Annotated in this window: 49 protein-coding genes, 1 pseudogene and 2 riboswitches (1 of these 52 running past the window's edge); of the genes and pseudogenes, 25 read left to right on the top strand and 25 right to left on the bottom strand. The window is 39.2% G+C overall.

Going from position 1 to position 57,671, the window contains the following annotated elements:
* Both parE and queC read right to left on the bottom strand, forming a co-directional pair.
* Window positions 1-1,332 carry the 5' portion of a DNA topoisomerase IV subunit B gene (gene parE, locus ADA56_RS01500; protein WP_049368870.1) on the bottom strand. Its footprint begins 567 nt before the window's first position, so only the first 1,332 of its 1,899 coding nucleotides appear in the window; its start codon is at window positions 1,330-1,332; its stop codon lies beyond the left edge, outside the window.
* A 196-nt stretch (window positions 1,333-1,528) separates the two neighbouring features.
* Entirely contained in the window at window positions 1,529-2,206 is a 678-nt protein-coding gene (gene queC / locus ADA56_RS01495) for a 7-cyano-7-deazaguanine synthase QueC (protein WP_049368869.1), read from the bottom strand.
* A 1-nt stretch (window position 2,207) separates the two neighbouring features.
* A riboswitch (PreQ1 riboswitch) is annotated at window positions 2,208-2,252 on the bottom strand.
* Window positions 2,253-2,375: 123 nt separating this feature from the next.
* Between queC and ADA56_RS09600 the strand changes: the two genes are divergently transcribed.
* Window positions 2,376-2,519: a hypothetical protein gene (locus tag ADA56_RS09600; RefSeq protein ID WP_014065561.1), complete on the top strand. Its 144-nt coding sequence runs from the start codon at window positions 2,376-2,378 to the stop codon at window positions 2,517-2,519.
* A gap of 48 nt (window positions 2,520-2,567) precedes the next feature.
* On the opposite strand, the gene ribA is transcribed toward ADA56_RS09600, so the two are convergent.
* Entirely contained in the window at window positions 2,568-3,215 is a 648-nt protein-coding gene (gene ribA, locus ADA56_RS01490; protein WP_049368868.1) for a GTP cyclohydrolase II, read from the bottom strand.
* 66 nt (window positions 3,216-3,281) lie between these two features.
* Between ribA and ADA56_RS01485 the strand changes: the two genes are divergently transcribed.
* The 3 genes from ADA56_RS01485 to ADA56_RS01475 all read left to right on the top strand — a co-directional run bounded on the left by ADA56_RS01485 (window position 3,282) and on the right by ADA56_RS01475 (window position 6,647).
* Window positions 3,282-4,007 (top strand): phosphatase PAP2 family protein, encoded by a 726-nt coding sequence (locus tag ADA56_RS01485; protein ID WP_049368867.1) that lies wholly within the window; start codon window positions 3,282-3,284, stop codon window positions 4,005-4,007.
* A 145-nt stretch (window positions 4,008-4,152) separates the two neighbouring features.
* On the top strand, window positions 4,153-5,070 hold the full coding sequence (gene nagK / locus ADA56_RS01480; RefSeq protein WP_049368866.1) for an N-acetylglucosamine kinase: 918 nt from the start codon (window positions 4,153-4,155) through the stop codon (window positions 5,068-5,070).
* Window positions 5,071-5,207: 137 nt separating this feature from the next.
* The gene (locus ADA56_RS01475; RefSeq protein WP_049368865.1) at window positions 5,208-6,647 is read left to right on the top strand and encodes an alanine/glycine:cation symporter family protein; all 1,440 of its coding nucleotides are present in this window, start codon (window positions 5,208-5,210) and stop codon (window positions 6,645-6,647) included.
* Between the two features lie 73 nt (window positions 6,648-6,720).
* Here the strand turns inward: ADA56_RS01475 and ADA56_RS01470 are convergent, their stop codons facing one another.
* The 3 genes from ADA56_RS01470 to ADA56_RS01460 are packed head-to-tail and all read right to left on the bottom strand — an operon-like array spanning window position 6,721 to window position 9,250.
* Complete coding sequence (locus ADA56_RS01470; RefSeq protein WP_049368864.1) at window positions 6,721-7,911, bottom strand: Bcr/CflA family multidrug efflux MFS transporter; 1,191 nt, start codon at window positions 7,909-7,911, stop codon at window positions 6,721-6,723.
* Window position 7,912: 1 nt separating this feature from the next.
* On the bottom strand, window positions 7,913-8,611 hold the full coding sequence (gene rsuA / locus ADA56_RS01465; protein ID WP_049368863.1) for a 16S rRNA pseudouridine(516) synthase RsuA: 699 nt from the start codon (window positions 8,609-8,611) through the stop codon (window positions 7,913-7,915).
* 9 nt (window positions 8,612-8,620) lie between these two features.
* Window positions 8,621-9,250 carry a DUF1919 domain-containing protein gene (locus ADA56_RS01460; protein WP_014065555.1) on the bottom strand — a complete coding sequence of 210 codons (630 nt, stop codon included), beginning with the start codon at window positions 9,248-9,250 and terminating at the stop codon, window positions 8,621-8,623.
* Window positions 9,251-9,450: 200 nt separating this feature from the next.
* Between ADA56_RS01460 and ADA56_RS01455 the strand changes: the two genes are divergently transcribed.
* Entirely contained in the window at window positions 9,451-10,725 is a 1,275-nt protein-coding gene (locus tag ADA56_RS01455) for a malic enzyme-like NAD(P)-binding protein (protein WP_049368877.1), read from the top strand.
* Between the two features lie 146 nt (window positions 10,726-10,871).
* Window positions 10,872-12,797, top strand: a complete 1,926-nt coding sequence (locus ADA56_RS01450; RefSeq protein ID WP_049368862.1) for an LTA synthase family protein — start codon at window positions 10,872-10,874, stop codon at window positions 12,795-12,797.
* Between the two features lie 69 nt (window positions 12,798-12,866).
* Here ADA56_RS01450 and ytfE read toward each other — a convergent pair whose 3' ends face one another.
* Window positions 12,867-13,541: an iron-sulfur cluster repair protein YtfE gene (gene ytfE, locus ADA56_RS01445; RefSeq protein WP_049368861.1), complete on the bottom strand. Its 675-nt coding sequence runs from the start codon at window positions 13,539-13,541 to the stop codon at window positions 12,867-12,869.
* Window positions 13,542-13,755: 214 nt separating this feature from the next.
* Between ytfE and ADA56_RS01440 the strand changes: the two genes are divergently transcribed.
* Complete coding sequence (locus ADA56_RS01440; protein ID WP_049368860.1) at window positions 13,756-14,607, top strand: endonuclease/exonuclease/phosphatase family protein; 852 nt, start codon at window positions 13,756-13,758, stop codon at window positions 14,605-14,607.
* Between the two features lie 59 nt (window positions 14,608-14,666).
* Here the strand turns inward: ADA56_RS01440 and ADA56_RS01435 are convergent, their stop codons facing one another.
* Window positions 14,667-16,142 carry a leucyl aminopeptidase gene (locus tag ADA56_RS01435; RefSeq protein ID WP_049368859.1) on the bottom strand — a complete coding sequence of 492 codons (1,476 nt, stop codon included), beginning with the start codon at window positions 16,140-16,142 and terminating at the stop codon, window positions 14,667-14,669.
* Window positions 16,143-16,246: 104 nt separating this feature from the next.
* Here ADA56_RS01435 and lptF point away from each other — a divergent pair, with 104 nt between their 5' ends.
* Together lptF and lptG are read left to right on the top strand one after the other, a co-directional pair.
* A complete protein-coding gene (gene lptF, locus ADA56_RS01430; RefSeq protein ID WP_049368858.1) occupies window positions 16,247-17,338 on the top strand; it encodes an LPS export ABC transporter permease LptF in 1,092 nt (363 codons plus the stop codon).
* A gap of 11 nt (window positions 17,339-17,349) precedes the next feature.
* The gene (gene lptG, locus ADA56_RS01425) at window positions 17,350-18,423 is read left to right on the top strand and encodes an LPS export ABC transporter permease LptG (RefSeq protein ID WP_373897079.1); all 1,074 of its coding nucleotides are present in this window, start codon (window positions 17,350-17,352) and stop codon (window positions 18,421-18,423) included.
* A 91-nt stretch (window positions 18,424-18,514) separates the two neighbouring features.
* Here lptG and fbp read toward each other — a convergent pair whose 3' ends face one another.
* Window positions 18,515-19,519, bottom strand: coding sequence for a class 1 fructose-bisphosphatase (gene fbp / locus ADA56_RS01420; protein WP_049368857.1), 1,005 nt, complete (start codon window positions 19,517-19,519; stop codon window positions 18,515-18,517).
* A 198-nt stretch (window positions 19,520-19,717) separates the two neighbouring features.
* Here fbp and ADA56_RS01415 point away from each other — a divergent pair, with 198 nt between their 5' ends.
* From ADA56_RS01415 to ADA56_RS01395, 5 genes and pseudogenes are all read left to right on the top strand, one after another.
* A complete protein-coding gene (locus tag ADA56_RS01415; RefSeq protein WP_049368856.1) occupies window positions 19,718-21,082 on the top strand; it encodes a patatin-like phospholipase family protein in 1,365 nt (454 codons plus the stop codon).
* Window positions 21,083-21,328: 246 nt separating this feature from the next.
* Window positions 21,329-21,721 (top strand): Hg(II)-responsive transcriptional regulator, encoded by a 393-nt coding sequence (gene merR / locus ADA56_RS01410; protein WP_007526597.1) that lies wholly within the window; start codon window positions 21,329-21,331, stop codon window positions 21,719-21,721.
* 28 nt (window positions 21,722-21,749) lie between these two features.
* Complete coding sequence (gene merA, locus ADA56_RS01405) at window positions 21,750-23,390, top strand: mercury(II) reductase (RefSeq protein WP_049368855.1); 1,641 nt, start codon at window positions 21,750-21,752, stop codon at window positions 23,388-23,390.
* 159 nt (window positions 23,391-23,549) lie between these two features.
* A pseudogene (locus tag ADA56_RS09990) lies at window positions 23,550-24,870 on the top strand (ISL3 family transposase).
* A 200-nt stretch (window positions 24,871-25,070) separates the two neighbouring features.
* On the top strand, window positions 25,071-26,216 hold the full coding sequence (locus tag ADA56_RS01395; protein ID WP_049368854.1) for a 5-methyltetrahydropteroyltriglutamate--homocysteine S-methyltransferase: 1,146 nt from the start codon (window positions 25,071-25,073) through the stop codon (window positions 26,214-26,216).
* Window positions 26,217-26,354: 138 nt separating this feature from the next.
* Here ADA56_RS01395 and lysS read toward each other — a convergent pair whose 3' ends face one another.
* The 7 genes from lysS to ADA56_RS01360 all read right to left on the bottom strand — a co-directional run bounded on the left by lysS (window position 26,355) and on the right by ADA56_RS01360 (window position 35,276).
* Window positions 26,355-27,863 (bottom strand): lysine--tRNA ligase, encoded by a 1,509-nt coding sequence (lysS, locus tag ADA56_RS01390; protein WP_049368853.1) that lies wholly within the window; start codon window positions 27,861-27,863, stop codon window positions 26,355-26,357.
* A gap of 285 nt (window positions 27,864-28,148) precedes the next feature.
* Window positions 28,149-29,279, bottom strand: coding sequence for a class Ia ribonucleoside-diphosphate reductase subunit beta (gene nrdB / locus ADA56_RS01385; RefSeq protein WP_014065539.1), 1,131 nt, complete (start codon window positions 29,277-29,279; stop codon window positions 28,149-28,151).
* A gap of 95 nt (window positions 29,280-29,374) precedes the next feature.
* On the bottom strand, window positions 29,375-31,645 hold the full coding sequence (gene nrdA, locus ADA56_RS01380) for a class 1a ribonucleoside-diphosphate reductase subunit alpha (protein WP_049368852.1): 2,271 nt from the start codon (window positions 31,643-31,645) through the stop codon (window positions 29,375-29,377).
* A 277-nt stretch (window positions 31,646-31,922) separates the two neighbouring features.
* Entirely contained in the window at window positions 31,923-32,504 is a 582-nt protein-coding gene (gene dolP / locus ADA56_RS01375) for a division/outer membrane stress-associated lipid-binding lipoprotein (RefSeq protein ID WP_049368851.1), read from the bottom strand.
* A gap of 90 nt (window positions 32,505-32,594) precedes the next feature.
* Entirely contained in the window at window positions 32,595-33,179 is a 585-nt protein-coding gene (locus ADA56_RS01370; RefSeq protein WP_049368850.1) for a D-sedoheptulose-7-phosphate isomerase, read from the bottom strand.
* A 12-nt stretch (window positions 33,180-33,191) separates the two neighbouring features.
* On the bottom strand, window positions 33,192-33,551 hold the full coding sequence (locus ADA56_RS01365; RefSeq protein ID WP_049368849.1) for a YraN family protein: 360 nt from the start codon (window positions 33,549-33,551) through the stop codon (window positions 33,192-33,194).
* 3 nt (window positions 33,552-33,554) lie between these two features.
* A complete protein-coding gene (locus ADA56_RS01360; protein WP_049368848.1) occupies window positions 33,555-35,276 on the bottom strand; it encodes a penicillin-binding protein activator in 1,722 nt (573 codons plus the stop codon).
* A gap of 69 nt (window positions 35,277-35,345) precedes the next feature.
* Here ADA56_RS01360 and rsmI point away from each other — a divergent pair, with 69 nt between their 5' ends.
* From rsmI to ADA56_RS09905, 5 genes are all read left to right on the top strand, one after another.
* Complete coding sequence (rsmI, locus tag ADA56_RS01355; RefSeq protein ID WP_049368847.1) at window positions 35,346-36,194, top strand: 16S rRNA (cytidine(1402)-2'-O)-methyltransferase; 849 nt, start codon at window positions 35,346-35,348, stop codon at window positions 36,192-36,194.
* Window positions 36,195-36,275: 81 nt separating this feature from the next.
* A complete protein-coding gene (tldD, locus tag ADA56_RS01350; protein ID WP_049368846.1) occupies window positions 36,276-37,724 on the top strand; it encodes a metalloprotease TldD in 1,449 nt (482 codons plus the stop codon).
* A 307-nt stretch (window positions 37,725-38,031) separates the two neighbouring features.
* The gene (gene pntA, locus ADA56_RS01345; protein WP_049368845.1) at window positions 38,032-39,573 is read left to right on the top strand and encodes a Re/Si-specific NAD(P)(+) transhydrogenase subunit alpha; all 1,542 of its coding nucleotides are present in this window, start codon (window positions 38,032-38,034) and stop codon (window positions 39,571-39,573) included.
* Window positions 39,574-39,583: 10 nt separating this feature from the next.
* Window positions 39,584-40,963 (top strand): Re/Si-specific NAD(P)(+) transhydrogenase subunit beta, encoded by a 1,380-nt coding sequence (pntB, locus tag ADA56_RS01340; protein WP_049368844.1) that lies wholly within the window; start codon window positions 39,584-39,586, stop codon window positions 40,961-40,963.
* Between the two features lie 151 nt (window positions 40,964-41,114).
* Window positions 41,115-41,474 carry a hypothetical protein gene (locus tag ADA56_RS09905; RefSeq protein ID WP_049368843.1) on the top strand — a complete coding sequence of 120 codons (360 nt, stop codon included), beginning with the start codon at window positions 41,115-41,117 and terminating at the stop codon, window positions 41,472-41,474.
* 89 nt (window positions 41,475-41,563) lie between these two features.
* On the opposite strand, the gene yedF is transcribed toward ADA56_RS09905, so the two are convergent.
* The 4 genes from yedF to moeA all read right to left on the bottom strand — a co-directional run bounded on the left by yedF (window position 41,564) and on the right by moeA (window position 45,269).
* Window positions 41,564-41,833: a sulfurtransferase-like selenium metabolism protein YedF gene (gene yedF / locus ADA56_RS01330; RefSeq protein ID WP_005696304.1), complete on the bottom strand. Its 270-nt coding sequence runs from the start codon at window positions 41,831-41,833 to the stop codon at window positions 41,564-41,566.
* Window positions 41,834-41,873: 40 nt separating this feature from the next.
* Window positions 41,874-43,097 (bottom strand): selenium metabolism membrane protein YedE/FdhT, encoded by a 1,224-nt coding sequence (yedE, locus tag ADA56_RS01325; protein ID WP_049368842.1) that lies wholly within the window; start codon window positions 43,095-43,097, stop codon window positions 41,874-41,876.
* Window positions 43,098-43,329: 232 nt separating this feature from the next.
* Complete coding sequence (moeB, locus tag ADA56_RS01320; RefSeq protein ID WP_049368841.1) at window positions 43,330-44,052, bottom strand: molybdopterin-synthase adenylyltransferase MoeB; 723 nt, start codon at window positions 44,050-44,052, stop codon at window positions 43,330-43,332.
* Window positions 44,052-45,269: a molybdopterin molybdotransferase MoeA gene (gene moeA / locus ADA56_RS01315; protein WP_049368840.1), complete on the bottom strand. Its 1,218-nt coding sequence runs from the start codon at window positions 45,267-45,269 to the stop codon at window positions 44,052-44,054. The genes moeB and moeA overlap by 1 nt, the downstream gene beginning before the upstream one ends.
* A gap of 155 nt (window positions 45,270-45,424) precedes the next feature.
* Here moeA and folE point away from each other — a divergent pair, with 155 nt between their 5' ends.
* Together folE and ADA56_RS01305 are read left to right on the top strand one after the other, a co-directional pair.
* Window positions 45,425-46,081, top strand: coding sequence for a GTP cyclohydrolase I FolE (gene folE / locus ADA56_RS01310; RefSeq protein WP_049368839.1), 657 nt, complete (start codon window positions 45,425-45,427; stop codon window positions 46,079-46,081).
* Window positions 46,082-46,192: 111 nt separating this feature from the next.
* Window positions 46,193-47,368 carry a multidrug effflux MFS transporter gene (locus ADA56_RS01305; protein WP_049368838.1) on the top strand — a complete coding sequence of 392 codons (1,176 nt, stop codon included), beginning with the start codon at window positions 46,193-46,195 and terminating at the stop codon, window positions 47,366-47,368.
* Between the two features lie 83 nt (window positions 47,369-47,451).
* Here ADA56_RS01305 and aroA read toward each other — a convergent pair whose 3' ends face one another.
* From aroA to ADA56_RS01290, 3 genes are all read right to left on the bottom strand, one after another.
* A complete protein-coding gene (gene aroA, locus ADA56_RS01300) occupies window positions 47,452-48,750 on the bottom strand; it encodes a 3-phosphoshikimate 1-carboxyvinyltransferase (protein WP_049368837.1) in 1,299 nt (432 codons plus the stop codon).
* Complete coding sequence (gene purU, locus ADA56_RS01295) at window positions 48,750-49,586, bottom strand: formyltetrahydrofolate deformylase (protein WP_049365819.1); 837 nt, start codon at window positions 49,584-49,586, stop codon at window positions 48,750-48,752. Before purU ends, aroA begins: the two co-directional genes overlap by 1 nt.
* 70 nt (window positions 49,587-49,656) lie before the next feature.
* Complete coding sequence (locus ADA56_RS01290) at window positions 49,657-50,061, bottom strand: H-NS family nucleoid-associated regulatory protein (protein WP_049365820.1); 405 nt, start codon at window positions 50,059-50,061, stop codon at window positions 49,657-49,659.
* A 301-nt stretch (window positions 50,062-50,362) separates the two neighbouring features.
* Window positions 50,363-50,540, top strand: a riboswitch (Lysine riboswitch).
* Window positions 50,541-50,600: 60 nt separating this feature from the next.
* Between ADA56_RS01290 and ADA56_RS01285 the strand changes: the two genes are divergently transcribed.
* Window positions 50,601-52,121 (top strand): Na+/H+ antiporter NhaC family protein, encoded by a 1,521-nt coding sequence (locus ADA56_RS01285; protein ID WP_049368836.1) that lies wholly within the window; start codon window positions 50,601-50,603, stop codon window positions 52,119-52,121.
* A 65-nt stretch (window positions 52,122-52,186) separates the two neighbouring features.
* Here the strand turns inward: ADA56_RS01285 and cls are convergent, their stop codons facing one another.
* Window positions 52,187-53,647 carry a cardiolipin synthase gene (gene cls / locus ADA56_RS01280; protein ID WP_049368835.1) on the bottom strand — a complete coding sequence of 487 codons (1,461 nt, stop codon included), beginning with the start codon at window positions 53,645-53,647 and terminating at the stop codon, window positions 52,187-52,189.
* An 18-nt stretch (window positions 53,648-53,665) separates the two neighbouring features.
* On the opposite strand from cls, the gene ADA56_RS01275 reads away from it, so the two are divergent.
* On the top strand, window positions 53,666-54,343 hold the full coding sequence (locus ADA56_RS01275) for a TIGR01621 family pseudouridine synthase (protein ID WP_049368834.1): 678 nt from the start codon (window positions 53,666-53,668) through the stop codon (window positions 54,341-54,343).
* Window positions 54,344-54,353: 10 nt separating this feature from the next.
* On the opposite strand, the gene ADA56_RS01270 is transcribed toward ADA56_RS01275, so the two are convergent.
* Window positions 54,354-55,664 (bottom strand): cation:proton antiporter, encoded by a 1,311-nt coding sequence (locus tag ADA56_RS01270; protein ID WP_049368833.1) that lies wholly within the window; start codon window positions 55,662-55,664, stop codon window positions 54,354-54,356.
* A 232-nt stretch (window positions 55,665-55,896) separates the two neighbouring features.
* Here ADA56_RS01270 and xthA point away from each other — a divergent pair, with 232 nt between their 5' ends.
* Window positions 55,897-56,700, top strand: a complete 804-nt coding sequence (xthA, locus tag ADA56_RS01265; RefSeq protein WP_049365824.1) for an exodeoxyribonuclease III — start codon at window positions 55,897-55,899, stop codon at window positions 56,698-56,700.
* Window positions 56,701-56,709: 9 nt separating this feature from the next.
* Window positions 56,710-57,483 (top strand): TIGR01619 family protein, encoded by a 774-nt coding sequence (locus ADA56_RS01260; protein ID WP_049368832.1) that lies wholly within the window; start codon window positions 56,710-56,712, stop codon window positions 57,481-57,483.
* The last annotated feature ends 188 nt before the right edge of the window (window positions 57,484-57,671 follow it).

Here is a 57,671-nt window from a genome sequence, read left to right as displayed (position 1 = left end):
GATTTTTCCGCGTAACGGTAGGATCGCTTGATATTCACGGTCACGCGCCTGTTTGGCCGAGCCGCCCGCAGAGTCACCCTCTACTAAGAATAATTCGGTTTTTTCTAAATTTTGTGATGCACAATCGGCTAATTTACCCGGTAGAGCAGGACCACTCACTAATTTTTTACGCACGACTTTTTTGGCTGCATTCAGACGACGTTGTGCAGAACTGATCGCCATTTCAGCTAAGCGATCCGCATCTTGTACGTTTTGATTTAACCATAAACTGAAGGCATCTTTTAAAACACCCGCAACAAAGACCGCACTTTGACGGGAAGATAAACGTTCTTTTGTTTGGCCGGCAAATTGAGCATCTTGCATTTTCAGTGAAAGAATATAAGCACAGCGATCCCAAATGTCGTCTGCCGTTAATTTCACGCCACGTGGTAATTTATTGCGGAATTCACAATATTCAGTCATGGCATTGAGCAAACCTTGACGAAGACCATTTACGTGTGTTCCACCTTGTACTGTCGGAATCAAGTTTACATAGCTTTCTGCAATAAGCTCGCCACCTTCCGGCAACCATAATAATGCCCAGCTTACCGCTTCTGTTGAGCCTTTAAATTCACCGACAAAAGGTTTTTCAGGCAAGGTTTCAAAACCATTCACAGCTTCGGTTAAGTAATCGGATAAACCATCTTGATAGCACCACACATCTTCGGTGTTATTCACTTTATCGACAAATTTAATTTCTAAGCCCGAACAAAGCACAGCTTTCGCACGCAATAAGTGGCGTAAACGACTAACAGAAAAATTCTTGCTATCAAAATATTTTGGATTCGGTTTGAAGTGAACGGTGGTGCCGGTTGTACGTCTGCCACAAGTCCCAATGACTTCTAATTCTTCTACTTTTGCACCATTTTCAAAAGCAATTTTATATACTTCGCCATTACGCTTAACTTGAATATCAACACGTTCAGAAAGGGCATTGACGACAGAAATTCCCACCCCGTGTAAACCACCGGCAAATTCATAGTTTTTATTCGAGAATTTACCGCCTGCATGAAGCTTGGTTAAGATCACCTCCACACCAGAAACGCCTTCAGTTGGGTGAATATCCACTGGCATCCCACGGCCATTATCAATGACTTCAAGCGATTGATCGGCGTGTAAAATCACTTCAACTTTGGTGGCAAAACCCGCAAGGGCTTCATCCACACTGTTATCAATAACTTCTTGAGCAAGGTGGTTTGGACGGGTAGTGTCCGTGTACATGCCGGGGCGAATTTGCACCGGTTCGAGATCTTTTAGAACCGTAATTTCTTGAGCAGAATAATTTGTAGTCATTTTTAAAATTAGTTACTTATTTACAAAAAAATTAGCGTGATTTTATCAAAAAATGACGCGTTTATAAAATCAAAGATGAGAAAAGATAAGGATACTATATCAAGGAAAAGTGCGGTCAAAATTTGACGTGAATTTTGACCGCACTTTAAATTCATTTGAACCTATTTAATCTGTTGTAGATTGAGTGATTGAGATACTAAGCTTTTGCTTTTGTTGCCAAATATTCCTGTAACCCTTTATCTCTCAATTTGCAACTCGGGCATTCTCCACAGCCTCCTTCAACACCTTCGTAGCAAGTGTGAGTATGCTGACGAATATAATCTAACGCACCTAATTCATCAGCTAATGCCCAGGTTTGCGCTTTGGTGAGATACATTAGAGGCGTTTTTAAATTGAACGGATAATCCATGGCTAAATTAAGGGTGACATTCATGGATTTGATAAACACATCGCGACAATCGGGATAGCCACTGAAATCTGTTTCACACACGCCCGTGATAATGTCATTAATACTTTGTCCTTTTGCGTAGATCGCCGCATACAATAAGAATAGTGCGTTGCGGCCATCCACAAAGGTATTAGGTAATTCTCCGTCTTTTTGTTCAATATCAGCGTTTGCATCCATTAAGGCATTATGGGTAATAGATTTGATGACGGACGTATCAATCAATGTTTGTTTTACGCCGAGATCTTTGGCGATCCCACGGGCTTTTTCTAATTCAATAGCATGGCGTTGGCCATATTGAAAGGTGACGGTTTCGACATTTTCTACGCCATATTCGGCAATAGCTTGAATTAAACAGGTTGTGGAATCTTGTCCACCAGAGAAGATCACAAGGGCTTTACGATTGTGATTAGGATTTGAAATATTCATAGGATACCTAGTTTTTTTATGTAGGAGGTTTACGAACTACAAGTTAAAAATGAGGCGGTATTGTAGAAGCCAAGTATGAATTTTGCAAGAAATCAGCTAATTTAAGCAGGATAAATCGGTAAAAGTTGTGATACAATTTTGGCAAGTTAGTTTTGAAAAGGTAAACATAATGAAAAAATTGATTCTTATCGTTATTGGTGCATTAGTGATTTCAGCTTGCGCAAATAAAGACGTTTATTTTAATGGTTCGGAAGGATCTCATTCAGGCATGAAATTTGATAAAGACACTCGTCATTGGGGCGTTAATCAATAATTGTTTTGATAAAAGAAAAGCCATACAGTTAGTTGTATGGCTTTTTTGTTAAATCACTTCTTCTTGGCAATGTGGGCAAGTCATTAAATGTTCTTCATTATTGTGCACAATATAATGGCCCATTTTTTTCGCTTTAGTATCAAGATATTTCGTATTGTAACGGTTTTCACCTACATTCAACGGTACACGTTCTACGATATTAATTCCCGCTTTTTTCATGGTTTCTACTTTTTGCGGGTTGTTTGTCATCAAGCGAACTTGCTTCACACCTAATAATTTAAACATATCGGCACACACATTAAAGTTACGCTCATCAGCTTTAAAGCCTAATGCAAGGTTGGCTTCAATAGTATCCATGCCTTGATCTTGTAATGAATAAGCACGAATTTTGTTAATTAACCCAATGCCACGACCTTCTTCACGATGATAGATCAATACACCTCGACCTGCTTCGCTAATTTGACGTAATGCGGCTGCAAGCTGGAAACCGCAATCACATTTTAAACTGTGTAATGCATCACCCGTTAAGCATTCAGAATGAATACGGGCAAGCACAGGCTCATCTTGGTTTGAAATATCACCCATCACTAAAGCGACATGTTCTTTTTTTGTATCGGGAAATTCAAATCCGACCATTTTAAATATGCCATATTCGGTAGGCAAATTGGCTTGAGCAACCAGTTGGATTTTTGACATAACGTATCCTTTTTCAACTTTATTCTGCTAAAATGTGCACTTTATTTTTATTATCAAGAGGCAACAATGTTTAAAAGGCTGTCATTATATACGTTATTCCTTTGTCTTGTACCATTTTTTGTTTGGGGTTTTGCTTATCATTGGCATGGAAACAACCAATTAATGGAATGGGATTATTGGCTTTATCTTTTAACCGAAACGGGTAGCGTACCTTATGCTTTAATTACCTGTGGTGTGTTTGCTTTACTTTTCCGTTTTCTTTTTGAAAACCGTAAACAGTGGATTATGGGCGTAATTGTGATGGGCCTGTCGGTATTATCTACACAAGTAATTAAAACAGGTTTAAAAACAGTTTTTGCCGAGCCACGTCCTTTTACCGTCTATTTAGCGGAAAAAACAGACAGCACGACAGACGCTTTTTATCATCAAGATCGTTCAGAGCGAGCAAAATTAGTCGATAAATTTTATTCTACACAGGCAGATACACCAGCCTGGTTAAAAGCGCATTATGAAGATGAAACGGGTTATTCTTTCCCATCTGGACATTCTATTTTTGCAGCCACTTGGCTAATGTTAGCCGTCGGGTTTAGCCAATTATTAGGCAATCGTTCTTTTAAAGCGGAATTACTGATTGGTGCCATGACCATTTGGGGCGTATTAATGTTGATTAGCCGCGTACGCCTTGGAATGCATTATCCTATCGATTTATTTGTGGCGATAATTTCGGCATGGCTTGTTCATTTGATTATTTTTGGTTTCTTACAGAAGAAAGGCTTATTTAACAATAAATAGAATCAAAGACCGGTTTGAGCGATAAAGCCGGTCTTTTTTATTGCTTGTAGAAAATATGATTTTTATCATGGATTTTCATTTTGATTTCAAGGAAAATACAGTCCAGACATTCCAACAATTTTGACCGCTCTTTTGAGGAGACAATATGTATTACGGTATTGATATCGGTGGCACGAAGATTGAATTAGCCGCTTTTAATGAAAAATTAGAAAAGCTTTATACCGAACGCGTGCCAACGCCACAAACGGATTATCAAGATTGGTTGCAAGCGATCAAAACCTTAGTAGAACGTGCTGATGCCCACTTTGATGAAAAAGGCACGGTAGGTCTTGGGTTGCCAGGATTTGTTAATTTAACGACAGGGCTTGCTGAAGTGACGAATATTCGTGTCGCAGATAATAAGCCCATTTTAACTGATCTTGAAAAAATACTCGGGCGTGAAGTGCGAGCTGAAAATGATGCAAATTGTTTCGCGCTTTCTGAAGCTTGGGACGAAGAGAATACCCAATATCCTTCCGTATTAGGGCTGATTTTAGGCACTGGTTTTGGTGGTGGCTTTGTGATTAACGGCAAAATTCACTCAGGACAAGTGGGGATGGCAGGGGAGTTAGGGCATCTTCAATTAAATTATCATGCCTTAAAATTATTGGGTTGGGATAAAGCCCCTATTTATCAATGTGGTTGTGGTAATCACGCTTGTTTGGATACGTATATTTCTGGTCGCGGCTTTGAAATGTTGTACCGTGATTTAAAAGGGGAAGAATTATCAGCTAAAGACATTATCGATCGTTTTTATGCGAAAGAGGAAAGTGCGGTTGATTTTGTTCGCATTTTTGTGGAGTTAGCGGCTATTTCTATCGGTAACATTATCACTGCGTTTGATCCACATATGATTGTGCTTGGTGGTGGTTTATCGAATTTTGATTATCTTTATGAAGCGTTACCAAAAGCATTGCCACCTCATTTAATGCGTAGTGCAAAAGTGCCACCAATCAAAAAAGCAAAACATGGTGATTCTGGTGGAGTGCGTGGTGCTGCAGCATTATTTTTAAAACGTGAATAGATTTAATCTAAAAATACAGCAAAAATCTGAATAAATTTTGTGTTATAGGATAAAAATCCAGTTTCTTTTTAAGAAAACTGGATTTTTTCTTTTATCTCTCTACAATCAAAATATTGATTTTTTTAAGTGAGGTTTTTATGTTGACAGAATTTGGGAACTGGATTGAGCAAGGTTTAACATGGGTTGTTGAACATTTAGATGAGCCATTATGGAATATCACCATTGTTATTTTATTAGGTGTAGGTCTATTTTTTACTATTACTACAGGTTTAGTACAGCTACGTCTTTTCCCTACAAGTATACGCGAAATGTGGTTTGGACGTGCGGCGGAAGGTAATTCTTTAACGCCATTCCAAGCGTTTGCAACCGGGCTTGCAAGTCGAGTTGGCGTAGGTAATATCAGTGGAGTGGCAACAGCCATTGCGCTTGGTGGTGAAGGTGCGGTGTTCTGGATGTGGGTAACGGCATTTATTGGTATGTCGAGTGCTTTTGCAGAATCAACTTTAGCACAGGTATTTAAAATTCAAGATAAAGATGGCTCTTTCCGTGGTGGCCCCGCTTATTATATTACACAAGGTTTAAAATCTCGTTGGTTAGCGGTAGCGTTTGCGGTATCACTTATTTTTACTTTTGGTTTTGCATTTAATTCAGTACAAGCAAACTCAATCGTAGAAGCAACTAAAAATGCTTGGAATTGGCAAGGTGAATATGTTGGTCTTGTTTTAGTGATATTGACCGCCACCATTATTTTCGGTGGCGTAAAACGTATTGCAACCATTTCTAGTAGCGTCGTACCGATGATGGCACTCTTTTATTTAATCATGGCGGTAATTATCTTAGGCATGCATATTGATATGATCCCGACGGTGATAGCTAATATTTACAAAAGTGCTTTTACTTTCCAATCAGCCGCAGGTGGGATGTTTGGTGCTTTAGTCTCCAAAGCCATGATGATGGGGATTAAACGTGGATTATTCTCTAATGAAGCGGGGATGGGGTCTGCACCAAATGCCGCAGCAGCTGCTCACGTAAAACATCCGGTTAGCCAAGGCTTAGTACAAATGCTCGGTGTGTTTGTAGATACGATGATCGTCTGTACTTGTACGGCAGTGATTATCCTACTTTCAGATAATTACGGCAGTGAAACGCTGAAAAGTATTTCCTTAACGCAAAATGCATTGCGTTATCATGTAGGGGAGTTCGGAGTACACTTCTTAGCTTTCATTTTATTGCTTTTCGCTTATTCCTCTATCATTGGTAATTATGCTTATGCGGAAAGTAACATTCGCTTTATTAAAAATAAGCCGTGGTTTGTATGGTTGTTCCGCTTATCGGTATTGTTCTTTGTTTATTTCGGTTCAGTAAAATCAGGCAATGTTGTGTGGAATTTTGCGGATACTGTGATGGCTGTGATGGCAATCATTAACCTAGTCGCGATTGTTTTACTTTCCCCTATTGTGTGGAAGTTAATGAAAGACTATCAACGTCAATTAAAAGAAGGAAAAGAGCCTGAATTTAAAATTGATCTCTATCCTGAAATTAAAAAACGAGTATTAGAGCATCGAATTTGGAAATAAATCTTGATAGACATAAAAAAGGCGGGACATCCCGCCTTTATTATTTTAAATTGACTCGAAAATTGACCGCACTTTATCGTTCATTTCGATAAGTCAGGAAGTAATAAGAAAGAGCTGAAATAACCACGCAAGCTGTCATTGTATAGAGCATTGGTGCCGCGGTTTCCATTTTAAAGCTTGCGACTAAGGATCCCATCACCGCGCCGACACCAAAACGTACACTTCCCATTAATGAATTTGCAGTCCCCGCCATTGTTGGGAATTTCTCTAGAATAGAGGCGGTGGCATTGGAGGAGATTAATGGATTTTGTCCAACAAAAAAGGCTACGCCAATAGCTATTGGCCAAAAACCGAAATCAAAAAGTGCGGTTAAAAATAACCAAATTCCTGATATGAATTGTACCGCAATACCAATTCGTAACATGGTTTCAGCACCTAATTTCAATACAAATTTCCCATTGAGGTAAGAAGCCGTTGTCATGATGGCAATATTGATCATAAAGAAATAACCGAATTCATCGACAGGGATGCCATAAATACCGATATAGACAATAGAGCCTGCTGTGACGAAAGCAAATAAACCGCCAAATCCAAAAGAGGCGGCCGCCATATAACCTAACACTTCTTTTTGTTTTGAAAGCATCATAAAGTTACGAGCAATGATATTTAGGCGAAGTGGAATACGATTTTCTTGCTTATGGGTTTCAGGAATAATGAAAAAGACGAGTAATGCTGCAAGAAATCCCATCGTACCAATCACATAAAAAATCATGTGCCAGTGGAAATACTTCACAATATATCCGCCAATCACAGGGGCAACAAGCGGCGCGATCATAAAGACAAGCGTGATGGTGGACATGACTCGAGAGAGTTGATCCTTGCTAAATAAATCCCGTAATAACGCCCCAGAAAGCACAACGGGTGCTGCACCAAAGAAACCTTGAATGAAACGCAGAGCAGTGAAACTACCAATAGAATGGATACCGGTTAAAATAATAGCGGTGATAGCACCAATAATGACACCTAACAGAATAATTGGTTTACGACCAAAACTATCGCCAAAGGGCCCCCAGAATAATTGTCCTGCAGCCATGCCGTAAGCAAAGAATGTCAGCGTGTGCTGAACTTGCTCGGAGTTGATATTTAGGTCTTCAGCAATATTTAAAAAGGACGGAATATACATATCCACGCCCAAAGGCGGTAGCATCGAGAGGATGCCGAGCGTGGCGATAAAAATAAAGGTAGGTTTAATATTTTGGCTCATATTATTTCACTAAATTGTCGATTTCTTCCTGAGTGAGTGGACGAAATTCGCCTTCTTCTAAGCTTTCATCTAATTCAACGTTACCTATTCTCCAACGGTGTAGCGCAACGACTTTATTACCAAGTGCAGCAAACATTCGTTTCACCTGATGATAGCGTCCTTCAGAGATAGTTAAATTAACGTTGTAATCATCTAATACTTCTAATTTCGCCGGCTTAGTGGGTTCTTTTTCACCACGTAGCAGAATGCCTTCTTCACAGACTGAAGCATAATGGTTTTCAACTGGATCGGCTAAAGTGACTAAATAGGTTTTTTCGCATTGATGTTTTGGTGAAGTAATACGATGTGACCATTGACCATCATCCGTTAATAGCACGAGCCCGGTGGTATCCACATCTAATCGTCCAGCGCTGTGTAACTTGCCAGAAAGAGGCGGTTCAAAGAACTGATAAATGGTTGGGTAGTCTCCATCATCGTGAGAGCAAACGTAGCCTTGTGGCTTATGCAACATAAAATATTGCCCTTCTTCTACCCAAGGCAACAATTCATCTTCAAAATAAATTTCATCTTCTAGGCTTACTTTGGTCGCACCATTTTTCACAATTTCACCATTAATTTTGACCGCACTTTGGCGAATGGCCTTGGTGGCTTGTGAACGGGTTAAGCCTGTATTCTCAGCAATAAATTTATCTAGTCGCATCGTAAACTCTTATTTTTGATTGAACCAGCTGACGTAATCAAACTGATCGTAATATTTTTCGCCATTCCAACCGGAAAAAGTAAATAAATCGCCCACTTCGCCTTCGTTTTCAAAGCCTTTAATGTAGAAAGCGGATTTTAATTCAGGATATGGCTTGTGGGTAAAGACGACTTTGTTTGGATAAGGCAAGTTATCGAAGGCTTGCAAGTCTTCATATTTTGCACCTTTTCCACCATCTTTATCGGTCATCATAATAAACAAGTTATCGAGGTTTAAACGCTGTGAGCGAGCTTCCCATTTTTCCTGAGCTTCTTGTTCAGAGTGGTAGTGCATAAAGTGTACTTTAAGATCACCTAATAGACCAACGGGATATGGTTTTTCTGTTTGTATAAATTGAAGCGGTTGTGCTTGATAGAATGCGATGTTCTGTAGATAGCGAACAAAATCGCTTGGATCTAAATAAAGGTTAACAAACGGAGAATTAAAAGGCTGATTGAGGTCGTGCAAAATAAATGCACCGACACAGTTTGCCGAAATTACTGACATGCCTTGGTTGGTTAACCGTTGTTGGAAGGTTTTGTTAATCGCTTTCCGTTGTAATTTATTGATGGCACTTCTAAATTTAGAAAATAAACTCATTATTTACATCCTGCATGTTTTTTTGCGACATAGTAACGTTTTTGGCTCTAAATGTGAAGAAAAGGCAAAAAGTGCGGTCGATTTCACTCATATTTTGTAATAAATTTGTAAAATTTTTGCGGTATGTCACAAAATTCTCTTAAAAAGAGAGTATAATGGCGCAAATTTTATTTAACCTAAGTGAAAATGGAGTATTTTATATGAGCGAACAATTACGCCAAGCCGCATTAGATTTTCATGAATTCCCAATTCCGGGGAAAATTGCCGTTACCCCAACCAAATCTCTAGAAACCCAGCATGATTTAGCCCTTGCTTATTCTCCAGGTGTTGCAGAGCCTTGTCTCGAAATTGAAAAAGATCCTTCTGCTGCAAGCCGTTATACTGCTCGTGCTAATTTAGTGGCCGTGATTTCAAATGGTACTGCCGTATTAGGTTTAGGAAATATTGGTGCACTTGCCTCAAAACCTGTTATGGAAGGGAAAGGTGTATTGTTCAAAAAATTTGCCGGCATCAATGTATTCGATATTGAAATCAATGAACATGATCCAGATAAATTAATCGATATTATTTCTTCATTAGAACCTACTTTTGGTGGAATTAACCTTGAAGATATCAAAGCACCGGAATGTTTCCACATTGAAAAAGCGTTGCGTGAACGTATGGGAATTCCGGTATTCCATGATGACCAACACGGTACAGCTATTATCGTCGGTGCGGCTGCATTAAATGGTTTAGAAATTATTGGAAAAAATATCGCAGATGTACGCTTAGTGGTTAATGGTGCCGGTGCTTCTGCTATTGCTTGTACTAACTTGCTTCGTGCATTAGGTTTCAAAAAAGAAAACATCACCATGTGTGACTCTAAAGGTGTGATTTTCAAAGGCCGAGGCGATAACATGGATGAAACCAAACAATTCTACGCCATTGAAGATAATGGTTGGCGCACATTAGCGGATGCCGTTAAGGGAGCCGATGTGTTCTTAGGTTGCTCTAAAGCAGGTGCATTAAAACCTGAAATGGTGAAAACCATGGCGGAAAATCCATTGATTCTTGCATTAGCTAACCCTGTACCTGAAATTACACCTGATGAAGCGAAAGCAGTGCGTCCAGATGCGATTGTTTGTACTGGTCGTTCAGACTTTCCAAACCAAGTAAATAACGTACTTTGTTTCCCATTCTTATTCCGTGGTGCACTAGATGTAGGTGCAACAGCGATTAATGAAGAAATGAAATTAGCGGCTTCTCATGCCATTGCGAGTCTTGCGAAAGAACCGGTTCCATTAGAAATTATTGCTAATTATGGTGCGTTATCATTTGGGCCGGATTATGTAATTCCGACTCCGTTCGATCCTCGTTTATTATTTACCGTATCTTCTGCGGTAGCGAAAAAAGCAATGGAAACAGATGTGGCAACCCGTCCAATTACCGATTGGGCAGATTATGAAAAACAATTAAAAGCATTAGTTGCAGCTTAATCCTTCTCTTTCAAAGTGCGGTCAAAAATGATGATGTTTTTAACCGCACTTTGTGTTTTTTTATCTGTCTATGGAAGGAATGGCACATTAATGTGCTTTAAATTAATCAAGGGGTAGCGATTCCCTTAGGACTTATGAGTGTCAAAATGAAACAAACACGTTCTCCTTTATATCCGATTTTTCTCTTCGTCATCATTAATCTGATCATTTTCACCTTATCTCGTCTTGGGCTTGCGATTTGGCAAGCAGACCGTGTCTCTGCGGTAGCGGGTTGGGGGCAATTATTCTTACAAGGCTTACGTATGGATATCGTGGCCTTGTGCTATTTATTTGGTGTGCCGGCATTATTGACGGTGCTATTTCATCATAGCCGAATTTGGAAAATGATTTTACGCATTTGGCTTACTCTCGGTAGTGTGTTCATTCTATTTATGGAACTGGCTACGCCTGCATTTATCGAAACCTATGACTTCCGTCCAAACCGACTCTTTATTGAATATTTAATTTATCCGAAAGAAGTCTTTTCAATGTTGATGGAAGGCCATTTAACTGCGGTCATTTTTAGTCTTATTTTCACCGTTACGGCTTTCTTCTGTTATTGGAAACTATCTGGTTATGCGGTGAAAAACTTACGCCCAATGAGCTGGAAATTACGCCCTGTTGTAGCATTGCTCGTGATTGCCGTTGCTTTTTTAGGTGCGCGTTCGAGTTTCCAACACCGTGGTGTTAACCCTGCAATGGTCGCCTTTTCTTCCGATGGTTTAGTGAATTCTCTAGTGTTGAACTCTGGCTATTCTGTCCTTTATGCGGCACAGCAATTTAAAGATGAAGGTTCGTCTTCCGCAGTGTACGGCAAAATGGATACTGATGAAATGTTGCGTATAGTCAAAGCTAGCCGTGGCCGTCCTGAAAGTGATTATATTTCAGAGAAGATTCCAACATTAACGAAAAACCAAGCCACTTACCAAGGTAAACCGAAAAATATCGTCATTATTTTGGAAGAAAGTTTTGGGGCGCAATTTGTCGGTACATTAGGCGGAAAACCACTTTCGCCTGAATTTGATAAATTAGCCAAAGAAGGTTGGTTATTTGAAAATCTCTATGCGACAGGTACGCGTTCTGTACGTGGTATTGAAGCTACTACAGCAGGTTTCACACCCACTCCAGCACGTGCAGTGGTGAAATTAAATAACAGTCAAAGTGGTTTCTTTACCATTGCAGATTTACTTGCTAAACAAGGTTATAACACGTCTTTTATTTATGGCGGTGAAAAACACTTTGATAACATGGCAAGCTTCTTCTATGGTAACGGTTTCCAAAATATTATCGATCAAAAGGATTATCAAAATCCGAAATTTACCGCGACTTGGGGCGTGAGTGATGAGGATTTATTTGATAAAGCGAACGAAACCTTTACCCAATTACAGAATGAAGGAAAACCATTCTTTAGCTTAGTGTTCAGTTCGAGCAATCACGATCCTTTTGAATTTCCGGATGGTAAAATTGAGCTTTACGAACAACCAAAAGCAACCCGTAATAACAGCGCAAAATATGCGGATTATGCCATTGGTTATTTCTTCAAATTAGCGAAACAATCTAATTATTGGAAAGATACCGTGTTCTTGGTGATTGCAGACCATGATTCCCGCGCAGCGGGTGCAAGCTTAGTGCCAATTAAGCATTTCCATATTCCGGCGTTAATTTTAGGAGATCATGTAGAGCCACGCCGAGACAGTCGTTTAGTGAGTCAAATTGATATGCCGACAACCTTGCTTTCTATTGCGGGTGTAAGTGGTAATTATCCGATGATTGGTTTTGATTTAACGCAAAACGTTAATCCGGATCGCGCCTTTATGCAATTCGATCAAGCCCAAGCGTTAATGAAAGGCAATCATGATGTCGTTATCCAAACACCAAATAGCAAAGCAAAAGGTTATGTTTACGATAAGGAAAAAGACACATTAACTGAAAAAGAAGTCCCGGAAGAAATGAAAAAAGAAGCCTTGGCACATGCTTTACTTGGCAGCTATTTATATAAAAACCGTTTATATAAAGGCAGTGAAGAGAAATAAAGAGCGGTCAGTTTTAGGCTAATTTTAAAGGGCGAATGATTTCGCCCTTTTTCTTTATATGATTTTTGCTTAGTGATTTTCATCAATCACACGTGGGAATAAAATATTATTTTCACGGTGGATATGCATCATTAAATCGTCTGCAAATTCTTGGATGCCACTATAAAGTGCACGCCATGTATTACAAGCATCTACTGGAGGCGTCATATTATTTGTTAATGATTTCAATACATCTAAATGTTCGCCGTGTTCTGCATGTTCCATTTCCATCATACGAATTGGCATTTGCGCCATCATATAATTACCAGCTTTGATCATTGGGAAAAGCACGTGCTCTTCTTTCATCATATGGTTGCTCAAATCCTCATAGACATTGCGTAATTCAGCTGCCACACCCATTGGACAATCTTCACGATCGCCATGAACACTTTCTACACGATCCGCTAAGACGATTAATTCTTGAAGCTGTTCACGGTGACGTTGATGGTAGCGAACTAAAATATGATCGATAATTTCAGGATAAGTTGCATTAACCCAATATTCTTCAGGGTTTTCTGCTTTGCTATTTTGAAGCTCGGTTAAACGTGTTTCAATTTCTGCTAAATTTAATCCTTTTTCTGCCGCTGCATTTGCAAGTGTATCGGAACCACCACAGCAGAAATCCAAATCGTATTCGCGAAGTAGAGATGTTGAGCCGGGTACGCTGACAGCGATTTCACTTAATTTTTTATCTCCAAAAGACATAATGAATCTCCTTATTGATTAGGTAGAGTTAAAAAGTTGAGTGAAATACTAAGATAATGAAAGAAAAATGCAACGGATTTTTTAGCAAAGTATGATTTAAATCAAAGCTAAAAGTTAAAGTTACCGTGTTGTAGGTAGGTATTGATGCGTATTAAAGTGAAAGTTGCATTGCTTTGATGAGGTGTTATTATTCGAGCATAGAGAGGGGATAATCATGAAGCGAATCTATCGATTTTTGGCTATTGGCTTAGTGTTAGTGGTTTTAGGTGTTGGATATTTTCTTACGAATTTAACGATTTTTGACCATACATTTATTCAACTAAAAACGTCACAAAAAGTGAGTTATATTCCTTTTAAAAACAAGTTAAATATGCAATGTGACAAGGCTGATTATTCAGTGCCTAAATTAGCCAGTTCTCGTTTTAATTTGATAACTTGGAATGTACATAAAGGGCAAGATAAAGGTTGGCAAGAAGATTTAGCGCGACTTTCTAAACAAGCGGATTTTGTGTTATTACAAGAGGCGACGCAGTATCAAAATTTAAGTACATTTTCGACCGCACTTTTTGTGTCCTCTTTTTCTTTTAAAGATCTCTTATCAGGTGTAAAAACATTTACCCAAACACAGCCAGAATGGTATTGCGGTGGTGGCGTAGCTGAACCATTAATACAAATTCCCAAAGTGGCAAGTGTGATGAGTTTTCCATTAGAAAAAGGCAATAGTTTGCTACTTATTAATGTGCATTTAATTAATTTTGAATGGGGCATTTCCACTTATCAAACCCAGTTAGAGCAGCTATTTTCCTTTGTTGAAAATCATCAAGGTCCTATCATCATGTCTGGTGATTTTAATGCGTGGAATGAACGTCGTCTGAATTTAGTCAATAATTTGATACAAAAATACGGCTTAGATTCTGTGGTGCTCTCTCAAGATGAGCGGGTTAGATTTTTAGGGTATCCACTGGATTATATTTTTACGCGAGGCGTAAAGGTGGTCAGTGCAACATCAGAAGTGGTCACTTCATCAGATCATAATCCATTACTGATGGAATTCGAATTAGAATAAAGTGCGGTCAGGTTTTTGGGAAATTTTAGGGCTAACGTTACGTTAGCCCTAGGTATTAATTATTTAGTTTGGTTAATTAAGAATTGCGTTAATAAAGACACCGGACGACCCGTTGCACCTTTATTGGCGCCTTGAAGCCAAGCTGTCCCCGCAATATCTAAATGCGCCCAAGTATATTTTTTCGTAAAGTTGGAGAGGAATGCGCCTGCAGTAATCGCGCCGCCCCAGCGCCCCCCAATATTGGCTAAATCAGCAAATAGAGATTTTAATTGCTCTTGATATTCTTCACTCAACGGTAAACGCCAAGCTTTATCAGTAGTTTGTTGTGCGGCTTGTAATAACTGTTCAGCCAAGGCATCATCAGTTGAAACTAAGCCACTGTTATGTTGGCCTAACGCCACCACGCAAGCACCTGTTAGGGTTGCGACATCAATCACATATTGCGGTTCAAAACGTTCTACATAGGTGAGCGCATCACAAAGTACTAAACGTCCTTCAGCGTCAGTATTTAATACTTCTACGGTTAAACCATTCATTGTGGTAAGAATATCACCTGGACGATAGGCATTGCCATCAGGTAAGTTTTCACAACCGGCTAATACGCCGATGACATTTAATGGCAGATTTAATTCAGCAATAGCTTTCATCGTACCAAAGACAGACGCTGCACCGCACATATCGTATTTCATTTCATCCATATCTGCGGCAGGTTTTAAAGAAATTCCGCCCGCATCAAAGGTTAAACCTTTACCCACTAACACGATTGGTTTTGCGTTTTTATCAGGCGCATTGTTGAAATGTAAAATAGACATATAAGCTGGGTTTTGTGAACCGCGAGATACGGCTAAATACGCATTCATGCCAAGTTTTGTCATGTCTTCTTCATCAATCACATCGAGGGAAAGTACGGTTGATGTTTCAGCTAATTTTTTAGCTTGTTCAGCTAAATAAGCCGGGGTACAAATATTGGGCGGCATATTCGCGATATTACGCGCAGCTTTTACACCATTTGCAATGGCTTGTGCTTCTGCGATGGCTTGCTTAGCTTGTGCGTCATCGGTATTAAAAATGATTTCTTGAAGTGAGATAGCATCCGCTTTTTTACTTTTAAATTCGTCGAATTGATAAAGACTATGTTCGATGGTTTCAACGGTAAAACGCACATTCCAAAATAGATCGCGATCTTTAATTTCCACATCCGTTAAATTATTCACTGCTTGCTGAATATTTAACTCTTTTAATGTTTGGGTAACACGCTGGATGATTTGTTTAAATTGGCGCTCAGTCGTTTCGCCTTTTTTGCCACAACCCGCGACTAACAAGCGTTTAGCGGCAAGATTTGGTAACGAATGAAGCAGAGTCGCTTGACCAATTTTGCCTGAAAGATCTTGGCTTTGAGCTAATTGGCTGAGGTAACCTTGTGTGATTTGATCGATTTCATTGAAACTTTTTGTAAATTCGTTGTTCTCATAAATGCCGATGATAAGGCAATCGGTTGATTGAGAAAGTGCGGTTGAGTTTGCTTGATATTTCATGTTATTTCCTTATGTTGCTAATTTGCTATTTAAATCAGTGAAAATAAGGTATCATACGCCATCTAAATTAGCCAGTTTCCCGTGTTTTTTAGTTAGAAAAAAGAATGATATTAACCCGATATTTAACAAAAGAAGTCTTTAAAAGCCAAATTGCGATTTTGTTTATTTTGCTTTTAATTTTCTTCAGCCAACAACTTGTTCGCGTGCTTGGTTCAGCGGCAAATGGTAAAGTGCCTGCCGATCTTGTGTTCTCTTTACTCGGATTAGGGATGCCAACAATGGCGCAATTAATGTTGCCATTATGTTTGTTTATCGCCATTTTGCTAACTTTTGGTCGTCTCTACGCAGAAAGTGAAATTACGGTAATGCGTGCTTGTGGTGTGGGACAACGTATTCTTGTTCGTGTGGCGTTAATTCTTTCTTTGTTCACTGCTGGCTTGGCTGCTTACAACGCTTTATGGCTTTCACCATGGGCCATTCAAAAGCAAGCGGCGATTGTCGAAGATGCTAAAGCAAATCCCACCATGGGCGCGTTGACTTCGGGGCAATTCATGTCCACAAGTAACAATAATTTCGTTTTATTCATTGATAAGATCAATGGTAATCAAATCAGTGATGTTTATCTTTTCCAAATGAAAGCCAAAGGGCAAACGAAGCCATCAGTGGTTACCGCTGAAAAAGGTGAGTTAAAAGCGTTACCGAATGGCGATCAAGTCTTGAATTTACAGAATACCTTGCGTGTAGAAGGCACATCCGTGCTTCCTGATTTTCGTATTACACATTTTGATGATTACCAAGCGTATTTAGGCCATCAAGAGACAAACTCGGAAAGTGATGAAGCCGCTGAATTATCTTTTGAGCAATTATTAAAAGATAAAAGTGCAGCAGCAAAAGCAGAGTTGCATTGGCGAATTACCTTAATTTTAGCGGTGCCTTTAATGGCGCTTATTGCTGTACCAATGAGTAAAGTAAATCCTCGCCAAGGCCGTTTTGCGAAAATCTTACCGGCATTATTGCTTTATTTAATTTATTTCTTATTACAAAGCTCATTTAAATCTGCGGGTGGCGCAGGTAAGCTTGATGCAGGTTTGTTAATGCCGTTGGTAAATATCGCCTTTTTAATTTTAGGAATTGTGCTGAATAGTTGGGATAGCACTGCTATGCATAAATTCCGTCGTGTATTCAGAAAAGGGTAATAACAATGTTGATGAATACTCTTGATCGTTATATCGGTAAAAGCATCTTAGGGGCAATTTTTGCCACGTTATTTACGTTAGTTGGTCTTTCGGCAATTATCAAATTTGTAGAACAATTCCGCAGTGTAGGGAAAGGTTCTTATGATATTTGGCAAGCGGTGGCTTATACAGGATTAACCATTCCCAAAGATGTGGAAACCTTTTTCCCAATGGCAGCTTTGTTAGGTGCCTTAATTGCTTTAGGTAATTTAGCCAGCCGTAGTGAATTAGTGGTCATGCAATCTGCGGGTTTTTCTCGTTTTAAAATTGGATTAGCTGTCATGAAAACGGCACTTCCACTGGTGCTTTTTACCATGATTATTGGTGAGTGGGGGATTCCACAAACTGAACAGTTTGCCCGTGATATGCGTACTCGTGCACTTTCTGGTGGTTCAATGCTTTCGGTAAAAAATGGTGTATGGGCAAAAGATGGTAATAATTTCGTGTATGTTCGTCGTATTACCGATGATGCACAATTAGAAGATATTTATATTTATACCTTTGATGACCAGCGTAACCTCACTCATTTGAAACACGCGAATCAAGCACAATATTCTGCTGAAAATAATCAATGGCAGTTGCGCCAAGTGAATAATTCAGCAGTATCAAAAGAGCAAATTACCACAACAAACCGCCTAACAGAAGATTGGGCAACAAGCTTAACGCCAGATAAATTAGGCGCAGTTTCATTACGTCCAACATCATTATCCATTTCAGGTTTGTATGAATATATTGCGTTTTTAAAACAAACAGGACAGGATTCTCGCCGTTTTGAATTAACCTATTGGCGTAAGATTTTACAGCCCCTTTCTGTAGGTGTGATGATGATGCTTGCGTTATCTTTCATCTTCGGTTCTCTACGTAGTGTCACCGCAGGGGCGAGAATCGTAACGGGGATTTGCTTTGGATTCTTGTTCTATGTCGTCAATGAAATTTTTGGACAAATGAGTGTGGTATTTAATGCACCAGCCTTTTTAGGTGCACTGATGCCAAGTCTCTTATTTATGGCGATTATTTGGTGGCTACTTGCAAGAAAACGAGATTAATTAATATAAAAAATGAAAAAGGCGAACTGATATAGTTCGCCTTTTTGTTTGCTAAAAAAAGTGCGATCAAAATTGACCGCACTTTAGGAATTTAATCTTCTTTAAATTCTCTCATCATTTCTTCTGCTTTCTTCACCATTTCTGCAGAACCGATGAAAAGTGGTACACGTTGGTGAAGTTCAGTTGGTTGAATATCTAAAATTCGATTGTAACCATCAGAGGCAATCCCCCCCGCTTGTTCTGCTAAGAATGCCATTGGATTGCCTTCATAAAGCAAACGAAGCTTACCATTTGGATAGTTAGTTGCACTTGGGTAAATATAGATACCACCTTTTAATAAGTTACGGTGGAAGTCTGCCACTAATGAACCAATATAACGTGACGCATAAGGTCGGTTAGTTGCTTTATCTTCCTCTTGGCAGTATTTAATGTATTTTTTTACCCCTTGTGGGAATTTGAGATATTGTCCTTCATTGATGGAATAGATTTTGCCATCTTTTGGCATTTGCATATTTTCATGAGAAAGACAGAATGTACCGATAGATGGATCGTAAGTGAAACCATTTACACCATGACCAGTTGTATAAACCAACATGGTAGAGGAACCATATACAATATAACCCGCAGCCACTTGTTTATTACCCGGTTGCATAAAGTCTTCTAAGGTAACAGGTGAGCCAATCGGTGAAACACGACGGTAAATAGAGAAGATCGTCCCAACAGAAACGTTCACATCAATATTGGATGAACCATCAAGAGGATCGGTCAAAATAATATATTTTGCATTGCGAGCACGTTCAGTATCAAAAGCGATAAAGCTTTCTTCTTCCTCTGAAGCAAAACCAGCTACCTCTTCACGCGACATAAGGGCCGCATTCATGGTGTTATGGGCGAATAAGTCCAATTTCATTTGGCTTTCACCTTGTACGTTTTCGACACCAGACTGACCAAGAATATTGGTTAAACCTGCTTTATTGATATCACGATGAATGATTTTTGCTAATAAACGAATAGAAGACAAAATACCACTAAGTTCCCCTTTTGCATTTGGGTACTCTGCTTGGCGTTCAACAATAAATTCACTCAATGTTTTCATGTTTATTCCTTTTTTATAATTGTTAAATAAATAATAGACCCTTTTATTATATGTTATTTAGCACTTTTGATTGAGATCAAAATGTGAAGAATGAGATCTTTGTCACATTTTATTTTTGATACAAAGCCTTGACAAAACGTATATATCCTTTAAAAAAGATATAATAGATAAATAACGTCACAGTAAAGGAATACTGTTATGAAATTTACTCATTTTCCTTTCAAATCAAGTTTACTTGCTTGCAGTATTGCTTTGCTTGCTGCGTGCAATTCAATTACTTATCATCCCACTAAAACGATTGAGAAAATAGATCCACAAAAGGGATATCGTTTAGAAAATGCGATGCAGCAGGCATTACAAAAAGAAAATTTGGTGATTATGACTTTTTCAGGTGGTGGTTCTCGCGCGGCATCTTTAGGTTATGGCGTGTTAGAGCAGTTCCAAAATGTCTCAGTGCGTCCAACAGAGAAAGGTAGCACCTTATTGCAAAATATTGATATTGTGTATGGGGTGTCTGGCGGCTCAGTATTAGCAGCCTATTTTGCTTTAGAAGGACAGGACATTATCCCTAAATTTAATAATTCTTTTTTGAAAAAGAATTTCCAGAAAAAAGTCATCAATGAAGTATTTTCGGTGAGTAATGTGCCTCGGCTTACTTCTCCACAGTTTGGTCGTAGCGATTTGTTGCAGGAACAGCTCAATCTTGCTTTATATCGTGGAAAAAAATTTGCAGATCTTGAACAACGTAAAGGACCTTTTGCTGTAATTAATGCCACCGACATGGTCGCTGGACAGGAGGTCTCTTTCACTCAAGATTTCTTTGATTGGCTTTGTGTAGATTTAAATGATGTCGAAATTGCAAGAGCTGTGGCAGCATCCAGTGCTGTTCCATTAATTTTTTCACCCATTACACAAAATAATCATGGTGGTGCTTGCCAAGCCGAGAGTAAAAAAGAATTATTGACACAGATGAAAGTAGGGAATCGTTTGTGGCTAAACAATTTTGAAACCATGAAAAAACGTACGGCTTCTTATCAAAATAATGAGGAAAAACCTTATTTACATTTGGTTGACGGTGGTTTAACGGATAATTTGGGCTTGGCAAGCTTGTTGGATATGTCGAATTTACTCACTGTCAAAAAATTGTATGCAGAGCTGAAAAATTACAATTTACGCAATATTGTCGTGGTAAACGTCAATGCGCAAAGTGAGCTATCGAGCCATATTGATAAGTCTGCTGATGTGCCAGGAATCAAAGAAGTGGTGAACACGGTGATAAATGTACCGATTGATAAAACAACGGAATCTACCGTGAAATATTCACAAAAATTTGCTGATCAATGGAATGCTTACACTAAACATAAAAAAGGTGCAAAAATTAAAGCTTATTTTGTGAATTTAAGTTTGAAAGATTTGCCTGATGGGCAGTTAAAAAATGATGTGCTTAATATCGGAACATCTTTCTATTTACCCCAATCAGATGTGGACAAATTGCGTGAAGCGGCCAAGATTTTATTGGAACAATCGAAAGAATATCATAAGGCACTGAAAGCATTACAATAGCCCAATAATTAAAGTGTGGTTAAAAATTATGGGTCTTCGGAATATATAGTGGAATTACTTTCTTAATAGTTTAAAAACAACTGGTGTTTAAATCGGATTTTCTGGTGGGATGTTAGGATAATCAATAGTATTATATAAAAGTATCAATCACATACGAGTGATACTTTGGGAAAAAAATAAAATAGTCCAATTTACTTGACCGTGTACTATAGTACATGGTTTATAATATTCAGGGGGTGAAATAAGATGATTTATCGCATTAGTGAGTTTGCAGATAAATGTGGAGTTAATAAAGAAACGATCAGATATTACGAGCGAAAAAATTTATTACAAGAACCTCACCGAACGGAAGCTGGTTATCGGATATATTCATATGATGACGTTAAGCGTGTTGGGTTTATTAAACGAATACAGGAACTTGGTTTCTCTTTAAGCGAGATTTATAAATTACTTGGTGTTGTAGATAAAGATGAAGTTCGTTGTCAAGATATGTTCGAATTTGTTTCTAAAAAACAAAAGGAAGTGCAAAAACAAATAGAGGATTTAAAACGAATTGAAACTATGTTAGACGACTTAAAACAACGATGTCCAGCTGAAAAGCAATTACATTCGTGTCCAATAATAGAAACATTAACATGAGAGATTAATTAACGAAAGGAGCTTTTTTATGAATAAATTTAAGGTAAACATTTCAGGAATGACCTGTACGGGTTGTGAAAAACACGTAGAATCAGCACTTGAAAAGATAGGTGCTAAAAATATTGAGTCTAGTTATCGTCGTGGTGAAGCAGTATTTGAACTGCCCGATGATATTGAGGTTGAAAGTGCAATAAAGGCGATTGATGAAGCAAATTACCAAGCCGGAGAAATTGAAGAAATATCATCACTAGAAAACGTGGCGTTAATTAATGAAGACAATTATGACCTTCTTATTATTGGTTCTGGTGCTGCTGCCTTTTCTTCGGCAATTAAAGCTATAGAATACGGTGCAAAAGTTGGAATGATTGAGCGTGGAACGGTTGGGGGAACCTGTGTGAATATTGGCTGTGTTCCGTCAAAAACTCTTCTTAGGGCAGGGGAAATCAATCATTTATCAAAAGACAATCCGTTTATAGGTTTACAAACATCCGCTGGAGAAGTGGATTTAGCTAGTTTAATCACGCAAAAGGATAAATTGGTGAGCGAACTTCGGAATCAAAAATATATGGATTTAATTGATGAATATAATTTTGATTTAATTAAAGGTGAAGCAAAATTCGTTGATGCTAGTACGGTTGAGGTCAATGGGGCAAAGTTATCTGCAAAACGCTTTTTAATTGCAACAGGTGCATCGCCTTCGTTGCCCCAAATTTCAGGACTTGAAAAAATGGACTATTTAACTAGTACAACACTTCTTGAGTTAAAGAAAATACCAAAACGATTAACTGTAATTGGTTCAGGATACATTGGAATGGAGCTTGGACAACTATTTCATCATTTAGGTTCAGAAATAACGCTTATGCAAAGAAGTGAGCGACTTTTAAAGGAGTATGATCCTGAGATTTCAGAGTCAGTTGAAAAAGCGTTAATTGAACAGGGTATAAACCTTGTCAAAGGGGCAACTTTTGAGCGTGTTGAACAAAGTGGAGAGATAAAAAGGGTTTACGTAACAGTAAATGGCAGTAGAGAAGTCATTGAATCAGATCAGTTACTTGTTGCCACTGGAAGAAAACCAAATACGGATTCTTTAAATTTAAGTGCAGCAGGTGTTGAAACTGGAAAAAATAATGAAATCCTGATCAATGATTTTGGTCAAACAAGTAATGAAAAGATTTATGCAGCAGGAGATGTCACTCTCGGTCCCCAATTTGTTTATGTAGCTGCTTATGAAGGTGGACTTGCTGCTCGTAATGCAATCGGAGGACTAAATCAAAAGGTCAATTTAGAAGTGGTTCCAGGCGTTACGTTTACTTCTCCATCGATTGCAACGGTTGGTTTAACGGAGCAACAGGCAAAAGAAAAAGGATATGAAGTGAAAACATCGGTATTGCCGTTGGATGCTGTTCCAAGAGCGCTCGTTAATCGGGAAACAACAGGTGTTTTCAAATTAGTGGCAGACGCGAAAACATTGAAAGTGTTAGGGGCGCATGTAGTGGCAGAAAACGCAGGAGACGTAATTTATGCAGCAACATTAGCTGTGAAATTCGGTTTAACTGTTGGAGATCTGAGAGAAACGATGGCTCCATATCTAACAATGGCAGAAGGATTGAAGCTGGCTGTCCTAACTTTTGATAAAGATGTTTCGAAATTATCTTGCTGTGCAGGCTAAGGGAACTTTTTTACAACTCCCTATTCAAGTGAACCAGCTAATGCTTTAAGGGATTTTCTAAGTGCATTTGTGGTCACAAAAATAATTTAACACTGATGATTTCGACATCAAATCTATAATTGATACCTTAACACCGCAGAGTAATAAAGGATGAATAATATGTCAGACTTATTATCCCTACCAGACATTAAAACAATAGAACCGCCACAATAAAATGAAACCGATATGATGTTTAAAGTTGAAGCAGTCGGACCACCTGAACGTTGTCCTGAATGTGGTTTTGACAAGTTGTACAAACACAGTTCAAGAAATCAACTAATTATGGATTTGCCCATTCGTTTAAAGCGAGTGGGCTTACAATTGAACCGTAGACGATACAAGTGTCGTGAATGCGGATCTACCTTCTGGGAACGCCTAATATCTGTAGATGAAAAGCGTAGTATGACCAAAAGGCTTTTAAAGTCCATTCAAGAGCAATCCATGTCTAAGACCTTTGTAGAAGTCGCAGAAAGCGTTGGTGTTGACGAGAAAACCATTAGGAACGTTTTTAAGGACTATGTGGCACTCAAAGAACGTGAATACCAGTTTGAAACTCCTAAGTGGCTTGGGATAGACGAGATACATATTATCCGTAGACCTCGGCTTGTATTGACTAATATTGAACGCAGGACTATTTATGACATCAAGCCTAACCGTAACAAGGAAACAGTCATCCAACGTCTTTCAGAAATCAGTGACAGGACTTACATTGAGTACGTCACAATGGATATGTGGAAGCCCTACAAAGACGCAGTGAACACTATCCTTCCACACGCTAAAGTGTCGTAGATAAGTTTCATGTAGTTAGAATGGCTAATCAAGCCTTAGATAACGTCAGAAAGTCTTTGAAAGCCCATATGAGCCAAAAAGAAAGACGTACCTTATGCGTGAAAGGTTTATCCTTCTAAAGCGTAAACACGATCTAAATGAACGTGAATCATTCCTCTTAGATACTTGGTTAGGTAATCTTCCTGCTTTAAAAGAAGCCTATGAACTCAAAGAAGAGTTTTACTGGATATGGGATACTCCTGATCCAGATGAAGGTCATCTTCGTTATAGTCAATGGAGACACCGTTGTATATTCAGCAACTCTAAAGACGCATATAAAGACCTCGTGAGAGCCGTAGACAACTGGCATGTTGAAATATTCAACTACTTTGATAAAAGGCTCACTAATGCTTATACGGAGTCAATTAACAGCATTATTAGGCAGGTAGAGCGAATGGGTAGAGGTTACTCGTTTGATGCCTTACGAGCCAAAATCCTTTTCAATGAGAAGCTCCATAAAAAGCGTAAGCCACGATTTAATTCAAGTGCTTTCAATAAAGCTATGTTATACGATACTTTCAATTGGTATGAAGTGAATGATCACGACATTACAGACAACTTAGGTGTCGATTTTTCCACACTTATTAAGAATTTGGAGAAGGGTGATTTATAAGCCCTTTTCCACCATAAAATCCGAATACCCAAAATTATCAGGAATATTAACCGCACTTTTCTTTTTAAATTTTATATCAATTCCATTCATATAAAATCACAATAAAATTCACATCCATCTAGACGTCTAAATCTTTAATGAGGACGTTAATTTTGTTACACTCAGTCTATCTTAGAATTAATTAAATATAGGAAAGCAAAATGAGTAAACTTTTTCCCAATGCCACTATTCGTACTTCTGCACCATATCGTTTTGATATTGTTGGCAGTTTTTTACGCCCAGAAACCTTAAAACAGGCTCGTCATCAATGTAGTTGTGGCGATATTTCTTGTGCTGATCTAACGCAAGTTGAAGATGCAGAAATTGCAAAATTGGTTGAGCATCAAAAAAATGTTGGATTACATGCGGTGACTGATGGTGAATTTCGTCGTACTTTTTGGCATTTAGATTTCTTAGCCGCATTAGATGGCGTGAAAGAAGTGGATGCCGAAAAATTTTCAGTACAATTTAAACATGATAATGTACGTCCAAAAACATTAAAAATTGTGGATAAAATTGGTTTTTCAGAGAGCCATCCGTTTGTTGAACATTATCGCTCATTACAAAAAATTGCAGGGGAGACTGAAGTTAAATTAACAATTCCTTCTCCGTCTATGCTCCATTTAATTTGTACCGTACGTGTCACAGATTATCAGCCGATTGAACGTTATAAAGATAACAATCAGTTGTTATTAGATGATATTGTTGATGCTTATATTGATGCAATGAATATCTTCTATAAATTAGGCTGCCGTAACTTACAGTTGGATGATACAAGTTGGGGCGAATTCTGTGCGGAAGATAAACGTAAAACCTATACTGAACGTGGTTTAGATTTAGATCAAATTGCTAAAGATTATGTGTATATGTTAAACAAAATCGTGGCTGCAAAACCAGCTGATTTAGCGATTACAATGCATATTTGTCGTGGTAACTTCCGTTCAACGTGGTTCTCGGCAGGTGGTTATGAGCCTATCGCAGAAACCTTATTTGGTCATTGTAATGTAGATGGTTTCTTCTTGGAGTATGACAGTGATCGTGCAGGCGATTTCAAACCTTTACGCTTTATTAAGAATCAACAAGTAGTGTTAGGATTAGTAACCTCAAAATCGGGTGAGTTAGAAAACCGTGATGAAATTATTGCTCGTATTAAAGAAGCAGCGCAATATGTGGATATCAATCAACTTTGCTTAAGTCCACAATGTGGTTTTGCTTCAACGGAAGAGGGTAATATCTTGACGGAAGAACAACAATGGAAGAAACTCGACTTTATCCGTAGTATCGTGGAAGAAGTTTGGGGTAAATAATTTCAAATTGGAATGTAAAAGAGATAATCGTTAAGATGGTTATCTCTTTTTTTCATGAAAGTGCGGTAAAAAATGACCGCACTTTTAAACAATAAAAAAGGAAGTCGATAGACTTCCTTTTATGTTATTTCAATTTAATTATTTTTGACGCATTGCAGGGAATAGGATTACATCACGGATAGATGGTGCGTTAGCATAAAGCATTGCTAAACGGTCGATACCTAAACCTTCACCTGCTGTTGGTGGTAAACCGTGTTCAAGTGCAACTACAAAGTCATCATCTTTAAACATCGCTTCATCATCACCCGCTTCTTTCGCTGCAACTTGTGCATCAAAACGTTCGTTTTGGTCTTCGGCATCGTTTAATTCTGAGAAGCCGTTACCAATTTCACGTCCACCGATGAATAATTCAAAGCGGTCAGTTACTTCTGGGTTTTCATCGTTACGACGTGCAAGCGGTGAAATCTCAGCTGGATGCGCCATTAAGAAGGTTGGTTGAATTAAGTGATGTTCAGCCACTTCTTCAAAGATCGCATTTACGATAGAGCCTAAGCCCCAAGATTTTTGAACTTCGATACCCAAGCGTTCAGCGGTTGCCTTTGCACGATCGAAGTCGTAAAGATCTTCTTTTACGATACCTTTATCTGCACCGTATTTAATGGTTGCATCATGTAATGTAATACGCTCAAATGGTTTGCCGAAGTCAAATTCTAAATCTCCGTATTTCACAATGGTTGTACCAAGAATATCAATCGCGAGTTTGCGTAATAATTCTTCGGTGTTATCCATTAAATCATGATAATCCGCATAAGCTTGGTAGTATTCAAGCATGGTGAATTCTGGGTTGTGACGAACAGAAACCCCTTCATTACGGAAGTTACGGTTTAATTCGAATACACGTTCAAAACCACCAACCACTAAACGTTTTAAGTAAAGTTCTGGTGCAATACGAAGATACATATCTACATCTAACGCATTGTGGTGAGTGATAAATGGACGAGCAGATGCACCGCCTGGAATCACTTGTAGCATAGGGGTTTCAACTTCCATAAAGCCTTTAGAAATAAAGAATTCACGAATACCCGCCACCACTTTTGAACGAATCACAAAAGTACGACGAGATTCTTCATTAGAAATTAAATCTAAGTAACGTTGACGATAACGTGCTTCCATGTCTGTTAAACCATGGAATTTGTTTGGTAACGGACGAAGTGCTTTGGTTAAAAGTTGAACTTCAGTGGTTTTGATGGTTAATTCATTGGTTTTAGTTTTGAAAAGTGTACCTTTCACCCCAATGATATCGCCTAAATCCCAGTTACCTACATCTTCAGCATAAACGCCTTCAGGAAGATTATCACGAGCAACATATAACTGGATTTTGCCACTCATATCTTGCAAGGTAATAAAGGTGGCTTTCCCCATTGCACGACGAGTCATAATACGACCAGCAACGGCCACTTCAATCGCTTTGTCTTTTAATACTTCGCCATCTTCGGCTTCGTACTTATCATGTAAATCTTGAGCAAGGGAGTCACGACGGAATTGATTCGGGAACGCATTACCTTTTGCACGTAATGCGGCTAATTTTTCACGGCGAACGAGCATTTCGCCATTGAGATCTAATTCTTTCACTTCTTGTTCTGACATATCCTTTACCTCGCTAGTTTGTAATTAGAATGTGATTTATTGAAAATAAACAGGTTTCTTCTATTCTACCCATAGCATTGTTTTTTGTTAAGCCTTTTTTAATGAAGTCATCTGTTTTATAGGGAAAGTGTTGGTGATAAATGCAGGAAAGCAAAATTGTGCTATTTTTTTTAATCAATGCGTTTATCATCATGTCTTGATATTCATACAAACAAAAAGAGCGGTCAATTTTTCAAAGGTTTTAAACGCTGAAAATACTGACCGCTCTTTACGTAGAATGATTAATTAAAGATCGAAATCGCCGAAATCATTGGTATCTACTTTAGAGTCAATTTGACCAACAAGATAAGAACTCACTTCGACTTCTTGTGGCGCTACTTGTACGTTGTCAGAAACAAGCCATGCGTTAATCCATGGGATTGGGTTAGAACGCGCACCAAATGGCAATGGAAGACCGACCGCTTGCATACGGATATTGGTTATATATTCCACGTATTGCACCAAAATGTCTTTGTTCAAACCAATCATTGAACCGTCTTTGAATAAGTAATCTGCCCATTCTTTTTCTTGTTCCGCTGCGGCTAAGAATAAATCATAGGCTTCTTGTTTACATTCTTCTGCAATTTCTGCCATTTCAGGATCGTCTTGACCAGCAGCCATGATGTTTAAAATATGCTGCGTACCGGTTAAGTGTAAGGCTTCATCACGTGCGATAAATTTAATGATTTTTGCATTACCTTCCATTAATTGACGTTCTGCAAAGGCAAACGAACAAGCGAAAGATACGTAGAAACGAATTGCTTCAAGTGCGTTCACACTCATCAAGCAAAGGTAAAGCTGTTTTTTTAAGTTACGTAATGTTACAACACATTCTTTACCATCTACCGTGTAAGTACCTTCACCGTACAAGCTGTAAAGTTGGCTATCACGGATTAAATCATCGTAATAAGAAGAAATGTCACGCGCACGTTTGATGATTTCTTCGTTCGTCACGATGTCATCAAATACAATAGATGGATCGTTCACAATGTTACGAATAATATGTGTGTAAGAACGAGAGTGGATGGTTTCAGAGAAGGTCCAAGTCTCGATCCAAGTTTCTAATTCAGGAATAGACACTAACGGTAATAATGCGACGTTCGGGCTACGACCTTGAATAGAATCTAATAGGGTCTGATATTTTAAGTTACTGATGAAAATGTGTTTTTCATGCTCAGGTAACGCGGCATAGTCGATACGGTCTTGAGACACATCCACTTCTTCTGGACGCCAGAAGAAAGAAAGTTGTTTTTCAATGAGTTTTTCAAAGGTCTCATATTTTTGTTGATCGTAACGCGCAACGTTAACGTTTTGACCAAAGAACATCGGTTCTTTTAATTGGTCGTTTTTGGTTTGCGAGAAAGTAGTATATGCCATGTTATATCCTTACTTATAGCGGGCTTTTACCCACTTAATGATTGATTGCCTAAAAATATCAAAAGGCGGACTTGTAAACAAGCCCACCTAAATTATTAAATCTTACAAGCCCCACCAGCACAGCCATCATCTAAATCTTCTTGGCTGTCTTCAGCACCATCACGGGTGTTTTGATAGTAAAGGGTTTTTAAGCCGTATTTGTAAGCGGTTAAAAGATCTTTTAACAACACTTTCATCGGTACTTTACCGTCTTCAAAACGTTTTGGATCGTAGTTGGTATTTGCAGAGATCGCTTGATCCACGAATTTTTGCATGATACCCACTAAGTGTAAGTAACCATCATTGCTTGGAATATCCCAAAGCAACTCGTAGTTATCGCTTAAGTTTTCATAATCCGGTACCACTTGTCTTAAGATACCATCTTTTGACGCTTTAATACTTACATGACCACGTGGTGGTTCGATACCATTTGTTGCGTTAGAAATCTGTGAAGAGGTTTCTGACGGCATTAATGCGGTTAAGGTTGAGTTACGTAAACCGAATTCTTTGATTTCTTGACGTAATGTTTCCCAATCATAATGCAATGGTTCTTGCGTTAAGCTATCAATATCTTTCTTATAGGTATCGATTGGTAAAATACCTTTCGCGTAATTAGTTTCATTGAAGTATTCACATGCACCTAATTCTTTCGCTAAGTTCATGGAAGCTTTCAATAGATAGTATTGAATCGCTTCAAATGTGCGGTGAGTTAAATCGTTCGCTGAGCCATCAGAATAACGCACGCCGTTTTTCGCTAAATAATACGCATAGTTAATCACACCGATACCAAGTGAACGACGACCTAATGAAGAGCGTTTTGCCGCTGGAACAGGGTAGTCTTGGTAATCAAGTAATGCATCTAATGCACGTACTGCAAGATCTGCCAGGTTATCCAACTCGTCTAAATCATCTAATTTACCCAAGTTGAACGCTGAAAGTGTACAAAGGGCAATCTCACCATTTTCATCATGGAAATGTTGTAATGGTTTAGTTGGCAATGCAATTTCTAAACATAAGTTAGATTGACGCACTGGTGCAACAAGCGGATCAAACGGTGAGTGAGTATTACAGTGATCCACGTTTTGGATATAAATACGACCGGTTGATGCCCGTTCTTGCATTAATAAAGAGAATAACTCAACGGCTTTTACAGAACGTTTGCGGATATTTGGATCCTGTTCGTATTTCACGTAAAGTTCTTCAAATTTATCTTGATCAGCAAAGAACGCTTCATAAAGTCCAGGTACATCTGAAGGGCTAAATAAAGTAATGTCTGCGCCTTTAATTAAGCGTTGATACATTAATTTGTTTAACTGTACGCCGTAGTCCATGTGACGAACACGGTTATCTTCCACACCGCGGTTATTTTTCAATACTAATAAGCTTTCAACTTCTAAGTGCCAAATCGGATAGTAAACTGTCGCCGCACCACCACGTACGCCACCTTGTGAACAAGATTTTACAGCACTTTGGAAGTGTTTATAGAATGGAATACAGCCAGTGTGGAAGGCTTCACCACCACGAATTGGGCTACCTAACGCACGAATTGCACCTGCATTCACCCCGATACCTGCACGTTGTGATACGTATTTCACGATTGCTGCAGAGGTAGCATTGATAGAGTCTAAGCTGTCACCACATTCAATCAATACGCAAGAGCTGAATTGACGAGTAGGTGTACGAACCCCCGCCATGATAGGCGTAGGTAAAGAAATCTTAAAGGTTGAGGTCGCATCATAGAAACGACGAATATAATCCAAACGGGTTTCTTGTGGATATTTTGAGAATAAGCTCGCTGCAACTAATAAATAAAGGAATTGTGCAGATTCATAAATCTCACCGGTTACACGGTTTTGAACTAAGTATTTTCCTTCTAACTGTTTCACAGCAGCATAAGAAAAGGTCATATCACGCCAGTGATCAATAAACCCATCCATTTCATCCCATTCTTCACGAGTATAGTCGGCTAAAAGTGCAGGATCATATTTGCCCATGCGCACTAATTTTTTCACATGATCGTATAAACGAGGCGGATCGAAATGGCCATACGCTTTTTTGCGTAAATGGAAAACCGCAAGACGTGCAGCAAGATATTGATAATCCGGGGTATCTTTGCTGATTAAGTCTGCTGCCGCTTTAATGATCGTTTCGTGGATATCGGAGGTACGAATACCTTCATAGAATTGAATATGAGAACGCAATTCAACTTGAGAAACAGAGACGTTTTCCAAGCCTTCAGCCGCCCAAGTAATCACTCGGTGAATTTTGTCTAAATTGATTTGTTCAAGCGTACCATCGCGCTTTGTAACCATTAATCCTTTGTTCATGGGAGATAAAACCTGCTAGAGAGATGACTTTAAAAAAAACACAATATATAGTGTTATAAAAAATAACAATGCACAAGATAGAGTGTTTTAAAATTGAATTCAAGCGGTAAATTTTTTACTTACATTATTGACAAAAGATAAGTCATTTAAAATGAATAACTTTTTTTTAGAAGTGATGTTTTTTTAGGCAGGATCTTTTTTGTAAATCTTTGTAAAGAAAAAAAGTGCGGTCAAAAATTATCTCGTTTTTGACCGCACTTTAAGACTTAAAAATTAATTAATTCAAATATTTAAATACTTTGACAACTTTTTGAACACCAGTAACTTTACTTGCAATTTCTGCAGCTGAGTCACCTTGTGATTGTGTGACGTTTCCGAGTAAGAATACTTCACCGTTTTCGGTGATCACTTTCACATCTGTTGCTTTTACATTATCGCCTACGAAAAGTTTAGATTTAATTTGCGTCGTAATCCAACTGTCTTTTGTAATTTGTCCAAAAGTAATTTTTGGTCCAACACGTAATTCATTGTATACGTCGTTTACACCTTCTACACCTTTTGCAAGACTGGTAGCTGTTTCTTTTACACTTCCATTAGGAACTTGGCCAATTAACAATACGCGACCACTGTAAGAAACAGCATTAACACGACCTTCTGATTTAATTTGCGCATCTTTATCTAATGCGTGCCCAACTTTTAATTCTAGGGTTTCATCATCTATCTGAGTACCCATTGTTCGAGGATCTGTCGCGACTTTTGCGCCCGCAGCAGTACCACCAACAACTGCAGCAGCACAGCCTTGTAATATAATTGATGTGCCAAGTATGAAGGCTAATTTTTTAAATTGGGTTAGTTTCATATTAATAATCTCCTTATTTATTAAAATGAGTTGAGTCAACTAATTTGTCAATTAGTCTAAGAGACACTCTAGTTAGAAAATCTTTTAATGTCAAGCTCTTGGGAAAAGTGTGCTATCAACAAGCTCACAAAGTGCATTAATCACAAATAAATGATTTTCTAAAATACGTGTTTCTTTAGTGGCAGGAATGGAGATTTCTAAATCTGTTTCAGCCAATACACCTTGAATAGCATCGTTATTTGAACCCGTTAAAGCAATCACTTGAATTTCTTTATTGACTGCATTAGAAATCGTATTTAGCACGGCTTTTTCTGTTCCTAAAGGGGCAAAAGCGATCAATAAGTCACCGGGCTTCGCGATAGCGTTGAATTGATGTTGATAAAGCTGCTCGATAGGTTGATCAAAAACCAGTGAAGAACCGACCGCACTTTCAAGGCTAAGGTGTACGGATGGTAGGCTAGGACGCTCAAAATCGTAACGATTAAGCAAATTTGACACTAAGAATTGCGCATTCGCGTAAGAGCGAGCGACGCCACAGGCAATCACTTTATGACCACTTAACAAACATTGCATGACCATTTGTGTGGCAGTAGCAATATTTTCTGATAGTAGGCTAGAAGCAGAAATTTGAATCTGAATACTTTCGCTATAAATATCTTTAACTTTTTGTAACATAATCGGAAAAGGTTAATCGAGAAAATTAGGAATCCATTGGATATTACTGGCAGTTTTTCCAAAGGCGACAAGATCAAAACGACAATCTGCATCTTCGAGGCTTAGGTTGTGTTTGGCAAGCCATAAATTTGCAGCATTTAGCCATTTTTGTTGCTTTTGCCAATCCACACTTTCAACAGCGGATCCAAATGCTGAGTTGGATCGTTGACGTACTTCAACAAAAACAATGGTTTGCCCGTCTTGCATAACGAGATCTAATTCACCGCATTTGAAATGTTGATTCGCCGCGATGAATTTGAGGCCTTTGGCTTCTAAGAAAAGGCGGGCTTGATGTTCAAAGCCCGCCCCTTGTTGACGATTTAATGAAAACATGGATTAGTTTGCAACCGGCACCACGTTACTATCTTGTACTTGGTACCAAGTCATATCACGATCCACATTACAGTTTGGACCTGCGCTAAGCTGACCGGTTAAACCGCTTAGTGTGTAGCCTGGGACTTGGCGTAATTCATTAAAGTGGTTAATGAGCAACCAAGCATCGGCACCCATTGCATATAAACGCATTAATTGGAATTCGCCACCAGTTGAACTTGCCACTTTTTGATATTGTGAAGAATCCGTTTCTTTAAAGAATGGAATATCACTAAATTGAACGCCATTCATTTTTGCATAGTATTCCGCAGTATTGCTTGCCGCATTTGAACGAGAACTTGCATAAATGCGAACATTCGGATTGCTGGTATCTAAGTAACCTTTAATTTCCGCTAATTCATCTGGCGATGACACAACATAAAGTCCAGCAGTATCTTGTGGAGCACCTTGGAAGAAGTAGGTAATATCAGCTGGTAAGTTATAGTAGCGAATATTCGCATCTGTACCCGCTAAGCGTTGCCAACGTACGTTGAACGCATTACCAACACGTTGTCCTAAATCATTTTGCGGCATGGCAACGATTGGGTTACGAATACCATCTTTCCACATTTTGTTTGCTGCAGATTCCGCTTCATCTTCTGGTGATAAACCGTAATAGCACACTTGGTTAATCGCTCGTGCATTTGGTGTTGCATTTAAAGCTAACACGTCCATACCTTGTACTTCTGCAGGGTTTGAAATAATGGCATCCACGTTTTGTTTGAGCAATGGTCCTACTAACGCTTTAATACCTGAAGTTTTTGCTTGTGCAATAATCTCGTTAATTGGAGTCGTAGAAGAGTCAAATACTTGTACTGGAATAGTTGAATCGCCTTTTGCTTCATTAAAACCCGATTGAATGGTTGAGCCTAAAATTTGGCCATCGCCGCTTAAAGGTAACACTAAACCAATTTGAGCTAAATTCGTTTGTTGGAAATTCAACAAGCTTTCTAGCTCTTTAGGGAAAAAGGTTGCCGCAACGTGGTTTGGATAAGCTGATTTCCAACTTTGTAACGCCTGGCTTAATTGTACCGGCTGACGGATGTTGTCGTTATAAGCTTTAATCAAGGTGAGCCAACCGCCTAATGCTACGCTACCTTCATCAGAGGCATTATTGATGACAGCGGTATTCGCAGAACGGAGTAACGACCAAGTTTTATCAACATTATCTTTACGACGTTGCATGTCTGTTAAATTTTCATCCATTTTGATGCGTGCTTTCACCGCTTCAATCACATCTTTACGATTTTCTGCAGTTTTAGCAAAAGTTTCGTAATAACGAGATTTTTGTGATGGACTTAATTTCGTGAGGTCAAGCGCACGTAATTTACTTTCAGCCATCTCATTAGCGCCTTTCTCTGCAGAGATACGTGCTTCGACTAAAGTACGGTCTAATTGTTGCGCTTCGTTTAAGTCAACCAATTCATTTAATAACTCTTCGGCTTGTGGCACTTTATTTTCAGTAATTAATACACGTGCCGCTAAGAGCTTGTAAGTTTGTTGATCTTCTTTATCTTGTGCTTGTCCTAATTTGTTCATATAAAATTCAGAACTTGCATTGGCATCACGTTGTAATGTTTGGGTAAAGCTGCTACCAAATAAGTTAGAACAACCTGCTAACGCAACAGACAATAAAATCGGCATTAAACGTTTTTTAAAACGACCGCCTTGTAATAGAATAGACATATTCGCTCCATAATGAATAAATCAATAATGGTCGATCTTACTTATCTCACAATGTAAAAGCAAACAAAAATGAATGATTTAACCGGAATTTTATATATTGTCGCCACGCCAATCGGGAATTTACAAGATATTACACAACGTGCTTTAGAGACCTTTTCACAAGTGGATTTAATTGCTGCGGAAGATACGCGCCACAGTGGTTTATTGCTCAGTCATTATGGTATCAAAAAGCCTTTTTTCGCCTTGCATGATCACAATGAACAAGAAAAAGCCCACGTATTGGTAGAAAAGTTAAAACAAGGCACCAATATCGCATTAATTTCCGATGCAGGGACACCCTTAATTAGCGATCCGGGTTTTCATTTAGTGCGTCAATGTCGTGAAGCTGGCATTAAAGTGGTGCCGTTACCTGGCGCTTGTGCAGCGATTACTGCATTATGTGCATCGGGCATTGCATCTGACCGTTTTTGCTTTGAAGGTTTTTTACCTGCGAAAACTAAAGCGCGTAAAGATAAGTTAGAAAACGTCGCAGAAGAAGACCGCACTTTAATCTTCTATGAATCAACCCACCGTATTTTAGATACCCTTGCCGATATGCAAGACGTATTAGGTGGTGAGCGTTATGTTGTGCTTGCACGTGAAATTACGAAAACGTGGGAAACCATTGCAGGGGATAAATTAAGTGATCTTCGTCAATGGTTAAGTGAAGATCCGAATCGCACGAAAGGTGAGATGGTGTTAATCGTGGAAGGCAAACCCAAATCAGAAGATAGCGAAGAATTTTCACCACAAGCAATTAAAGCGCTCACTTTAATTGCCAAAGAACTCCCTTTAAAAAAGGCTGCGGCGATTGTGGCAGAACTTTATGGTTATAAGAAAAATGCCTTATACCAATTTGGATTGGATAATTTAGATTAGTCAAAAAACTATTTCCCTCTTTAGTAAAGAGGGGCTAGGGGAGATTTGGCAGAATTAATTTTTATAAATTTCGGAGAACAAATGTTAAAACAGGTTTCAGATACCTTACTTGCACCAAGCAATTTATCGCATCAATCGTTGCTTAATATTTTCGATGTGATGTCGCATCGTCATATTGATTATGCGGATCTTTATTTTCAATTAAGCCAAGATGAAAGCTGGGTATTGGAAGATAGCATTATTAAAGAAGGTGGCTTTCATATTGATCGCGGTGTTGGTGTACGCGCTGTTTCTGGAGAGAAAACAGGCTTTGCGTATTCCGATCAAATTAACTTAGCGTCATTACAACAATGTGCTGAAGCTGTAAAAGGCATTGCGCAAATTAAAGAAGGCAATTTAATTTCGCCTCAAGCATTTAATGCGGTGAATGCGGTTCAGCGTTATGCGGCGATTAACCCGTTAGAAAGTTTAAGTAAAGAGAAAAAGATCGAGTTATTACACTTAGTGGATCGTACAGCGCGATCTGAAGATCCTCGTGTTACACATGTTTCTGCAGCATTAAGTTCGATTTATGAAGAAGTGTTAGTAGTCGCAACAGATGGCACACTTGCCGCAGATATTCGTCCACTTGTGCGTTTATCCATTTCTGTTCTTGTTGAAGAAGATGGTAAACGTGAGCGCGGGAGCTGTGGTTCAGGTGGCCGATTCGGATTAGATTGGTTCTTTGAAGTGGTAAATGGGGATATTCGTGCCGTTAATTTTGCAAAAGAAGCGGTTCGTCAAGCCCTTGTCAATTTAAATGCGGTCGCTGCGCCAGCAGGATTAATGCCTGTGGTATTAGGGGCTGGCTGGCCTGGCGTATTGCTTCATGAAGCAGTGGGACACGGTTTAGAAGGGGATTTCAACCGCAAAGAAAGCTCTTTATTTACAGGAAAAATTGGTGAGTTAGTGACGTCGCCATTATGTACAATTGTGGATGATGGTACATTGCAAAACCGTCGTGGATCTTTAACCATTGATGATGAAGGCGTGCCAAGTCAGTGTAATGTTTTAATCAAAGACGGGATTTTGCAAGGTTACATGCAAGATAAACTCAATGCACGATTAATGGGGGTGAAACCAACAGGGAATGGTCGCCGTGAATCTTATGCTCATTTGCCAATGCCACGCATGACGAATACCTATATGTTAGCGGGCCAAAGCAAATTTGAAGATTTAGTGGCTTCTGTAGATCGCGGTATTTATGCCCCGCACTTTGGTGGTGGTCAAGTGGATATTACTTCGGGTAAATTTGTATTCTCGACGTCTGAAGCTTATCTTATTGAAAAAGGTAAGATTACTAAACCCATTAAAGGGGCAACGTTAATTGGTAGTGGTATCGATGTGATGCAAAAAGTTTCGATGGTTGCAGATGAAACTGATTTAGATCTTGGTATCGGTGTATGCGGCAAAGATGGCCAAAGTGTGCCAGTCGGTGTTGGTCAGCCAGCCTTGAAAATAGATGAAATTACCGTTGGTGGAACCAATTAAACATAAGCCCGATAATCATATCGGGCTTTTTATTTCCTTCGTATATAAGTGTGGTCCATTTTTCAGCTATTTTTGATTAGTCAGTTTCTGATGAATAATCATTGCGTTAGGTTAAAAGTTAAACACCCTACACGTTTATCTCGATTCTTTTATGATCCCTATCACAATATCTTGTAAAACCAGTTAAAAAAATTCCCCAAATAACCACAATAAGTGATACATTTATCGTTGCATGACTTTTTGTCATTTAAGAGACAGGGACAGGCGTGAGTTTGTCTGAAATTTCATCAACCAGAGGGAAACATTTATGTTAATTGGTGTACCTAGAGAACTGCTTGAGAGCGAAAATCGTGTGGCGGCGACGCCAAAAACGGTTCAGCAGATCTTAAAACTGGGCTTTGACGTCATTGTAGAACACGATGCGGGATTCAAAGCAAGTTTTGAAGACCAAGCATTTATCGACGCCGGCGCAAAAATTGGCTCAAATTCAGAAGTGTGGCATTCGGATGTGATTTTTAAAGTGAATCCACCAACGGATGCAGAAATTGATCAAATGAAGGAAGGTGCAACACTTGTGAGCTTCATTTGGCGTGCACAAAATCCGGATTTAATGAAAAAACTCACGTCGAAAAAAATTAATGTATTAGCGATGGATTCTGTGCCACGTATTTCCCGTGCGCAAGCGCTTGATGCATTAAGCTCTATGGCGAATATTTCTGGTTATCGTGCGGTGATTGAAGCAGCTCATGAATTTGGTAGTTTCTTTACCGGACAAATTACTGCTGCAGGTAAAGTACCACCGGCAAAAGTGTTAGTCATTGGTGCGGGTGTTGCTGGTTTAGCGGCGATTGGTGCAGCCAATAGCCTTGGTGCGATTGTACGTGCTTTTGACTCTCGTCCTGAAGTAAAAGAACAAGTACAAAGTATGGGCGCGTCTTTCTTAGAAATTGATTTCAAAGAAGAAGGTGGTAGCGGCGATGGTTACGCGAAAGTAATGTCAGAAGAATTTAACCGTCGCGCGATGGAGCTTTATGCGGAACAAGCGAAAGAAGTGGATATCATTATTACCACTGCAGCAATTCCAGGTAAACCAGCCCCTCGCTTGATCACAAAAGAAATGGTTGATTCCATGAAACCAGGTTCTGTGGTGGTGGACTTAGCGGCTGCAACAGGTGGTAACTGTGCTTACACTGAAGCAGGTAAAGTCATCACTACTGAAAATCAAGTGAAAATCATTGGTTACACCGATTTCCCAAGTCGTTTACCAACACAATCTTCCCAACTTTACGGTACAAACTTAGTTAATTTATTAAAACTACTTTGTAAAGAAAAAGACGGCAAGATCAATATCGATTTTGACGATGTGGTATTACGCGGTGTGACTGTGGTACGTGATGGTGAAGAAATTCCACCAGCGCAAATCCAAGTGTCAGCACAACCAAAACAAGAAGCGAAAGCGGCACAAAGTGCGGTTAAAAAAGAGGAAGAAAAACCGGCTGATCCTCGCATCAAATATGGTGTGATGGCGGGTGTAGGTGTGTTATTCCTCTGGCTTGCATCTGTGGCGCCTGCGGCATTCCTTTCTCACTTCACCGTATTCGTATTGGCTTGTGTAGTCGGTTACTACGTGGTTTGGAACGTCAGCCACGCGTTACACACTCCACTTATGGCGGTAACCAATGCAATTTCAGGTATCATCATTGTGGGTGCATTACTGCAAATTAGACAACCAACAGGCAACTTCTTTATTGATGCATTAGCCTTTGTGGCAATCTTGGTGGCAAGCATCAACATCTTTGGTGGTTTCCGTGTAACCCAACGTATGTTGGCGATGTTTAGAAAAGGTTAAGGAGAAGACGATGTCTGAAGGTTTAGTACAAGCAGCCTATATTATCGCTGCATTACTTTTCATTATGAGCTTAGCCGGTCTTTCTAAACATGAAACGGCAAAAGCTGGTTGTTGGTATGGTATTGTCGGTATGACAATTGCCCTTGTTGCAACCATTTTCGGCCCGCAATCTGAAGGCACATTATGGATCATCATTGCGATGATCATCGGTGGCGTGATCGGTGTTCAACGTGCATTAAAAGTTGAAATGACTGAAATGCCTGAACTCGTTGCGATCCTTCACAGCTTTGTAGGTTTAGCAGCAGTGCTCGTAGGCTTTAACAGCTACGGCTTAACACACGAAACTGATCCTGTGTTAATGAATATCCATAACGTTGAAGTATTCTTAGGGATCTTCATCGGTGCGGTAACATTCACGGGTTCTATCGTAGCATTCGGTAAATTAAGCGGAAAAATCAATTCAAAAGCATTAATGTTGCCACATCGCCATAAATTAAATTTAGCGGCATTAGTGGTTTCAGCTTTCTTGATGGTAGCATTCTTAAACAACCCAGATAATATCTTCCCAGTGTTACTTATGACCGCGATTGCACTTGCATTCGGCTGGCACTTAGTGGCATCTATCGGTGGTGCAGATATGCCGGTTGTGGTTTCAATGCTTAACTCTTATTCTGGTTGGGCAGCGGCTGCAGCAGGTTTCATGCTAAGCAATGATTTGCTTATCGTCACCGGTGCATTAGTGGGTTCTTCTGGTGCGATTCTTTCTTACATTATGTGTAAAGCGATGAACCGCTCATTCATCAGCGTTATTGCAGGTGGTTTTGGTAATGATGTTCAAGTGTCTTCAGATGAAGAGCAAGGTGAATACCGTGAAACAACTGCAGAAGAAGTGGCTGAATTACTCAAAAATGCAAGCTCTGTGATCATCACGCCAGGATATGGTATGGCGGTAGCACAAGCGCAATATCCAGTCGCAGAACTTACGGCGAAATTGCGTGAACGTGGTATTAACGTACGTTTTGGTATTCACCCTGTTGCAGGTCGTTTACCAGGTCATATGAACGTACTTTTAGCCGAAGCGAAAGTGCCTTATGACATCGTGCTTGAAATGGATGAAATCAATGATGATTTCGCGGATACTGATGTGGTATTGGTTATCGGTGCAAACGACACCGTAAACCCAGCGGCGATGGAAGATCCAAACAGCCCAATTGCAGGTATGCCAGTGTTAGAAGTATGGAAAGCACAAAACGTTATCGTATTCAAACGCTCTATGGCGGTAGGTTACGCAGGCGTTCAAAACCCATTATTCTTCAAAGAAAACACTCAAATGCTCTTTGGTGATGCAAAAGAACGTGTTGATGACATTCTTACTGCATTAAACAAATAAGCAAAAAACTGAAGTAAAACTGACCGCACTTTGAGAGATTAAAGTGCGGTTTTTTTTTATATGTTTTTTAGTGCTTATATGATTAAATAACCTAACTTTAAGAAGTTATACACTAACTTTCTAAAATCAAAATAGGCGAGGAAACGATAAGATGAGATTTACATTACCACTACTATTATCTCTAACTTTGTTTGGTTGTTCTTTTGGTGGTTTTCAGCCTCCGCCACCACATGATCATTGGCGCTTACATAATTCTAGGGTTTTATTTCCTAACTCAGATCCTCAAGGACGTATTAAATTTCTTGACAGAAGACAAAAAGATATGTCGGATTGCGGTATGGATTTTGTGATAGGGGAAAGTGTTAATCCAGAAGTAAATCTTTGTTTAGAGAAAAAAGGTTGGTATCTAGAAGGCGGTCCAGTTTGTGAAGAAAGGCTAATGTGGGATAGTCCAATATGTACCCAATGGCGAAAAAAACACAGTAAACCTGATGCTAAGCCTTGGGGGTAAGTATTAGGTAGTACAATTTTCGTTTATTTCTCGATTTTTCTTTCCATTAAATATAAAAGTGCGGTCAATTTTGACCGCACTTTTTTACATTAACGTTGAATCAAATAGCGTAATTTGGTGCCATCTTGTTCAACGCTTAATAGTGTGTAACCGTGGTTTTTAGTGTCAACAGGAATGTTGTTGATAGATTGGGCACAGTCACTTAATAGCTCTAAAATTTCGCCTTTTTGTAATTGAGGCATGGTTTCGAGCATCACGATTGCTGGATACGGGCAAGGTTCACCTAGCGTATCTAACGTGTAATCTGGGGTGATGTCTTTTGGATCTTTATCTAATTTTTGAACAACGGTAAATGCCATAATAATGTCCTCTTTTTTGAATGAATTCGTTAATATTTAATTAGCAACCACAAGCTTGTGGATTCGCTGCCGCAATTTTTGCTTTAGCTTTTTTCAAGAAGTGGCGTTCCCACCAAACAACAGCGATTAAGCAAAGAATAAGCAAGCCGTAATTCACTAATAAACCGCCAACAGGGCCAAAGGATTTCAATAAATTAAGTTTTTCGTAATCTAACGCAAGTACAGGGGCAAGATCGTCCCATGCGTAGGCTAAATAGGTTGAACCAACAACGTTACCCACACCTACCCACATAAAGTGAACTTGACCTTCCATTGAGCGATACATCCAACCGGTTTCACATCCGCCTGCTAATACAATACCGAAGCCAAATAATAAACCACCGATAATTGCATTTGGACCCGCCCACATGATTTTGGCCGGCACGCCTAATTGAATGTAGCTGAATACGCCAAGCGTACCCACGAGAATACCGAAGATGATGGCTTTTGCCATATAAGCACGGCCGGTTACCCATAAATCACGGAAAGCGGAAGTAAAGCAGATTTGAGCGCGTTCAATTAATAAGCCGAAAGCTAACCCACAAAGCATCGCAAAACCCAGTTTGACGGAGTTTGTCATCACATAAAGTGAAGCAATCAGGTAAGCAAAAAAGACCACCATACCAATCCAAAAACGACGATTCGCTTGTTTCGGATCCGTTTCTTGTAATTTTGCTGCACCTTTTTTCAATTCTAATTTCACACGGAATATCGGAAGTAAGGTGACTTTTACCCCTGCATAAGTACCTACGGCTGTGGCAATAGTAAAGAACCAGGCGTGAACAGAAAATTGAGGAATACCGGTGAAGAGAGAGGCAAGGTTGCAGCCCATTGCTAAACGTGCACCGAAACCGGCTAATGCACCACCAATGAGGGCTTGAACAATACGACGTTTGTGTGGTTGATTACGCCATTTTACGTTGTTTGCCCAAAGTGCAGCCGAAATGCAACCCGCGAACATACCTAAAATCATCACGCCATCAATACGGGTGAAGATCGTGCCTTGCATGCCGATAATTTTATAGTAGCTCCAGTCGGACACATCGACACCTAGAGCTTGCAAAGCATGTCCACCCCAACGGGTAAATTCTCCAGTAACCGCCCAATAAGTGCCAGTTACCCCAAAGTAATAAGCTGAAATAAGCCCCGCAGCAATAACTGCCGCGACAGGATTCCAGTATTTGATCAGATAATTTTGTTTGAATTGCTGCAAAATCTCTTTCATTAGTGAATAAATCCTTAAATTGAAATGATGATTTGCAAGTGAGGTATAAAATGAAGATATTTTGAAGTGTCTGCCATTTTCCTATACACAAAACTTGCGATATAAGACAAATGAATTGTCGAGCAAGATAATAGCATTTGTTTTTTGGCAATGCACGAGGGGAGGGATAATTATTTGTGGGTAATTTAGGATTTAGACAGACTTACTGTCTGTCTAAATATTGATAGAAAAGTTAAACAGGCAATTTCATTTCTCGTACACGCATGGTTAATCCATCGATTAACAATAAGCGTCCACATAAATTTGAACCGATTTTTAACCGCACTTTGATGGCTTCTAAGGCTTGAATAGAGCCAACAATCCCCACGATTGGCGCCAGTACGCCAGCTTCTACACAGCTTAAAACGTTTTGTCCAAAGAGTTGGCTAAGTTGGCGATAGGTTGGGGTATTGGGTTCATAAGTAAAGACGGAAACCTGTCCTTCTAAACGGATCGCAGCACCAGAAACAAGCGGGATCTTCGCTTGTTCGCACCCACGATCGAGCGCATTACGAATATCCACGTTATCGGTACAATCTAATATCACATCAAAGTGCGGTATGATTTCCGCGAGTTTTTCTTCGGAAAGTTGCGCATTGATGGTTTCAATTTCGACGTGTGGATTAATTTGTTGTAACGCGATTTTTGCCGATTCCACTTTAGGCATATTTAATCGGCTATCAGTATGTAACACCTGACGTTGTAAATTGGAAAGCGATACGGTGTCGAAATCTAACAAGGTTAAATGACCCACGCCAGCAGCTGCAAGATATTGACTTGCCGCACAACCTAAACCGCCCAGACCGACAATTAACATGCGGCTGTCTTTGAGTTTTTCTTGTCCGTCAAAATCAACCGCTTTTAAGATGATTTGGCGGTTATAACGCAGTTCTTCTTCGTAGCTTAATTCAGCCATTATTGCCCCAATAGGTGATTAAACGGTTCAATGGTGACGATTTCGCCCGCAGCGACATTGCCGCGATCTTTTTCAAGGCGAATGAAGCAGTTACTTTTCACAAAAGAACTGAATAAATGCGAGCCTTGGAAACCAACAGGGTGCACTTCAAGTTGACCATTTTCATTAATTTGATAGAAACCACGTTGGAAATCTAAACGTCCTGGTGATTTTTTCAAATTAGTTTGGGCAATCGCTTGAAAGTGCGGTTGTTTTTTCGGGTGTTTTTTACCGCTTAATTTGGCAATAGCCGGTTGAACTAATTGATAGAATGTCACTAATGCAGAAACCGGATTGCCGGGTAAACCGCAGAACCAAGCATTTTCTAATTTACCAAATGCAAATGGCTTGCCTGGTTTCATCGCAATTTTCCAGAAATTCACCTGACCGACTTTTTCTAACACAGTTTTCGTGAAGTCAGCTTCACCCACCGAAACGCCACCGCTTGTGATGACAAGATCTGCTTGAGCTTGCGCTTTCACAAAAGCCGCTTCAAATTCTGCTTGGTTATCAGGCAGAATACCGAAATCGAGCACGTCACAATTTAATTTTTCTAGCATTAATTTCACAGTGAAGCGGTTTGTATCGTAAATTTGTCCCGCTTGTAACGCTTGACCGACAGGCACTAATTCATCGCCAGTTGAAAGCACGGCCACTTTTAATCGTGGGTAAGCTTTGACTTCAGCGATGCCTAATGAAGCAAGTAAAGGTAAAGATACGGCATTTAACTCATCGCCTTGATGTAATACCACATCACCTTTTTTTACATCTTCACCAATACGGCGAATATTCTGATTGGCTTTAGGTAAGGCCGCAAAGGTAACAGAACCATCTTCATTGACCGTGACATCTTCTTGCATGACTACCGCATCGGCACCTTCAGGAATCATTGCACCCGTCATAATTCTGACCGCACTTTGTGCTCCCCATTTTCCTTGAAACGGATTACCTGCAAAGGATTTTCCCGCAATAGAAAGCGTCATGGATTGCTGTAAATCGGCTAAACGAACTGCATAGCCATCCATCGCGGAGTTATCAAAAGAAGGTACGTTAATCGGAGAAATCACATCTTCCGCACAGACACGATCAGCGGCTTCAGTTAAAGCCAGTGTTTCAGTTTTTGTAGGGAAGGGAAGTTGGTTGAGCATTTGCGCCAAGGCATCTTCAAGTGGCAACATAATCAATCCTTTGGGTTGAGCGAAATAAAAGTGGATATATTGTAGCCCGAAATACAATATGAAGGAAATTAATAAATTAGGGTGATTTTTCGCATTTTACGAATAATTCATCTTTTGCTAAAATAACGCATTATTTTTTTATAAATGGAAAGTGAATGAACGCTATTTCACCTGATGCGGAAAGTGTCCGCCGAGCCTTGGTAGCCAAAGGCATCGAAACACCAATGATTGATCCGACTCAATGTAAAGATGAGCGCCGTGCGGCGATTGCTTCGCATATGCGAGAAGTGATGAAATTGATTGGGTTAGATCTACGTGATGATAGCCTAGAAGAAACACCAAATCGCTTAGCTAAAATGTTTATTGATGAAATTTTCAGTGGAATGGATTATGCCAATTTCCCGAAAATGACAAAAATCAAAAACCAAATGAAAGTGAGCGAAATGGTGCAAGTGAATGACATCACGTTGACCAGTACTTGCGAACACCATTTTGTGACAATTGATGGCAATGTTGCTGTGGCATATTATCCAAAAGATTGGGTGATTGGCTTGTCTAAAATCAATCGCATTGTGGCGTTTTTTGCACAGCGCCCACAAGTACAAGAGCGTTTAACCGAACAGCTTTTAACGGCATTTCAAACCATTTTAGAAACCGATGATGTGGCAGTTTATGTAAAAGCGACACATTTCTGTGTGAAAGCTCGCGGGGTAAAAGATACCCACAGTTATACTGTGACATCAGCCTATGGTGGGGTCTTTTTAGAAGATCGCGAAACTCGCAAAGAATTTTTATCTTCTATTCAGAAGTAATGAGCAAAAGCACCGAATAATCGGTGCTTTTTTGTTTATTAATTGTACGGATATAGGTTAAAATCTGCCCTTTCATTTTTATTTCGATTTTTATTTTTCTTGAGGATTTTCATGGCGAAAGCAAATTCAAAACTTTTTCTTGTTTTATTACTCGGCGTCCTTTCTGCATTTGGACCATTTGTAGTGGATCTTTATTTACCTTCACTGCCACAACTCGCGAGCTTTTTTGAAACGAATGCCTCAATGACACAGCTTACGCTTACCACAGCCATGATTGGTTTAGCGCTAGGACAGTTACTTCTTGGGCCACTCAGTGATAAATTTGGTCGAAAAAAACCGCTTATTATTTCATTAGTCATTTATATCATCAGTACGGTTTTAATTGTGTTTTCACCAAATATTGAAACGATGATTGTTTTGCGTGTGATTCAAGGACTTTCTTCGGCAGGAAGTGTTGTTATTTCTCGTGCGGTTGCAACGGATCTTTATCGTGGGCGTGAAATGACACGTTTCTTTGGTTTATTAATGACAATTAATGGACTCGCGCCAATTATTTCACCAATCCTTGGTAGTTTATTGTTGGAATACATCAGTTGGAAAGGTGTATTTGTTTTCCTTGCATTGATTGGTGTGATTGTTTTGATTTTCAGCTTCCGTCTAAAAGAAAGCTTAAGTGTCGAAAATCGCTTACAAGGTTCAATATTTTCCACCTTTTTGACTTTTGGTGTGATTATCAAAAATCGCTTATTTATGAGCTATGTAGGAATTCAAAGTTTCTTGCTTGGTTCCATGTTTGCCTATATTGCGGCTTCGCCATTTATTTTCCAAAGCTTCTATGGGTTGAGTGCATTTATCTTTAGTTTATGTTTTGGTGCAAATGGGGCAGCGTTAGTCATTGGAGCAAATATTGGCGGTAAATTGCCAAATCGTCAGGCTTTAGCTATTGGTGTTTTTGCTTTTGTGGTTGCTGCACTTTATACCATTGCGGTATTGATTATTCAGCCTTACTGGTTATTTATTGAAATCGGTTTCTTTGCAATGTTGTTATTAATGGGTATTACTTTCCCGGCTATTTCTTCTTTAGCCATGGAAAGTGAGCGCCAATATGCAGGCAGTGCATCCGCTTTGTTAGGTTTTGCACCTTTCTTTTTAGGTGGTGTAGTATCTCCGTTAGTGGGTATCGGCAATATTTTCTATTCAACATCCTTCGTTATTCTAATCTGTGCCTTACTTGCTTTGAGTATCTATTGGATGATTCGCCATAAAATCCCAACTTCAGCAGAGTAGTTGAAAAGTGCGGTCATTTTTGACGGTGTTTTAAAAAAGAAAAAGGCGAACATCAATTTGTTTGCCTTTTGTTATTTTAGCAATTAGTTTCGAATACTTAATTTCTCAAATTCATCGAAGAATGTTGGGAACGTTTTAGCCGTACATTTTGGATCTAAAATCGTGACGGGGGTATCCGACAATGCAATTAGAGCAAAGCACATTGCCATACGATGATCGTTATAGGTCTCAATTTCGGCATGTTTAAATTGAGAAAGGGCAAGCGGTTGAATTCGAATAAAATCTTCACCTTCTTCAACTTCCGCACCGACTTTTCGTAACTCAGCAGCCATTGCAGCAAGGCGATCAGTTTCTTTCACTCGCCAGTTATAAATATTGCGAATAACGGTTTCACCCTTTGCAAATAAGGCAGTTGTGGCAATCGTCATGGCTGCATCAGGAATGTGGTTCATATCCATATCAATGCCATGGAGCTCAGCTTGTTCTGCCTGAATAAAATCTTCACTCCAAGTGATTTTTGCACCCATTTTTTCTAGCACATCGGCAAATAGACGGTCGCCTTGAATGGAATGTTTGCCAATTCCTGTCACTTTTACGTTGCCTTTAATTGCGGCAGCGGCGAGGAAATAAGAAGCAGATGAAGCATCACCTTCCACCATGTATTTGCCCGGTGACACATAGGATTGGTTACCTTTCACCTTAAACACTTGATAATCTTGATTTTCAACCGAAACACCAAAATCTTTCATCATCGCGAGGGTGATATCAATATAAGGTTTTGAGACTAAATCACCCACAATATGGATATCTAAATCGCCCTCAGCAAGCGGAGCAGCCATTAAAAGTGCGGTCAAAAATTGAGAAGAAATTGAACCGTCAATTTCAACTACGCCACCTTTAATCCCTTGATTGCGAATTGCAAGTGGAGGGTAGCCGTCATTTTCTAAATAACGAACATCGGCACCCGCTTGAAGAAGCGCATCAACCAAATGTTTGATTGGGCGCTCTTTCATACGTGGCTCACCAGTCAAAATGACTTCGCCTTCAGTTTTGCCTTTTAAACAAAGTGCAGCCGTCAAAGGACGCATGGCCGTACCAGCATTGCCAAGAAAAAGTGATAAGCCATTTTCAACTTGAAATGCACCACCTAAGCCTTCAACTTCACAGCAAGTTTTATCTTCAGAAAGTTGGTAATTCACCCCTAACGCTTTAAGGGCGTTTAACATATGACGAATATCATCACTGTCTAACAGGTTAGTGACCGTTGTGGTGCCTTTAGCTAATGCCGCTAATAATAATGCTCGGTTCGATAAACTTTTCGAACCAGGTAAGTTGATTTCACCTTCAATAAGAGAAATCGGCTCTAAGGTGATAGCTTTCATTACAAGACCACCGTTTTGTTTTTATACACAAAAATACGATCATGTAAGGCAAGATCAAGCGCACGGCTTAATACTGTTTTTTCCACATCACGCCCTGCACGCATCATGGCATCGGCAGAGTAGGTGTGATCCACATTAATCACATTTTGCATAATGATCGGACCTTGATCCAATTCGTTATTAATAAAGTGGGCTGTTGCACCAATAATTTTTACGCCGCGCTCATAAGCTTGTTGATAGGGTTTGGCACCAATAAATGCGGGTAAGAATGAGTGGTGAATATTAATCACACGATTTGGATAACGCGCCACGAATTCTGGATTTAATACACGCATATATTTTGCTAATACAATGTAATCAGGCGCATATTCATCAATTTTTTCAGCAAGTAATTTATCGTGTTCCACACGCGTGAGGCCTTCATGGCTGACACAATGGAATGGAATATCAAAGCGTTCAACTAATTCGCGTAAATTATCGTGATTACCAATTACTGCCGCAATTTCTACATCTAATGCACCGTAGTAATTTTTCATTAAAATATCACCTAAGCAGTGCGCTTCTTTGGTGACTAAAATCACGATACGTTTACGTTTAGCACTGATTAGGCGGCAATTTGTCCCAGCTGGCAAGCTATAATTTAAGTCAGCTAACAAAGTTTCTTCGTTGAAAATACCTTCCAATTCGGTACGCATAAAGAAATGCTTTGTTTCGAAATCAACGAACTCATTATTGTGAAGAATATTTAATTGATGTTTGTAACAAATATTGGTGATTTTGGCGATTAAGCCTTTATCATCAGGGCAGTCAGTCAGTAATATTTTCTTTTCTAACATAATGAATATTTTGCAAGATAAATAAAAAAAGAGAACCCATAAAAATGGGTTCTACATTGTTAATGTGAAATTAGATTTCAAAAGAAGCTAAAGAGGCACCTTTATCTAAGGCTTTTTGAATCACACGAGGTGTACGGCCTTGACCAGTCCATGTTCTTTCTTGACCAGTTTCATCAGTATATTTGTATTTTGCTGGGCGAGGTTCACGTTTTTTACGAATTGAAGAAGGCGCAATACCAATAATAGCGGTTAATTCTTCCGCAGTGATGCCTTCTTGTTTAATTAATTCTTTATATTTTGCGATACGCGCACGACGCTCTTGTTCAGCTTGTTCAATTTCAGCTGCTTGAGCACGTTTTTCTTCAACAGCAGCTTGTAATTTTAAAAGTGAACTTTCAGCTTGTTCTAATGTTAAATCGCGTACAGCGGCGCGTAAACTACGAAGGTTAGTTAAACCTTTTGTTAATTCGTTCATGATGTCCTCTTTTTTATGTGTGTGAATGCTTAATTATTTTAAGGAAGACAATAATAACGAAAATAATATATTTGGTAAATATTAATTCGTCTAAATTAAAGAATTAATTGGTCTGATCTCATCATACTCCATATTATGGAGTGACCTGTTTTCTATACTATTGCAATCGTTCACTCATAAAATTGTGTAACAATGAATTAACAACTTAATACGTCATTTTTAATAAAAGAATAGATTTCACTGAAAGTGCAAGATTTTATTGGTAATTTTATTCATTTTAATGTAATCTCTCACCATCCTATACAACAGTAGAGGTGCGGTCATTATAAGTATTTTCCTGGAGTGGATAGCGTTGAAGGGAAAGGAAAGGAATGATTGCCGAAATCGAATAGGCGTCATCTTATTCGGTTGGTCACGTCTTCGAAAGGAACGTGACTGTCATAGTTTTTGTGTATTAACTATGGAGCGCTACGGTTCGGTCTGGTCATAATTGTGTCTTTTCTTGCCGTTGTCTCCATTAAATTATTAGGTATAACTTAATGGAACTAGTCGATTATTCTTCATCTATTTATTCAATTATACCCGCATTACTTGCGATTATTTTAGCAATTGCAACTCGTCGGGTTTTGGTGTCCCTCAGTGCTGGGATTATTGTCGGTGCGTTAATGTTGGTTGATTTCAATCCATTGAATGCACTTATTTATTTAAAAGATAATGTTGTGGCATTAGTTTATAGTAGCGAAGAAGGCATGAATTCAAATATGAATATCGTGTTTTTCTTAGTTTTACTTGGCGTATTGACCGCACTTTTAACTGTGTCAGGCAGCAACCGTGCGTTTGCTGAATGGGCACAAAATAAAATTAAAGGTCGTCGCGGTGCGAAATTATTAGCGGCATCTTTAGTGTTTGTGACATTTATCGATGATTACTTCCACAGTCTTGCTGTCGGTGCGATTGCACGTCCAGTTACTGATCGTTTCAAAGTTTCTCGTGCAAAATTAGCGTACATTCTTGATTCTACTGCTGCACCAATGTGTGTCATGATGCCAGTATCAAGCTGGGGGGCATACATTATTACTCTTGTAGCAGGTTTATTGGCGACGTATTCTATTACCTCTTATACCCCAATGGGCGCATTCGTTGCTATGAGTTCAATGAACTACTATGCGATCTTCTCATTATTAATGGTATTCTTTGTGGCCTATTTCTCATTTGATATTGCATCAATGGCACGTCATGAAAAATTAGCGATGGAGCGCGATTATAAAGAAGAAGTCATTGAAGGTGTGAAAGGTAAAGTTCGCAACTTAATTTTACCGATTTTAGTCTTAATTACCGTCACTGTTTTCATGATGATTCATACGGGTAGTGAGGCCTTAGCGGCGGATGGAAAACCATTTAGCCTCTTAGGTGCATTTGAAAATACAACAGTAGGTATTTCGCTTGTTGTTGGTGGTTCAAGTGCGGTTGCTATGTCAACATTATTGATTATTCTTGAGCGCCAAGTTTCTTTACAAGAATATGGAAAAGCATGGATTGCCGGTATTAAATCTATGTTAGGTGCAATTGCAATCCTGTTCTTTGCGTGGACAATCAATAAAGTGGTGGGTGATGCACAAACCGGTAAATACTTATCTTCTTTAGTGAGTGGCAGCATTCCAGTTCAATTTTTACCAGTGATTTTATTTATCCTTGGTTCAGCAATGGCATTCTCAACAGGGACAAGCTGGGGGACATTTGGTATTATGTTACCAATCGCTGCGGCAATGGCGACTAACTCAGCACCAGAATTATTACTTCCTTGTTTGTCTGCAGTTATGGCAGGCGCGGTATGCGGCGATCACTGTTCACCGGTTTCGGATACAACGATTCTGTCGTCAACTGGGGCAAAATGTAACCACATGGATCACGTCACCACACAATTACCTTATGCAGCAACTGTTGCAACAGCAAGTGCTGTGGGCTACATTGTAGTAGGCTTTACAGAATCAGGTTTAGCTGGATTTGTGACAACAGCAGTTGTTTTAGTAGCTTTAGTGTTTATCGTGAAAAAACGTTAAGCATAAACGTGAAAAAAAGAAAGGGCGTACCGTGTGGTACGCCCTTTTTGTATTTATTGTGAAAATTAGAGTAATGGACTAAACAAGAAAAATAACCGCTCGATGATTCGATGATAGAAAGGACGATTGATCCATTCTTGCATATCGAGAGCGGAAGAGTTCGCTAAATAATTTTCATGAAGTGTGGCCACTTCATTGGCAAAATTACGATCTTCTACGGCAACGGTGATTTCAAAGTTAAGCAGGAAACTGCGTAAATCCATATTTACTGTACCAACGAGTGCGAGCTTATTATCGATTAACACACTTTTTGTATGTAGAAGTCCTGCTTCAAAATGATAAATTTTTACACCTGCTTCAAGTAAATCATCAAAGAACGTTCGGCTCGCCCAACGAACCATCAAGGAATCATTGTTTTTAGGTAAAATAAGCGTGATATCAACACCTCGGAATGCGGCAATGCGTAATGCTTCAGCAATATTGTGACTTGGCACAAAGTAAGGTGAAGTGATCACAATACTTTCTCTTGCAGCATAAATGACTGTTGCAAGAGATTGAGCTATTAAATCATCTGGGAATGCGGGACCACTCGCAATAACTTGCACAGAATGGGTGTCGTTATCGTCAATTTCCACAAGTGGACAATTTGGCAATAAAAGAGGTAATTCTTCCATGGTTTCAATTTCCCAATCCCAAGCATGTAAGCTGTTTAAAATCGGTGAAACAGGACCGTTGATTCGTACCATCACGTCTATCCAATTGCCTACGTTGCTGTCTTGTTTGAAGAAATTTGGGTCTACCATATTCATACTGCCTGTATAGGCAATTTGATTATCAATGATGATGATTTTACGATGTTGACGTAAATCAATTCGGCTGAAGAACATCCGGAATAAATTTACATGTAGCGCTTCGGTAATTTCAATGCCTTTTGCTCGCATTTCTTTACAAACAGGGCTTTTCAAAAAAGCATTACTGCCAACGGAATCGAGTAAAAGACAAACTTTAACTCCACGTTGCACGGCTTCTTCTAAGGCTTGTTTCACTTCATTAATCATGCCATCATTGCTCCAAATATAGAACACCATATTAATGGAATGATGTGCTTGTTGAATATCACGAATGATACTTCGAATGATGCTTTCTGGCGTGTCGAGAATATGTAATTCATTACCTCGAATGTTCGGAATACCTAAGCGGTGGTGGACTAGTTTAAATAAAGCACGATAACGAGGATCCTGGGAATGTGTAACCAGATCTTTTTGTTCTGACAGTTGCTGAAGCCATTGGGTATATTTAGGTTTTAACAACTGAAAGGCTTTGGCTCGGCGCGTACCGAGTTTAATCTCACCAAAAATTAAATAAGCAATGACGCCAATCAGTGGCACAAGGTAGATAATCATCAGCCATGACAACGTAGCAGAAACCGCTTGTTTTTTGACGAGTAAACGCAAGGTGACAGAAATAACTGCTACCCAAATTAACACGGGAATAATATAAACCAGTATAATATGTTCAAAACTCATTAATTTTTGACCGCACTTATGAAATTAGACATTATTTATCAGACCGATGATTTTATCATTATTTATAAGCCTTGTGGGATAAGTGTGCATAAAGATCAAAGTGAAATTGGTTTAACCACTTTGCTTGCTGAGCAGTTTGGCGTGCCACAAGTCTGGCTTGTGCATCGGTTAGATAAAGTGACATCAGGTTTACTCATCTTTGCATTGAATGCTGAAAGTGCGGCTGAATTTTTCCGACTTTTTTCTGAACATCATATCCAAAAGACTTATCTTGCACTCAGCAATCAAAAGCCCAAAAAGAAGCAAGGATTGATTGTCGGCGATATGCAAAAGGCTCGTAATGGGGCTTGGAAACTTTGCCAATCGAAAGAAAATCCCGCAATTACGCGTTTTGAAAGTGTAAGTTGTGAGCCTAATTTACGATTATTTATCTTAAAGCCACAAACTGGTAAAACCCATCAATTGCGTGTGGCGATGAAAAGCTTAGGGAGTCCGATTTTAGGCGATGCGCTTTATGGTAAAAACACTGAAAAAATTGACCGCACTTATTTACATGCTGCAAGATTGCAATTTGAATTTAAAGGTCAAGCATTTGATGTGTTTACCCCTCCGAAAGAAGGAGAGTGGTGGCATCGTGAGAACGTTCAATCTCAGATTCAAAAATTTGGCTCAGCAAATGCTGAGCCAAAGAAATAATCAATAACGTTTATTTCGCTAATCCGATACCCGTATAGCCACGTTCACGCATGGTGGCTTCTTTTGATTTACGAATTAAGGTCTCAATTGTCATACCTTGTACGAGAATGGAGAATGCCACTACCGCATACGTCATACCTAAAATAAGATCGCGAACATCCATTTCTAATCCTTCAATATAAAATTGACCACTTGGAATAGAAAGCGCCATAGCGAGCGCTAATCCCCCTCGTAATGCGCCCCAAGTAAGTACTTTCATGGTGTAAGGATTGTATTTACGATAACGTTTCATGACTTGGAATGGTAACCAGACACTTGCATATCGACAGATTAAGCAAACCGGAATAGCAAGGAAAATTAAGATTAACCCTTGCCAAGACACATGAATCAATAAAATCGCTAAACCGATCAAGATAAAGAGTAAGGAGTTAAGGAAGTGATCGATCATTTCCCAAAAGTGATCTAAATAGCGTTGGCTTTGTTGAGAAAAGCCTGTGTATCTTGTCCAGTTACCAATTAAAATCCCCGCGACAACCATCGCTAATGCACCTGATACATGTAAGAGATTAGCAAGCATAAAGCCCGCAGTGGGTACGATTAAGGTCAAAAGAATTTCTAACGAACCATCATCGGTAGCTGAAATCAGATAATGGGCGAAGAGACCTAAAACCAATCCAAATGCAATCCCGCCTAAAGCTTCTTTAAAAAATAAATGGAGAATGCCGCTTGCTGTCGGTTCATGACCGCCAAATGCGACAGCAAAAACCGTGGTAAAAATTACCAAGCCAATCCCATCATTAAAAAGTGATTCGCCTTCCACTTGCATAGATAAGCGTTTTGGTGCTTTTAAGTTTTTGATAATGGCAAGTACGGCAATCGGGTCATCAGGCGAGATGAGTGCACCAAATAAGATGCAGTAAATTAAATCAATATGCCAGCCGAAAAGTAAGGCAACACCATAAAGTAGAAAACCAATGAAAAAGGTGGAGGCAAGCGTAGAGAATAGAGCAAAAATGGTAATTTCCCATTTTTGATTGTTTAAGACTGGAAGCTTAATGCCCAAGGCGCCGGCAAAGAGCAAAAAGCCTAAAATCCCGTTCAATAAGAAATCTTTAAAATCAATGCGTTCGATGACGCGTGTTGCAATGTCATCCAAATTAAACCAGCCGAAATATCCCAATAACACTAGGAAAAGCGAGCCCGCCATGGAGGTGGCTGTGATGGCAATAGTATATTGGATATTATCGTTCAGTTTACGTGTGATAAAACTGATAAGAATGGCTATTGTGGTGAGAAAACACAAGTAAGTATAAATATTCATAAAATGATCCGAGTAAAGTAATAAAAGCGCCGCCAGTATAAGCAAGTTAGTTTTATTTATAAAGTGCGTTTTTAGGAAAAATTTTAATGAGAACGAAGGGTAAAATTCATTTGATTGCAACTGAAGCGTAATCACATTAATAGGCGTAACTTCTCCCATTACAGAGGAAAAGTGCGGTTAAGATTTCAATTATTTTGTATAATAGACCCAATTTTTCACATTAGGAACAAAAATGAAATTTATCTCTTTTAATATTAATGGTTTACGTGCCCGTCCTCATCAACTTGAAGCAATTATTGAAAAATACCAACCGGATGTGATTGGTTTACAAGAAATCAAAGTAGCGGATGAGGATTTTCCTTATGCGATTACTGAAAATCTGGGTTATCACGTTTTTCATCACGGGCAAAAAGGCCACTATGGTGTAGCCTTATTAACTAAACAAGAACCCAAAGCGGTACGTCGTGGTTTTCCAACAGATAATGAAGATGCGCAAAAACGCATTATTATGGCAGATTTAGAAACCCCATTTGGTTTGTTAACGGTAATTAATGGCTATTTTCCACAAGGCGAAAGCCGTGCACATGAAACCAAGTTCCCGGCAAAAGAAAAATTTTATGCGGATCTTCAACGTTATTTAGAACAAGATCATGATAAAGCCAATCCGGTTTTAATTATGGGCGATATGAATATCAGTCCAAGCGATTTGGATATTGGTATCGGCGATGAAAACCGCAAACGTTGGTTGCGTACTGGTAAATGTTCATTCTTACCCGAAGAGCGTGAATGGTATCAACGCTTATACGATTATGGATTGGAAGATACGTTCCGCAAATTAAATCCAACAGTCAATGACAAGTTCTCGTGGTTTGATTATCGCTCAAAAGGTTTCGATGATAACCGTGGATTACGTATCGATCATATTTTAGTGAATCATCAATTAGCAGAGCGTTGCGTGGACGTTGGCATTGCATTGGATATTCGTGCGATGGAAAAACCGTCCGATCACGCACCAATCTGGGCAGAGTTTAAATAGGAAAGCAGCATGGATATGGCAAATTGGCAGAATTACCGTTCACAAGTGAATGGTATGCCTGCCGTGTTTACCGCAAATATTGAAGATTTAGATGTTTATCATGGTAAACATCTCAGTAAGGTTGTGCAATTTACCGTGCCTTATCAGGGAGATGAGGACGGTTTACCAAATGAAGGCGAATATGAAAAATTGATTAACCGTCTTTTTAAAATCCTTGCACAATTGACCGCACTTCCGAATGTTTTCTTTGCAGGGCACTTTATTTGCAACCATCAGGCAAAAATGCATTTTTATTGTGAACACGATGCGTTGCTTAAAGAAACGCTTCAACAGCTTGATTTTGTCTCAGAAATCAATGTGCAGGATGATCCCAATTGGGATACCTATTTCGATTTCTTATTGGCTTCTCCATTGGAAATGAAATTAAATGCGACGGAAGAGATTTTGAGTATGCTGAATAGCAAAGGGCGTAATTTAAGTGATACTTATTTGATTGAGCATACTTTCCATTTTGATGAAGAAGAAAAAATGTTTCCCTTTATGGATGAACTAACACTTGGGAAAGTGTCTTTTAGTACGTTGAAATATTCAAGCCAAGCCATCCAGACGGAAGAAGATGAACAGCCTTATTTCATGGTGAAATTGGAGCAAGAGCTTTCATTAGACAGTAATGAGATCTTCGAGTGGGTAGAGCGCTTTGAAAAACTCGCTATGGAGTTTTCAGGCGACTATATTGGCTGGGAATGCGATAACTTAATGGATGATCGTTCATCATTAAATTAGCCTGATAATTCATCAAATAAGCATTGATTAGATAAAAATAAAGCCCATCAACACGATGGGCTTAAATTCTTTTGGCTACAAATTTAGGATTCGTAAAAGGAGACAAACGAAAGCTAAACCAAAAGAGAAATTTGGCTCCTCCTGCGGGACTCGAACCTGCGACATATGGATTAACAGTCCACCGTTCT

This window comes from Parahaemophilus parainfluenzae (assembly GCF_001055095.1).
In the GTDB taxonomy this organism is placed as follows: Bacteria; Pseudomonadota; Gammaproteobacteria; order Enterobacterales; family Pasteurellaceae; genus Haemophilus_D; species Haemophilus_D parainfluenzae_Z.
Note: the sequence above shows the minus strand (reverse complement) of the source record. Positions and strands in the feature narration are given on the sequence as shown.

Bases quoted from the DNA above. Each gene is read 5' to 3' on its own strand.
- rsmI (WP_049368847.1), top strand. From the start codon at position 35,346: ATGAATGATTTAACCGGAATTTTATATATTGTCGCCACGCCAATCGGG.
- ADA56_RS01440 (WP_049368860.1), top strand. From the start codon at position 13,756: ATGAAGCGAATCTATCGATTTTTGGCTATTGGCTTAGTGTTAGTGGTT.
- tldD (WP_049368846.1), top strand. From the start codon at position 36,276: ATGTTAAAACAGGTTTCAGATACCTTACTTGCACCAAGCAATTTATCG.
- ADA56_RS01270 (WP_049368833.1), bottom strand. From the start codon at position 55,664: ATGAATATTTATACTTACTTGTGTTTTCTCACCACAATAGCCATTCTT.
- merR (WP_007526597.1), top strand. From the start codon at position 21,329: ATGATTTATCGCATTAGTGAGTTTGCAGATAAATGTGGAGTTAATAAA.
- nagK (WP_049368866.1), top strand. From the start codon at position 4,153: ATGTATTACGGTATTGATATCGGTGGCACGAAGATTGAATTAGCCGCT.
- queC (WP_049368869.1), bottom strand. From the start codon at position 2,206: ATGAATATTTCAAATCCTAATCACAATCGTAAAGCCCTTGTGATCTTC.
- ADA56_RS01460 (WP_014065555.1), bottom strand. From the start codon at position 9,250: ATGAGTTTATTTTCTAAATTTAGAAGTGCCATCAATAAATTACAACGG.
- ADA56_RS01290 (WP_049365820.1), bottom strand. From the start codon at position 50,061: ATGAACGAATTAACAAAAGGTTTAACTAACCTTCGTAGTTTACGCGCC.
- ADA56_RS09600 (WP_014065561.1), top strand. From the start codon at position 2,376: ATGAAAAAATTGATTCTTATCGTTATTGGTGCATTAGTGATTTCAGCT.
- ADA56_RS01485 (WP_049368867.1), top strand. From the start codon at position 3,282: ATGTTTAAAAGGCTGTCATTATATACGTTATTCCTTTGTCTTGTACCA.
- fbp (WP_049368857.1), bottom strand. From the start codon at position 19,519: ATGAAAACATTGAGTGAATTTATTGTTGAACGCCAAGCAGAGTACCCA.
- nrdB (WP_014065539.1), bottom strand. From the start codon at position 29,279: ATGGCATATACTACTTTCTCGCAAACCAAAAACGACCAATTAAAAGAA.
- ADA56_RS01275 (WP_049368834.1), top strand. From the start codon at position 53,666: ATGAAATTAGACATTATTTATCAGACCGATGATTTTATCATTATTTAT.
- merA (WP_049368855.1), top strand. From the start codon at position 21,750: ATGAATAAATTTAAGGTAAACATTTCAGGAATGACCTGTACGGGTTGT.
- ADA56_RS01260 (WP_049368832.1), top strand. From the start codon at position 56,710: ATGGATATGGCAAATTGGCAGAATTACCGTTCACAAGTGAATGGTATG.
- ytfE (WP_049368861.1), bottom strand. From the start codon at position 13,541: ATGTCTTTTGGAGATAAAAAATTAAGTGAAATCGCTGTCAGCGTACCC.
- rsuA (WP_049368863.1), bottom strand. From the start codon at position 8,611: ATGCGACTAGATAAATTTATTGCTGAGAATACAGGCTTAACCCGTTCA.
- ADA56_RS01475 (WP_049368865.1), top strand. From the start codon at position 5,208: ATGTTGACAGAATTTGGGAACTGGATTGAGCAAGGTTTAACATGGGTT.
- pntB (WP_049368844.1), top strand. From the start codon at position 39,584: ATGTCTGAAGGTTTAGTACAAGCAGCCTATATTATCGCTGCATTACTT.
- yedE (WP_049368842.1), bottom strand. From the start codon at position 43,097: ATGAAAGAGATTTTGCAGCAATTCAAACAAAATTATCTGATCAAATAC.
- ADA56_RS01470 (WP_049368864.1), bottom strand. From the start codon at position 7,911: ATGAGCCAAAATATTAAACCTACCTTTATTTTTATCGCCACGCTCGGC.
- pntA (WP_049368845.1), top strand. From the start codon at position 38,032: ATGTTAATTGGTGTACCTAGAGAACTGCTTGAGAGCGAAAATCGTGTG.
- cls (WP_049368835.1), bottom strand. From the start codon at position 53,647: ATGAGTTTTGAACATATTATACTGGTTTATATTATTCCCGTGTTAATT.
- xthA (WP_049365824.1), top strand. From the start codon at position 55,897: ATGAAATTTATCTCTTTTAATATTAATGGTTTACGTGCCCGTCCTCAT.
- ADA56_RS01455 (WP_049368877.1), top strand. From the start codon at position 9,451: ATGAGCGAACAATTACGCCAAGCCGCATTAGATTTTCATGAATTCCCA.
- lysS (WP_049368853.1), bottom strand. From the start codon at position 27,863: ATGTCAGAACAAGAAGTGAAAGAATTAGATCTCAATGGCGAAATGCTC.
- nrdA (WP_049368852.1), bottom strand. From the start codon at position 31,645: ATGAACAAAGGATTAATGGTTACAAAGCGCGATGGTACGCTTGAACAA.
- yedF (WP_005696304.1), bottom strand. From the start codon at position 41,833: ATGGCATTTACCGTTGTTCAAAAATTAGATAAAGATCCAAAAGACATC.
- moeB (WP_049368841.1), bottom strand. From the start codon at position 44,052: ATGGCTGAATTAAGCTACGAAGAAGAACTGCGTTATAACCGCCAAATC.
- ADA56_RS01370 (WP_049368850.1), bottom strand. From the start codon at position 33,179: ATGTTACAAAAAGTTAAAGATATTTATAGCGAAAGTATTCAGATTCAA.
- ADA56_RS01395 (WP_049368854.1), top strand. From the start codon at position 25,071: ATGAGTAAACTTTTTCCCAATGCCACTATTCGTACTTCTGCACCATAT.
- moeA (WP_049368840.1), bottom strand. From the start codon at position 45,269: ATGTTGCCACTTGAAGATGCCTTGGCGCAAATGCTCAACCAACTTCCC.
- ADA56_RS01365 (WP_049368849.1), bottom strand. From the start codon at position 33,551: ATGTTTTCATTAAATCGTCAACAAGGGGCGGGCTTTGAACATCAAGCC.
- ADA56_RS01305 (WP_049368838.1), top strand. From the start codon at position 46,193: ATGGCGAAAGCAAATTCAAAACTTTTTCTTGTTTTATTACTCGGCGTC.
- ADA56_RS01360 (WP_049368848.1), bottom strand. From the start codon at position 35,276: ATGTCTATTCTATTACAAGGCGGTCGTTTTAAAAAACGTTTAATGCCG.
- ribA (WP_049368868.1), bottom strand. From the start codon at position 3,215: ATGTCAAAAATCCAACTGGTTGCTCAAGCCAATTTGCCTACCGAATAT.
- ADA56_RS01450 (WP_049368862.1), top strand. From the start codon at position 10,872: ATGAAACAAACACGTTCTCCTTTATATCCGATTTTTCTCTTCGTCATC.
- purU (WP_049365819.1), bottom strand. From the start codon at position 49,586: ATGTTAGAAAAGAAAATATTACTGACTGACTGCCCTGATGATAAAGGC.
- ADA56_RS01415 (WP_049368856.1), top strand. From the start codon at position 19,718: ATGAAATTTACTCATTTTCCTTTCAAATCAAGTTTACTTGCTTGCAGT.
- ADA56_RS01435 (WP_049368859.1), bottom strand. From the start codon at position 16,142: ATGAAATATCAAGCAAACTCAACCGCACTTTCTCAATCAACCGATTGC.
- ADA56_RS09905 (WP_049368843.1), top strand. From the start codon at position 41,115: ATGAGATTTACATTACCACTACTATTATCTCTAACTTTGTTTGGTTGT.
- folE (WP_049368839.1), top strand. From the start codon at position 45,425: ATGAACGCTATTTCACCTGATGCGGAAAGTGTCCGCCGAGCCTTGGTA.
- ADA56_RS01285 (WP_049368836.1), top strand. From the start codon at position 50,601: ATGGAACTAGTCGATTATTCTTCATCTATTTATTCAATTATACCCGCA.
- dolP (WP_049368851.1), bottom strand. From the start codon at position 32,504: ATGAAACTAACCCAATTTAAAAAATTAGCCTTCATACTTGGCACATCA.
- lptG (WP_373897079.1), top strand. From the start codon at position 17,350: ATGAATACTCTTGATCGTTATATCGGTAAAAGCATCTTAGGGGCAATT.
- aroA (WP_049368837.1), bottom strand. From the start codon at position 48,750: ATGAAAGCTATCACCTTAGAGCCGATTTCTCTTATTGAAGGTGAAATC.
- lptF (WP_049368858.1), top strand. From the start codon at position 16,247: ATGATATTAACCCGATATTTAACAAAAGAAGTCTTTAAAAGCCAAATT.